46 protein-coding genes (2 of these 46 running past the window's edge) are annotated in these 57671 nt (G+C 53.9%); 29 read left to right on the top strand and 17 right to left on the bottom strand.

From position 1 onward, the window contains the following. The 4 genes from pflA to ycaO all read right to left on the bottom strand — a co-directional run. Positions 1-459 carry the 5' portion of a pyruvate formate lyase 1-activating protein gene (pflA, locus tag AWR26_RS16710; RefSeq protein ID WP_007374133.1) on the bottom strand. 282 nt of this gene lie to the left of the window's left edge, so 459 of the gene's 741 nt are visible here — the first part of the coding sequence; its start codon is at positions 457-459; the stop codon falls past the left edge of the window. 312 nt (positions 460-771) lie between these two features. Further along, complete coding sequence (gene pflB, locus AWR26_RS16705) at positions 772-3054, bottom strand: formate C-acetyltransferase (protein ID WP_064567505.1); 2283 nt, start codon at positions 3052-3054, stop codon at positions 772-774. 51 nt (positions 3055-3105) lie between these two features. Beyond that, positions 3106-3963 carry a formate transporter FocA gene (gene focA, locus AWR26_RS16700; RefSeq protein WP_035885860.1) on the bottom strand — a complete coding sequence of 286 codons (858 nt, stop codon included), beginning with the start codon at positions 3961-3963 and terminating at the stop codon, positions 3106-3108. A 405-nt stretch (positions 3964-4368) separates the two neighbouring features. Then, complete coding sequence (ycaO, locus tag AWR26_RS16695; protein WP_064569041.1) at positions 4369-6129, bottom strand: 30S ribosomal protein S12 methylthiotransferase accessory factor YcaO; 1761 nt, start codon at positions 6127-6129, stop codon at positions 4369-4371. 138 nt (positions 6130-6267) lie between these two features. Here ycaO and AWR26_RS16690 point away from each other — a divergent pair, with 138 nt between their 5' ends. The 13 genes from AWR26_RS16690 (at position 6268) to AWR26_RS16630 (ending at position 21187) form a co-directional block, all read left to right on the top strand. After that, complete coding sequence (locus AWR26_RS16690) at positions 6268-6960, top strand: DUF421 domain-containing protein (RefSeq protein ID WP_064567503.1); 693 nt, start codon at positions 6268-6270, stop codon at positions 6958-6960. 162 nt (positions 6961-7122) lie between these two features. Continuing rightward, on the top strand, positions 7123-8211 hold the full coding sequence (gene serC / locus AWR26_RS16685) for a 3-phosphoserine/phosphohydroxythreonine transaminase (RefSeq protein ID WP_064567502.1): 1089 nt from the start codon (positions 7123-7125) through the stop codon (positions 8209-8211). Between the two features lie 68 nt (positions 8212-8279). After that, complete coding sequence (aroA, locus tag AWR26_RS16680) at positions 8280-9563, top strand: 3-phosphoshikimate 1-carboxyvinyltransferase (protein ID WP_064567499.1); 1284 nt, start codon at positions 8280-8282, stop codon at positions 9561-9563. 167 nt (positions 9564-9730) lie between these two features. Further along, positions 9731-10414: a (d)CMP kinase gene (gene cmk, locus AWR26_RS16675; RefSeq protein WP_043954046.1), complete on the top strand. Its 684-nt coding sequence runs from the start codon at positions 9731-9733 to the stop codon at positions 10412-10414. 113 nt (positions 10415-10527) lie between these two features. Then, a complete protein-coding gene (gene rpsA / locus AWR26_RS16670; RefSeq protein ID WP_017456188.1) occupies positions 10528-12201 on the top strand; it encodes a 30S ribosomal protein S1 in 1674 nt (557 codons plus the stop codon). A 182-nt stretch (positions 12202-12383) separates the two neighbouring features. Continuing rightward, on the top strand, positions 12384-12668 hold the full coding sequence (gene ihfB, locus AWR26_RS16665) for an integration host factor subunit beta (RefSeq protein ID WP_007374142.1): 285 nt from the start codon (positions 12384-12386) through the stop codon (positions 12666-12668). Positions 12669-12883: 215 nt separating this feature from the next. Continuing rightward, positions 12884-15145: a ComEC family protein gene (locus tag AWR26_RS16660; protein ID WP_064567497.1), complete on the top strand. Its 2262-nt coding sequence runs from the start codon at positions 12884-12886 to the stop codon at positions 15143-15145. Positions 15146-15181: 36 nt separating this feature from the next. Then, on the top strand, positions 15182-16930 hold the full coding sequence (gene msbA / locus AWR26_RS16655; RefSeq protein WP_064567495.1) for a lipid A ABC transporter ATP-binding protein/permease MsbA: 1749 nt from the start codon (positions 15182-15184) through the stop codon (positions 16928-16930). Next, positions 16927-17904 carry a tetraacyldisaccharide 4'-kinase gene (gene lpxK / locus AWR26_RS16650; RefSeq protein WP_064567493.1) on the top strand — a complete coding sequence of 326 codons (978 nt, stop codon included), beginning with the start codon at positions 16927-16929 and terminating at the stop codon, positions 17902-17904. Before msbA ends, lpxK begins: the two co-directional genes overlap by 4 nt. A gap of 45 nt (positions 17905-17949) precedes the next feature. After that, on the top strand, positions 17950-19179 hold the full coding sequence (locus AWR26_RS16645; RefSeq protein ID WP_064567491.1) for a winged helix-turn-helix domain-containing protein: 1230 nt from the start codon (positions 17950-17952) through the stop codon (positions 19177-19179). A gap of 53 nt (positions 19180-19232) precedes the next feature. Beyond that, the gene (gene ycaR / locus AWR26_RS16640; protein ID WP_007374147.1) at positions 19233-19415 is read left to right on the top strand and encodes a protein YcaR; all 183 of its coding nucleotides are present in this window, start codon (positions 19233-19235) and stop codon (positions 19413-19415) included. Beyond that, positions 19412-20158, top strand: a complete 747-nt coding sequence (gene kdsB / locus AWR26_RS16635; protein WP_064567489.1) for a 3-deoxy-manno-octulosonate cytidylyltransferase — start codon at positions 19412-19414, stop codon at positions 20156-20158. The genes ycaR and kdsB overlap by 4 nt, the downstream gene beginning before the upstream one ends. Positions 20159-20293: 135 nt before the next feature. After that, on the top strand, positions 20294-21187 hold the full coding sequence (locus AWR26_RS16630) for a YcbJ family phosphotransferase (protein ID WP_043954039.1): 894 nt from the start codon (positions 20294-20296) through the stop codon (positions 21185-21187). On the opposite strand, the gene elyC is transcribed toward AWR26_RS16630, so the two are convergent. Continuing rightward, on the bottom strand, positions 21164-21943 hold the full coding sequence (elyC, locus tag AWR26_RS16625) for an envelope biogenesis factor ElyC (protein WP_064567487.1): 780 nt from the start codon (positions 21941-21943) through the stop codon (positions 21164-21166). The genes AWR26_RS16630 and elyC overlap by 24 nt on opposite strands. Before the next feature lie 118 nt (positions 21944-22061). Here elyC and cmoM point away from each other — a divergent pair, with 118 nt between their 5' ends. The 7 genes from cmoM (at position 22062) to AWR26_RS16590 (ending at position 32691) form a co-directional block, all read left to right on the top strand. Further along, a complete protein-coding gene (gene cmoM / locus AWR26_RS16620; RefSeq protein ID WP_064567485.1) occupies positions 22062-22856 on the top strand; it encodes a tRNA uridine 5-oxyacetic acid(34) methyltransferase CmoM in 795 nt (264 codons plus the stop codon). Beyond that, positions 22849-24171, top strand: coding sequence for a chromosome partition protein MukF (gene mukF, locus AWR26_RS16615; RefSeq protein WP_043954038.1), 1323 nt, complete (start codon positions 22849-22851; stop codon positions 24169-24171). Before cmoM ends, mukF begins: the two co-directional genes overlap by 8 nt. After that, positions 24152-24856 (top strand): chromosome partition protein MukE, encoded by a 705-nt coding sequence (mukE, locus tag AWR26_RS16610; protein ID WP_043954037.1) that lies wholly within the window; start codon positions 24152-24154, stop codon positions 24854-24856. The genes mukF and mukE overlap by 20 nt, the downstream gene beginning before the upstream one ends. Continuing rightward, the gene (mukB, locus tag AWR26_RS16605) at positions 24856-29304 is read left to right on the top strand and encodes a chromosome partition protein MukB (RefSeq protein WP_064567483.1); all 4449 of its coding nucleotides are present in this window, start codon (positions 24856-24858) and stop codon (positions 29302-29304) included. The genes mukE and mukB overlap by 1 nt, the downstream gene beginning before the upstream one ends. A gap of 184 nt (positions 29305-29488) precedes the next feature. Beyond that, entirely contained in the window at positions 29489-31291 is a 1803-nt protein-coding gene (ldtD, locus tag AWR26_RS16600) for a L,D-transpeptidase (protein ID WP_064567481.1), read from the top strand. Between the two features lie 187 nt (positions 31292-31478). Beyond that, entirely contained in the window at positions 31479-32027 is a 549-nt protein-coding gene (locus AWR26_RS16595; RefSeq protein ID WP_007374157.1) for a YcbK family protein, read from the top strand. A gap of 16 nt (positions 32028-32043) precedes the next feature. Then, positions 32044-32691 (top strand): MBL fold metallo-hydrolase, encoded by a 648-nt coding sequence (locus AWR26_RS16590; RefSeq protein ID WP_064567479.1) that lies wholly within the window; start codon positions 32044-32046, stop codon positions 32689-32691. A gap of 45 nt (positions 32692-32736) precedes the next feature. On the opposite strand, the gene AWR26_RS16585 is transcribed toward AWR26_RS16590, so the two are convergent. From AWR26_RS16585 to pncB, 4 genes are all read right to left on the bottom strand, one after another. After that, positions 32737-33927: an amino acid aminotransferase gene (locus AWR26_RS16585; RefSeq protein WP_064567477.1), complete on the bottom strand. Its 1191-nt coding sequence runs from the start codon at positions 33925-33927 to the stop codon at positions 32737-32739. Between the two features lie 187 nt (positions 33928-34114). After that, positions 34115-35245 carry a porin OmpF gene (ompF, locus tag AWR26_RS16580; protein WP_064567475.1) on the bottom strand — a complete coding sequence of 377 codons (1131 nt, stop codon included), beginning with the start codon at positions 35243-35245 and terminating at the stop codon, positions 34115-34117. Positions 35246-35847: 602 nt separating this feature from the next. Next, complete coding sequence (asnS, locus tag AWR26_RS16575; protein WP_064567473.1) at positions 35848-37248, bottom strand: asparagine--tRNA ligase; 1401 nt, start codon at positions 37246-37248, stop codon at positions 35848-35850. 161 nt (positions 37249-37409) lie between these two features. Next, positions 37410-38612: a nicotinate phosphoribosyltransferase gene (gene pncB / locus AWR26_RS16570; protein WP_064567471.1), complete on the bottom strand. Its 1203-nt coding sequence runs from the start codon at positions 38610-38612 to the stop codon at positions 37410-37412. A 264-nt stretch (positions 38613-38876) separates the two neighbouring features. Between pncB and pepN the strand changes: the two genes are divergently transcribed. Then, a complete protein-coding gene (pepN, locus tag AWR26_RS16565) occupies positions 38877-41489 on the top strand; it encodes an aminopeptidase N (protein WP_064567469.1) in 2613 nt (870 codons plus the stop codon). Between the two features lie 149 nt (positions 41490-41638). Here pepN and ssuB read toward each other — a convergent pair whose 3' ends face one another. Genes ssuB through ssuE form a run of 5 tightly spaced genes read right to left on the bottom strand, consistent with a single transcriptional unit; the run spans position 41639 to position 45877 of the window. Further along, positions 41639-42415, bottom strand: a complete 777-nt coding sequence (gene ssuB / locus AWR26_RS16560; protein WP_064567467.1) for an aliphatic sulfonates ABC transporter ATP-binding protein — start codon at positions 42413-42415, stop codon at positions 41639-41641. Continuing rightward, positions 42412-43200 carry an aliphatic sulfonate ABC transporter permease SsuC gene (ssuC, locus tag AWR26_RS16555; protein ID WP_064567464.1) on the bottom strand — a complete coding sequence of 263 codons (789 nt, stop codon included), beginning with the start codon at positions 43198-43200 and terminating at the stop codon, positions 42412-42414. Before ssuC ends, ssuB begins: the two co-directional genes overlap by 4 nt. A gap of 7 nt (positions 43201-43207) precedes the next feature. Beyond that, positions 43208-44353 carry an FMNH2-dependent alkanesulfonate monooxygenase gene (ssuD, locus tag AWR26_RS16550; protein ID WP_064567462.1) on the bottom strand — a complete coding sequence of 382 codons (1146 nt, stop codon included), beginning with the start codon at positions 44351-44353 and terminating at the stop codon, positions 43208-43210. Then, complete coding sequence (locus tag AWR26_RS16545; protein WP_064567460.1) at positions 44350-45309, bottom strand: sulfonate ABC transporter substrate-binding protein; 960 nt, start codon at positions 45307-45309, stop codon at positions 44350-44352. The genes ssuD and AWR26_RS16545 overlap by 4 nt, the downstream gene beginning before the upstream one ends. Next, a complete protein-coding gene (gene ssuE / locus AWR26_RS16540) occupies positions 45302-45877 on the bottom strand; it encodes an NADPH-dependent FMN reductase (RefSeq protein ID WP_064567458.1) in 576 nt (191 codons plus the stop codon). Before ssuE ends, AWR26_RS16545 begins: the two co-directional genes overlap by 8 nt. A 247-nt stretch (positions 45878-46124) precedes the next feature. Between ssuE and pyrD the strand changes: the two genes are divergently transcribed. Together pyrD and zapC are read left to right on the top strand one after the other, a co-directional pair. Continuing rightward, entirely contained in the window at positions 46125-47135 is a 1011-nt protein-coding gene (pyrD, locus tag AWR26_RS16535; RefSeq protein ID WP_007374172.1) for a quinone-dependent dihydroorotate dehydrogenase, read from the top strand. 166 nt (positions 47136-47301) lie between these two features. After that, positions 47302-47844, top strand: a complete 543-nt coding sequence (zapC, locus tag AWR26_RS16530; protein WP_064567456.1) for a cell division protein ZapC — start codon at positions 47302-47304, stop codon at positions 47842-47844. Here zapC and AWR26_RS16525 read toward each other — a convergent pair. Next, complete coding sequence (locus AWR26_RS16525; RefSeq protein ID WP_064567454.1) at positions 47841-48950, bottom strand: YcbX family protein; 1110 nt, start codon at positions 48948-48950, stop codon at positions 47841-47843. The two genes, zapC and AWR26_RS16525, sit on opposite strands and share 4 nt — an antisense overlap. A gap of 100 nt (positions 48951-49050) precedes the next feature. Here AWR26_RS16525 and rlmKL point away from each other — a divergent pair, with 100 nt between their 5' ends. From rlmKL to rmf, 6 genes are all read left to right on the top strand, one after another. Continuing rightward, a complete protein-coding gene (rlmKL, locus tag AWR26_RS16520) occupies positions 49051-51159 on the top strand; it encodes a bifunctional 23S rRNA (guanine(2069)-N(7))-methyltransferase RlmK/23S rRNA (guanine(2445)-N(2))-methyltransferase RlmL (RefSeq protein ID WP_043954021.1) in 2109 nt (702 codons plus the stop codon). 12 nt (positions 51160-51171) lie between these two features. Beyond that, complete coding sequence (locus tag AWR26_RS16515) at positions 51172-53079, top strand: ABC transporter ATP-binding protein (RefSeq protein ID WP_064567452.1); 1908 nt, start codon at positions 51172-51174, stop codon at positions 53077-53079. An 11-nt stretch (positions 53080-53090) separates the two neighbouring features. Next, positions 53091-54359: a membrane integrity-associated transporter subunit PqiA gene (gene pqiA, locus AWR26_RS16510; RefSeq protein WP_064567450.1), complete on the top strand. Its 1269-nt coding sequence runs from the start codon at positions 53091-53093 to the stop codon at positions 54357-54359. Further along, positions 54349-55989: an intermembrane transport protein PqiB gene (pqiB, locus tag AWR26_RS16505; RefSeq protein WP_064567449.1), complete on the top strand. Its 1641-nt coding sequence runs from the start codon at positions 54349-54351 to the stop codon at positions 55987-55989. Before pqiA ends, pqiB begins: the two co-directional genes overlap by 11 nt. Next, on the top strand, positions 55986-56558 hold the full coding sequence (gene pqiC, locus AWR26_RS16500) for a membrane integrity-associated transporter subunit PqiC (protein ID WP_043954017.1): 573 nt from the start codon (positions 55986-55988) through the stop codon (positions 56556-56558). The genes pqiB and pqiC overlap by 4 nt, the downstream gene beginning before the upstream one ends. Positions 56559-56811: 253 nt before the next feature. Next, entirely contained in the window at positions 56812-56979 is a 168-nt protein-coding gene (gene rmf / locus AWR26_RS16495; protein WP_017456222.1) for a ribosome modulation factor, read from the top strand. Between the two features lie 69 nt (positions 56980-57048). Here rmf and fabA read toward each other — a convergent pair whose 3' ends face one another. Both fabA and AWR26_RS16485 read right to left on the bottom strand, forming a co-directional pair. Continuing rightward, complete coding sequence (gene fabA / locus AWR26_RS16490) at positions 57049-57567, bottom strand: bifunctional 3-hydroxydecanoyl-ACP dehydratase/trans-2-decenoyl-ACP isomerase (protein ID WP_064567447.1); 519 nt, start codon at positions 57565-57567, stop codon at positions 57049-57051. Positions 57568-57636: 69 nt separating this feature from the next. After that, positions 57637-57671, bottom strand: partial view of an AAA family ATPase gene (locus AWR26_RS16485; protein WP_064567445.1) — the 3' portion only. Its footprint extends 1726 nt past the window's final position; 35 of the gene's 1761 nt are visible here — the last part of the coding sequence; its start codon lies off the right edge, out of view — the gene reads right to left on this strand; its stop codon occupies positions 57637-57639.

Genomic DNA, 57671 nt, shown 5'->3' with positions numbered 1-57671 from the left:
AAACTCCAGCGTACGGTGGTTAGAAACGCCGACCAGATTCTGGTGAATTTCATCGTTCATCTGTTTCAGGTCGAGCATGACCAGGTCGGTAACTTCCAGAAGCTCATCAATCACCGGATCGTAGCGACGCACAAAGCCATTGGTGTCGAGGCAGGTGTGAATCCCTTCTTTTTTACAAGCACGGAACCAGTCGCGGACAAACTCCGCTTGCAAGATAGCCTCACCGCCGGATGCGGTTACGCCGCCGCCGGATGCGTTCATAAAGTGACGATAGGTCACTACGTCGCTCATCAGATCTTCAACCGTGATCTCTTTACCACCGTGTGTGTCCCAGGTATCGCGGTTATGACAATAGAGGCAGCGCATCAGGCAGCCCTGGAAGAAAGTAATGAAGCGGATGCCCGGGCCGTCGACCGTGCCACAGGATTCGAAAGAGTGGATGCGACCAATAACTGACATTGCGGTGTTTTCTCCAGATGCGGCCCATCCGGGCCTGTGTCTGCGCAATTTATTTCCCTTTGCGCTAAGTCTGTTTTGTCAGATATCCAGCAAGTATAGACGTCTGACAAAGCGGACTCGGGTATTAAAAAGGCCCCACTTACGTGGAGCCTTTATTGTACGCTTTTTACTTCGCGATTTCAGTCAATACCCTTCGTCTTTCAAACTGTATCTTTGTTGGCTGCTTTCGCTCACCCGAGCCACTTTTCAGTAAGCTCATCGGGGTTCACTCTTACCGCCTCAACGCAGCCCGAAATCCATTGGGTAGCACCATTACATGGTTTGAGTGAAGGTACGAGTAATAACGTCCTGCTGCTGTTCTTTAGTCAGGGAGTTGAAGCGTACTGCGTAACCTGAAACACGGATGGTCAGCTGCGGATATTTTTCCGGGTTTTCCATCGCGTCGAGCAGCATTTCACGGTTCATCACGTTCACGTTCAGGTGCTGACCACCTTCGATGGACGCTTCGTGATGGAAGTAACCGTCCATCAGACCCGCGAGGTTGGTTTTACGCACTTCGTCGTCTTTACCCAGCGCATTCGGAACGATAGAGAAGGTGTAAGAAATACCATCTTTAGCGTAAGCGAACGGCAGTTTAGCAACGGAGGTCAGAGAGGCAACAGCACCTTTCTGGTCACGGCCGTGCATCGGGTTAGCACCCGGTCCGAACGGAGCGCCAGCGCGACGGCCATCCGGGGTGTTACCGGTTTTCTTACCATACACAACGTTAGAGGTGATGGTCAGAACAGACTGAGTCGGGATAGCGTTGCGGTAAGTAGTCAGTTTCTGAATTTTCTTCATGAAACGTTCTACCAGGTCAACTGCCAGATCGTCGACACGCGCATCGTTGTTACCAAACTGCGGGTATTCGCCTTCGATTTCGAAGTCGATTGCCAGACCGTCTTCGTCACGAATCGGTTTAACTTTCGCATATTTGATTGCAGACAGGGAGTCAGCAGCAACGGACAGACCGGCGATACCGCATGCCATGGTGCGAATTACGTCACGATCGTGCAGCGCCATCAGAGAGGCTTCGTAGCTGTACTTGTCGTGCATGTAGTGGATAACGTTCAGTGCGGTGACATACTGTTTAGCCAGCCAGTCCATGAAGTGATCCATGCGATCCATGACTTCGTCGAATTTTAGCACGTCGCCTTTGATCGGTTCAGATTTCGGACCAACCTGCATTTTCAGTTTTTCATCAACGCCACCATTGATTGCGTACAGCATGGTTTTCGCGAGGTTAGCGCGAGCACCGAAGAACTGCATTTGTTTACCCACAACCATCGGGCTTACGCAGCAAGCAATCGCATAGTCGTCGTTGTTGAAATCAGGACGCATCAGGTCATCGTTCTCGTACTGCAGAGAAGAGGTGTCGATGGAGACTTTCGCAGCGAATTTTTTGAAGTTCAGCGGCAGTTTTTCAGACCACAGAACGGTGATGTTCGGTTCCGGAGACGGGCCCATGGTGTACAGGGTGTTCAGGAAACGGAAGCTGTTTTTGGTAACCAGAGTACGGCCGTCAACGCCCATACCACCGATAGATTCAGTTGCCCAAATCGGGTCACCAGAGAACAGTTCATCATACTCAGGAGTACGCAGGAAGCGAACCATACGCAGTTTCATGACCAGGTGGTCAATCATTTCCTGAGCGTCTTTTTCAGTGATTTTGCCTGCTTTCAGGTCACGTTCGATGTAAGCATCCAGGAAGGTGGATACGCGACCGAAGGACATTGCAGCGCCGTTCTGGGATTTAACCGCAGCCAGGTAACCGAAGTAGGTCCACTGGATTGCTTCCTGAGCGTTAGTGGCCGGACCGGAGATATCGCAGCCGTATTTAGCCGCCATCTCTTTGATCTGACCCAGTGCGCGGTGCTGTTCAGCGATTTCTTCACGCAGACGGATAGTCGCTTCCAGATTTACGCCGTTTTCCAGATCGGATTGCAGAGACAGGAACTGTGCGTATTTATCTTTCATCAGGAAGTCGATACCGTACAGCGCAACGCGACGGTAGTCACCGATGATACGACCACGGCCGTAAGCATCCGGCAGACCAGTCAGAACACCGGATTTACGGCAGTTCAGAATGTCTTTGGTATAAACATCGAATACACCCTGGTTATGGGTTTTACGGTATTCGGTGAAGATTTTTTTCAGCATCGGGTCCAGTTCGCGATTGTACGCTTTGCAGGAACCTTCAACCATTTTGATGCCGCCAAACGGGATGATGGCGCGTTTCAGCGGAGCTTCAGTTTGCAGACCAACGATTTTCTCAAGCGCTTTGTTGATGTAGCCAGCGTCGTGAGAAGTAATGGTAGAAGCAACAGAGGTGTCAAAATCAACTGGCGCGTGAGTGCGGTTTTCCAGTTTAACCCCTTCCATGACTTTGTCCCACAGGGCGGTGGTCGCGTCAGTAGCGCCAGCCAGGAAGGACTCGTCGCCTTCATATGGGGTGTAGTTTTTCTGGATAAAGTCACGTACGTTGACTTCTTTCTGCCAGTCACCTTTCGCAAAACCTTCCCAGGCTGTGGCTAATTTTTCATTAAGCTCGGACATGTAACACCTACCTTCTTAAGTGGATTTTTTATTTACTGCCTGAAACAACCATTAGTGATGATCGTTGCCACGCAGGTAAATGACCCAGTATGTCAACCCGACTAATAACCCACCACCGATGATATTCCCGATTGTTACCGGAATAAGGTTATCGATGATGAAATTCGTAATAGTCAGATGAGAAAAACTTTCCGGGCTGGAGCCAACTGCGGTCCAGAACTCCGGGCTAGCAAAGTTACGGATTACGATACCCATCGGAATCATAAACATGTTTGCGATACTGTGCTCAAAACCGCTGGCGACAAACATCGCTACCGGCAGCACCATAATCATCGCTTTATCCATCAGGCTGCGACCGGAATAACTCATCCACACGGCCATGCAAACCATCAGGTTAGCCAGAATACCCAGCGCAACAGCTTCGATAAAAGTGTGATGCACTTTATGGTCTGCGGTCTGCAGGACGTTTAAGCCCCAGCCACCGTTGGCGACCATATATTCGCCAGATAACCACATTAGCAGGACAAACAGCAGCGCACCTACCAGGTTACCGAAGTAGACGTTAATCCAGTTTCGGGCCAGTTGCCCCCAGGTGATACGCCCACTGGCTTTTGCCACGACAATCAGCACGGTTGAGGTAAAAAGATCCGCACCGCAGATAATGCAGAGGATCAACCCCAGGGAGAAGCAGATACCCCCAATCAGTTTAGCAATACCGTAGGGCATTGCCGCTGTGCCGGTGGTGGCGGTGATATAGAAAACAAAAGCAATAGAGATGAACACACCTGCGGTGATAGCCAGGTAGAAAGTCTTCAGCGGATGTTTAGTCGCTTTATAGACGCCAGCTTCTTCGGCAACTTTGGCCATTTCGGCTGGAAGGATAAGATCAAAAGGGTTGTCAGCTTTCACACTAACTCTCTCTTTATTAAGTCGGCGACGAGATACTAACAAAGCATTATAGAAGAGAATTTGATATGGATCATATCTCGCCTGGCTTATAGGACCGCAAAGAGCGTGGTTTTTCTACGAATGCGGAGTAACTTGTTGATTATATGAATAAAAATAAATTTTAAAAGTTATAAAATGAGTTGATTATTTTTATGAAGCCTCCGAAAAATCGTTAATTAAAATGGGGTAGTTGCCATAAGAAGTAACAATATTAGTCTGCAAGTAATAATACCATTTACCCGTATTTAACTTAATTATTACAATTGGCTGACATTGCAAAAATATAAATAAAAAGGGGCAATAAAATTGCCCCGTAATATAGCGTAGACCTGCTATGAAGCCTACATATTGTCGTGCTACTTGTCGTTATTTCGCCCAGAATGCCGTTTTGGCGCGTTGTAATTTTTCGTAAGCCGCTAACAGAGACTGATGCGCCGGAAATGCCTGCAGAGTACCGTCTGCCGGCTGCAGGTCATAGAACGGTGCTTCACCGCTCAACGCGGCGCTGGCCGCTTCAACGGCCTGCGCGCCGTACATGCGTACAAATGCATTCAGGTATTGCAGCGGCTCGCGATCCTCCTCCTGCGCCAGCAGCAGTAGCGTTTGCAGGCAGCGGTAGTAGTTGGCGCGTTCCGCGCTGAAGATGGATGCGTTGAATTCCATGGTCCATTCGGTCCAGGCCAGCGCCTGATCGAGATCGCCGCCTGCCAGCGCCAGCATCGCTTTTAACTCACCAATGCGCAGGGTGTACCAGCCATTGTCTTTACCGGTCGCCAGGCCCAGCAGTTCACGAACGCGGGTAAAATCATCGTGGCCTTCGTCGTCCAGTTGGGCGATAAGGTTGAGGTACTCCTCTTTCTCCCACTCGCTGCCTGGTAGTGACAGGATAGTTTCGCGCAGATGGCTGCCCATGGTGTTATTCGCCAGCCACAAATCTTCTGCCGGATAAATATCGGACATGCCCGGTACCAGAATACGGCAGGCGTACACGCCAAGGTGTTCGTAATCGGCGATATAAACTTCTTTATCTTCTGCATTGAAGATAGCCATCAGCGTGGCGAACTCTTCTTCGGTGGTCCCTGCAAAGCTCCAGTCAACGAACGGATAATCCGCATCCTGCTTAAACAGATCCCAGGAGATCAAACCGCTGGAATCGATAAAGTGCGTTTCGAGGTTGGCGTGTTCAGCCACTTCTTCGTCATCAAAGGTCGGTGGGGTAAAGACATCGAGATCTTTCAGACCGCGCCCCTGCAACAGCTCGGTGACTGTCCGTTCCAGCGCAACGCCAAAATCCGGGTGCGCACCAAAGGAGGCAAAGCAGGTACCATTCGCCGGATTAAACAGCACGACGCAGATCACTGGATATTTACCGCCCAGAGAGCCGTCGTAGGCGAAAATCGGGAACCCTTCGGCTTCCAGTTTGGCAATGGCTTCCACCACGCCAGGATAGCGGGCCAGTACTTCCTGCGGGATTTCCGGCAGGCTGATGCTCTCTGCGATGATACGGTTTTTGATATGGCGTTCGAACACCTCAGACAGGCCCTGTACACGGGCTTCGTTGCGGGTATTACCGGCAGACATGCCGTTGGAAACATACAGATTGCCGACGATGTTCATCGGAATATAGACCGTCTGCTCATCAGACTGGCGGGTAAACGGCAGGGCGCAGATACCACGCTCATCATTCCCGGATTGCAGATCGACCAACATCCCGGCGGCCAATTCGTTCTGTGGATCGTAGAACGCGCGCAGACGAGCATCGAGGATCCCCTCGGGTAGCGAGTCATCTTCCGGCAGCGGGAACCACTTTTCGTTCGGGTAGTGAACGAACGGGCCTTGCGCGATGGCATCACCCAGCCAGAAGTCAGCGAAGAAGTAGTTGGTAGAAAGACGCTCGAAGTACTCGCCCAGTGCAGAGGCAAGCGCAGCCTTTTTCGTTGCGCCTTTACCGTTGGTGAAGCACAACGCGCACTCTTTATCGCGAATATGCACGGACCAGACGTTCGGCACCGGATTCAGCCATGAGGCTTCTTCAATGTGAAAACCGAGGTCGGTGAGTTTTTGCTGGAAGCGGGCGATGGAGTCTTCCAGTGCGGCGTCTTTGCCGGGAATAAATGTTTGAGTCATGGCGGTCACTTTTTTCGTACGTAAAGCGCGCAATGATACGGGTTTTGCGTGACTGGCGCTATCTTCCGCGTCTGCCCGGCGAAAATAAAACAGCGGTCTATGCTTAGGGGGAGTAACCAACTGTTCACGGATGGAAAAATGAAAGCGTTCGACCTTCATCGCATGGCACTGGATAAAGTTCCCTTTGAATTTTTGTGGGAAGTGGCACTGCGCAGCCTTTATACCTTCGTTTTAGTCTTTTTATTCCTCAAGATCACTGGCCGACGTGGCGTACGGCAAATGTCGCTGTTCGAAGTCCTCATTATTCTGACGCTGGGTTCGGCAGCGGGAGATGTGGCCTTTTATGACGACGTTCCAATGCTGCCTGTGCTGGTGGTTTTTATTACGCTGGCGGTGCTTTACCGTCTGGTGATGTGGCTGATGTCGCACAGCGAAAAGCTGGAAGATCTGCTGGAAGGCAAACCGGTTGTGATTGTTGAGAACGGTGAGCTGGCATGGGAAAAATTGCATGAAGAGAACATGACTGAATTTGAGTTTTTCATGGAATTGCGCGTCAACGGTATAGAGCATCTTGGGCAGATTCGGCTGGCGATTATGGAGACCAATGGGCAAATCAGCGTCTATTACTTCCCCGACAACGAGGTTAAACCAGGGCTCTGTATTCTGCCGGAAGGATGCAGCGAACGATTTACCTCGGTGCCTGAATCGGGCGATTACGTTTGCGTACGTTGCAGTAAAATTGTCGCCTTGCAGGCGGGCGAAAAGCGATCCTGCCCGCGTTGTGCAAATCCGGAATGGTCGAAGGCCAGCAGGGCCATTCGGGTGACATAACAGGTTTTTTATCGGGCCCGGCTCGGCTGAGCAAAACATTCTGCTATGTGACTGAGCGCACATTTCCCCCTGCGCGGCTATTACCCATTGCGGCGCGTGACGCGCAATGATAAAACCGATGTCACAGGAATAACTTATTGCTTTTTAGCGTGGTGAGGGGAAATGACTCAGGTCTTCAATTTTAGTTCTGGCCCGGCAGTATTACCGGCGGATGTGCTCAAACAGGCGCAACAGGAATTGTGCGACTGGCAAGGTCTTGGCACTTCGGTGATGGAAATTAGCCATCGTAGTAAAGAGTTTATCCATGTGGCTGAAGAGGCGGAGAAGGACTTTCGCGATCTGCTGAACATCCCCTCCAACTATAAGGTTCTCTTCTGTCACGGCGGCGGCCGCGGTCAGTTTGCTAGCATTCCGCTCAATTTACTGGGTGATAAAACAACCGCTGATTATGTTGATGCCGGTTACTGGGCGGCAAGTGCGGTCAAAGAAGCGAAAAAATACTGCGTTCCACACGTTATTGACGCGAAAATCACTGTTGATGGCCTGCGTGCTGTTAAGCCGATGAGTGAATGGCAACTCAGCAATAACGCGGCTTATCTCCACTACTGCCCGAATGAAACGATTGACGGCATCGCGATCGATGAAACACCCGCATTCGCCAGTGATGTAGTGGTAACGGCTGATTTCTCTTCAACCATCCTGTCGCGCGAAATTGATGTCAGCCGTTTTGGTGTGATTTATGCGGGCGCACAGAAAAATATCGGTCCGGCAGGTTTAACGCTGGTGATAGTACGTGAAGATCTGCTGGGCAAAGCTCATGCGGCCTGTCCGTCTATCCTCGACTACAGCGTGCTGAATGAAAATGACTCTATGTTCAACACGCCGCCGACTTTTGCCTGGTATCTCTCAGGGCTGGTATTTAAATGGCTGAAAAAACAGGGTGGCGTCGCCGCAATGGAGAAAGTCAACCAGCAAAAAAGCGAGCTGTTGTATGGCGTAATCGACCGCAGCGACTTTTATCGCAATGATGTGGCGAAGTCTAACCGTTCACGCATGAACATTCCGTTCCAGCTTGCGGACAGCGCGCTGGACAAACTCTTCCTTGAAGAGTCGTTCGCTGCGGGTCTGCACGCGCTGAAAGGCCACCGCGTCGTTGGCGGTATGCGTGCCTCAATTTATAACGCGATGCCGCTGGCTGGCGTACAAGCGCTGACCGACTTTATGGTTGACTTCGAACGTCGCCACGGTTAATTGCTGTAGTCTGCATTCCCCGCAGTTGGACTGCGGGGTTTTATTTTGTCTGTAGAGAGTAAAGTTTCATGGAATCCCTGACGTTACAACCCATCGCGCGGGTAGATGGCACCATCAATCTGCCTGGTTCGAAAAGTGTCTCAAACCGCGCTTTGTTGCTTGCCGCATTTGCCCGTGGCACTACCGTTCTGACCAATTTGCTGGACAGTGACGACGTGCGCCACATGTTGAATGCCCTCAGCGCGCTGGGAGTTCATTATATCTTGTCTGCCGACCGCACCCGTTGTGAAGTGACCGGCGTGGGTGGTCCGCTGCACTCTGCGGAAAAACTGGAGCTGTTTCTTGGCAATGCCGGAACGGCAATGCGCCCTCTGGCTGCGGCGCTTTGTCTTGCGGCAAACGATTTGGTGTTGACCGGTGAACCGCGTATGAAAGAGCGCCCGATTGGACACCTGGTTGACGCGCTGCGTCAGGGTGGAGCGCAAATCGAATACCTTGAGCAAGAAAATTACCCCCCTCTGCGCCTGCGCGGCGGTTTTACCGGCGGTGACGTCAGCGTGGACGGCAGCGTTTCCAGCCAGTTCCTGACCGCATTGCTGATGGCAGCGCCGCTGGCGCCGAAGGATACCGTTATCACTATCAAAGGCGATCTGGTCTCTAAACCTTACATCGACATCACGTTGCATCTGATGGAAACCTTTGGCGTGGTGGTGGAAAACCAGCACTATCAGCGTTTCGTGGTTCGCGGCGGTCAGCAATATCAGTCTCCTGGCCAGTATCTGGTGGAGGGTGATGCCTCTTCGGCTTCTTATTTCCTGGCAGCAGGTGCGATCAAAGGCGGCACGGTAAAAGTGACCGGGATTGGACGCAACAGCGTGCAGGGCGATATCCGTTTTGCCGACGTACTGGAAAAAATGGGCGCGACGGTGGTCTGGGGTGATGACTATATTGCCTGTACGCGCGGCGAGCTGAACGCTATCGATATGGACATGAATCATATCCCTGATGCCGCAATGACTATCGCGACGGCTGCACTGTTTGCCAAAGGCACCACTACGCTACGTAATATCTATAACTGGCGAGTGAAGGAAACAGATCGTCTGTTTGCGATGGCGACAGAGTTGCGCAAAGTGGGCGCAACGGTGGAAGAGGGCGAGGATTATATCCGTATTACTCCGCCGGAAAAATTGCAGTTTGCGGAAATTGGTACGTATAACGATCACCGTATGGCGATGTGCTTCTCGCTGGTAGCGCTGTCGGATACGCCGGTTACCATTCTGGATCCGAAATGCACGGCGAAAACTTTCCCCGACTATTTTGAACAGTTAGCTCGCATCAGTACGCTCGCGTAACCCTCTTTGCTCCGGGCTGGTGTAAATCAGCCCGGCCTGCCGCACATTTCTTCTACACTCAGCTTCAGACCCTTCTGTTATTCGCACGCAGTAGTAACGATTGTGTGCATTGCCGCGTATAATGCGCGGCGTTTACGTAACGATATGCCTTGATTAAGGAGAAAAAGATGACGGCAATTGCCCCGGTAATCACCATTGATGGGCCAAGCGGTGCGGGAAAAGGCACGCTTTGCAAGGCAATGGCGGAAGCGTTGCAATGGCATCTGTTGGATTCAGGCGCAATTTATCGTGTGCTGGCGCTCGCTGCACTGCATCACCACGTCGATGTCACCTCGGAAGAGGTGCTGGTTCCGCTGGCGGCGCATCTGGATGTGCGATTTGTCTCAACCGACGGAAATCTGGAAGTAATCCTCGAAGGTGAGGATGTCAGCAGTGAAATTCGCACCCAGGAAGTAGCGAATGCAGCATCGCAGGTGGCTGCGTTTCCGCGCGTGCGTGAAGCGTTATTACGCCGCCAGCGCGCGTTTCGCGAAGCACCGGGTCTTATAGCCGATGGACGTGATATGGGGACGGTCGTTTTCCCCGACGCGCCGGTGAAAATTTTCCTTGACGCTTCTTCGGAAGAACGTGCGAATCGTCGCATGCTCCAGTTGCAGGAGAAAGGCTTTAGTGTTAACTTTGAACGCCTTTTGGCCGAGATCAAGGAACGTGACGATCGCGATCGTAATCGTCCTGTAGCGCCGCTGGTTCCCGCTGCCGATGCTTTAGTTCTGGATTCAACCAGTTTAAGCATTGAGCAAGTGATTGAGAAAGCGCTACAATATGCACGCCAAAAATTGGCTCTCGCGTAAGCGACCGAATTCGTAGTACCTGCTGCAATGGAATGTGAGCAGGCATGTGAAACAACCCCATCCGGCATGAAGCCAGGTGGACGTTAAATTGAAGAATCCTGAAGATTATCAATATGACTGAATCTTTTGCTCAACTCTTTGAAGAGTCCCTGAAAGAAATCGAAACCCGCCCGGGTTCTATCGTTCGCGGTGTTGTTGTTGCTATCGACAAAGACGTAGTACTGGTTGACGCCGGTCTGAAATCTGAGTCCGCCATTCCGGCTGAGCAGTTCAAAAACGCCCAGGGCGAACTGGAAATCCAGGTTGGTGACGAAGTTGACGTTGCTCTGGATGCAGTAGAAGACGGCTTCGGTGAAACCCTGCTGTCCCGTGAGAAAGCTAAACGTCACGAAGCCTGGATCACGCTGGAAAAAGCTTACGAAGACGCTGAAACTGTTACCGGTGTTATCAACGGCAAAGTCAAGGGCGGCTTCACTGTTGAGCTGAACGGTATTCGTGCGTTCCTGCCAGGTTCTCTGGTAGACGTTCGTCCGGTCCGTGACACTCTGCACCTGGAAGGCAAAGAGCTTGAATTCAAAGTAATCAAGCTTGACCAGAAGCGTAACAACGTTGTTGTTTCCCGTCGTGCGGTTATCGAATCCGAAAACAGCGCAGAACGCGATCAGCTGCTGGAAAACCTGCAGGAAGGCATGGAAGTTAAAGGTATCGTTAAGAACCTTACTGACTACGGTGCATTCGTTGATCTGGGCGGCGTTGATGGCCTGCTGCACATCACCGACATGGCATGGAAACGCGTTAAGCATCCGAGCGAAATCGTAAACGTTGGCGACGAAATCACTGTTAAAGTGCTGAAATTCGACCGCGAACGTACTCGTGTGTCCCTGGGCCTGAAACAGCTGGGCGAAGATCCGTGGGTAGCTATCGCTAAACGTTACCCGGAAGGCACCAAGCTGACTGGCCGCGTGACCAACCTGACCGACTACGGCTGCTTCGTTGAAATCGAAGAAGGCGTTGAAGGCCTGGTTCACGTTTCCGAAATGGATTGGACCAACAAAAACATCCACCCGTCCAAAGTTGTTAACGTTGGCGACGTAGTGGAAGTTATGGTTCTGGATATCGACGAAGAACGTCGTCGTATCTCCCTGGGCCTGAAACAGTGCAAATCCAACCCGTGGCAGCAGTTTGCTGAAACCCACAACAAGGGCGATCGCGTTGAAGGTAAAATCAAGTCTATCACTGACTTCGGTATCTTCATCGGCCTGGACGGCGGCATCGACGGCCTGGTTCACCTGTCTGACATCTCCTGGAACGTTGCAGGCGAAGAAGCTGTTCGTGAATACAAAAAAGGCGACGAAATCGCAGCTGTTGTTCTGCAGGTTGACGCAGAGCGTGAGCGTATCTCTCTGGGCGTTAAACAGCTCGCAGAAGATCCGTTCAACAACTACGTTGCACTGAACAAGAAAGGCGCAATCGTAAACGGTAAAGTCACTGCAGTTGATGCTAAAGGCGCAACCGTAGAACTGGCTGACGGCGTTGAAGGTTACCTGCGCGCTTCTGAAGCTTCTCGCGATCGTGTAGAAGATGCGACTCTGGTTCTGAATGTTGGTGATGACGTTGAAGCGAAATTCACCGGTGTTGACCGTAAGAACCGTGTAGTTAGCCTGTCTGTACGTGCGAAAGACGAAGCTGACGAGAAAGATGCTATCGCTTCTGTTAACAACAAACAGGAAGAAGGCAACTTCTCTAACGCTATGGCTGAAGCTTTCAAAGCAGCTAAAGGCGAGTAAGATCAAGTACCCAGAGTTATTTGCTCGGTAACTGGACGAAAGTCACACAGTTGCCGTGTGAATAACGATGAGTTACTTGACAGATTACAGGATTCGTCCTGTAATCAATGACAAAGGGCGGCTACGGCCGCCCTTGTTAAAGCTATTAAGCGAATATTGCGTTGAAGGAAACCGGAGGAATCATGACCAAGTCAGAATTGATAGAAAGACTTGCAAGCCAGCAATCGCATATCCCGGCTAAAGCCGTGGAAGATGCTGTAAAAGAAATGCTGGAGCATATGGCCTCTACTCTTGCCCAGGGTGAGCGCATTGAGATCCGCGGTTTCGGCAGTTTTTCCCTGCACTATCGTGCACCTCGCACCGGGCGTAACCCCAAAACAGGCGATAAAGTAGATTTGGAAGGAAAATATGTTCCACACTTTAAGCCGGGTAAAGAATTACGCGACCGCGCCAATATTTATGAGTAATTCTTAGCAAAAAGCAAAGAATTATATGTGAGAAGGCACCTGAAAAGGGTGCCTTTTTCATTTCCTGCTTTTCTTTTCCTGAAGCAGCCTCGCACATTTTTGCTGGTGTGATGTAACGCGATAAAAAACCAATAATTCACGCCGCAAATCTGAAAACACACGAAAGAAAATCAAGCCAGAGCTCCGCATACTTCTACTTCAACAAGGAGGTATGCATGGCGTTATCTACATTAGCCGCATGCATTATATTGGGCATTTTACCGCTGTTGTGGTTGCCGGCATTACCCGATATCCGCAGTATTTGGTGCGTCATAATGAGTGGATGCCTGCTGGCATGCGTACGGCCACGGCTTTTACGCTATGGCGGAATTACGCTACTCATTTTTGCCTGGGGCGTTTTGAACGCAATGCAGGCACTTTGGCCAACGGTGAACCTTCCGGGAGCGAACCGTCAGGTTGAAGTCATTATTACCGAAACAGACAATATGACCCGCCATCAGGCGAAGATAGTGAGTCTTAATGGTAAACGCCTGTTTCCGTCGGTTGGCGTAACGCTCTATGGTCAATATTTACCTTTCCCGGTCTGTACGGGGCAGCGATGGGCGATGACTGTTCGTGTACGTGCGATGCATGGCCAACTCAACGACGGAGGATTTGATTCTCAGCGCTATGCACTGGCGAGCCATCTTCCTCTTAGCGGTCGCTTTAGCGATGCGCGTTTAATCGAGCCAACGTGTAGCTGGCGTGCTGATTATCTTCAGTCGCTGACGCATACGCTTTCCCCTTACTCCTGGCGTCCGGTAATTCTGGCGCTGGGAATGGGGGAGCGTTCAGCACTCGAAAGCCCGGTAAAAGAGATTATGCGCCAGACTGGAACCGCCCATTTAATGGCGATATCTGGCCTGCATATCGCCCTTGCCGCGATGCTTGGCGGCGTTGTCACCCGCGGTATTCAGTTTTACTTCCCCGCTAGCCGGATTAACTGGGCCTTGCCGCTGCTCGCTGGGGTGTCGTGTGCCATCGGGTATGCATGTCTCACAGGTTTACAACCACCCGCATTGCGTACGGCCATTTCGCTTAGCGTCTGGGCTACGCTACGTTTTTCAGGTCGGTTATGGACGCCCTGGCAAGTCTGGCTCTGTTGTGTCGCCGCGATACTCTTTGTCGATCCGCTTTCTGTATTGTCATACAGCCTGTGGTTATCGGCCTTCGCGGTGGCAGCATTGCTGTTCTGGTATCAGTGGTTACCGATGCCAGCACAGCAACACTGGCTTATACATAGCGGTATGAGCTTGGTCCATTTGCAGATTGGGATGACGTTGTTACTGATTCCATTGCAATTATCTATATTCCATGGAATCAGCCTGAGCTCGCTGGTTGCCAACCTGGTGGCGATCCCTCTGGTAACATTTGTCACTGTCCCCCTGATTTTAATGGGAATGCTGCTGCACTTGACCGGGCCACCGCTAATTGAGGAAGTCTGCTGGTACCTTGCGGACCAAACGCTCGCATTATTGTTTGCTTTTCTGCAATGGTTGCCCGCGGGATGGGTCAATATTGATGCACGTTGGCAGGCAGCTGCCTGGGCACCATGGTTGATGCTGATCTGCTGGCGCCTGTCTCTGTGGCGTCGTATTCCTGCGCTGTGTCTGACTGGACTGGCGATACTGTTATTACCGTTATGGCGGACTGACCGGCCAGGAGAGTGGTCAGTACACATGCTGGATGTTGGGCAGGGGTTGGCAATGGTGATTGAACGCAATGGTAAAGCGATTCTCTATGACACCGGCGTTGCGTGGCCTGGTGGTGACAGTGGGCAGCAACTGATTATTCCGTGGCTGCGCTGGCACGCTCTACAGCCCGAGGGCATCATTTTGAGCCATGAACATTTGGATCATCGCGGTGGTCTGGCGTCGTTACTGAAAGTTTGGCCAGAACTGTGGGTACGCAGCCCATTAGGCTGGGCTGGTCATGCGCCCTGTTTTCGTGGGGAGAGATGGCAGTGGCAGGGGCTGACATTCAGCGCGCACTGGCCGCTACCGAAAGCGCAGACGCAGGGGAACAATCTCTCGTGTGTCGTGAAGGTGGAGGATGGGAAACACAGTATCCTGCTAACTGGAGACATCGAGACGCAGGGCGAGATGGCAATGCTCAGCCGCTACTGGCTGCATCTGCAATCGACACTTGTGCAGGTACCTCATCACGGAAGTAATACCTCGTCGTCTCTGCCTTTCTTGCAACGGGTAGAAGGCAAGGCGGCTGTGGCGTCAGCATCGCGGTATAACGCCTGGCGTTTCCCTTCGCTAAAGGTCGTAAAACGTTACCGGGAGCAGGGATATCGCTGGTATGACACTCCGCACCAGGGGCAGATAACCATCTCTTTTTCTCCTCAGGGCTGGGAAATCCATAGCTTACGGGATCAACTTTTACCGCGTTGGTATCATCAGTGGTTTGGCGTCCCAAACGATAACGGGTAGAATATGCGGCTATTTCAACAAGTGCTGGTTTTCTGAATGCAGAACGATAAAGATCTCTCCACATGGCAGACATTCCGCCGACTATGGCCAACTATTGCGCCTTTCAAAGCGGGTCTGATCGTGTCGGCGATTGCGTTAATCCTCAACGCAGCCAGCGATACATTCATGTTATCGCTGCTCAAACCGTTACTGGATGATGGTTTTGGTAAAACGGACCGTTCGGTGCTGCTGTGGATGCCGCTGGTGGTTATCGGGCTGATGATCCTCCGCGGTATCACCAGTTATATCTCCAGTTACTGCATTTCCTGGGTCTCGGGGAAAGTGGTGATGACCATGCGCCGGCGCCTGTTTAGCCACATGATGGGCATGCCGGTATCATTTTTTGATAAGCAATCGACTGGCACTCTGCTGTCGCGTATCACCTACGATTCGGAACAAGTGGCTTCGTCTTCATCCAGCGCTTTGATCACCGTGGTGCGTGAAGGCGCATCGATCATCGGTCTGTTCGTGATGATGTTCTGGTATAGCTGGCAACTGTCGCTGATCCTGATTGTGCTGGCGCCTATTGTTTCTGTCGCTATTCGCGTGGTATCTAAGCGTTTCCGTAATATCAGTAAAAACATGCAGAACACGATGGGGCAGGTGACCACCAGCGCGGAGCAGATGCTAAAAGGGCATAAAGAGGTGCTGATGTTTGGCGGTCAGGAAGTGGAAACCCACCGCTTTGACAAAGTCAGTAATAAGATGCGCTTGCAGGGGATGAAAATGGTCTCTGCCTCCTCTATTTCTGATCCTTTGATCCAGTTGATTGCATCACTGGCGCTGGCATTCGTCCTGTATGCCGCCAGCTTCCCAAGCGTCATGCAGACGCTGTCGGCTGGTACGATTACCGTTGTTTTTTCTTCTATGATCGCCCTGATGCGACCGCTGAAATCATTGACTAACGTTAATGCCCAGTTCCAGCGTGGTATGGCGGCTTGCCAGACGCTGTTTGCTATCCTCGACAGCGAGCAGGAAAAAGACGAAGGAACGCGTGTTATCGAACGCGCTCGCGGCGATATTGAATTCCGCAACGTGACGTTTACTTACCCTGGTCGTGATACGCCAGCGCTGCGCAATATCAACCTGACGATCCCGGCGGGTAAGACTGTGGCACTGGTGGGGCGCTCCGGTTCAGGTAAATCGACGTTGGCCAGCCTGATCACGCGTTTCTACGATATTGACGAAGGGCAGATCCTGATGGATGGTCACGATCTGCGCGAATACAAGCTCACATCGCTGCGTGACCAGGTCGCGCTGGTTTCCCAGAATGTGCATCTCTTTAATGATAGCGTTGCCAATAACATTGCCTACGCCCGTACCGAGGTGTACAGCCGTGAGGAGATCGAGAAAGCAGCGAAAATGGCTTATGCCTTTGATTTCATCAATAAAATGGATCAAGGCCTGGATACAATAATTGGTGAAAATGGGGTTCTGCTTTCCGGCGGCCAGCGTCAGCGTATCGCGATTGCCCGCGCGCTGCTGCGTGACAGCCCGATCCTGATCCTTGATGAGGCCACGTCAGCGCTGGATACCGAATCTGAACGCGCGATTCAGGCGGCGCTAAATGAGTTGCAGAAAAACCGTACCTCGCTGGTTATCGCCCACCGCTTGTCTACCATTGAACAGGCTGATGAAATTGTAGTGGTGGAAGATGGCTGTATCGTTGAGCGTGGCAGCCATGCCGAGCTGTTGGAGCACCGTGGCGTTTACGCTCAGCTTCATAAAATGCAGTTTGGCGCATGATTGCACGTATCTGGTCCGGTGAATCCCCGCTGTGGCTACTGTTATTGCCATTCTCCTGGCTTTACGGCCTGGTGAGTGGCGCAATCCGTCTGTCTTATCGTCTGGGACTAAAAAAGGCCTGGCGCGCTCCGGTTCCGGTGGTGGTGGTCGGTAATCTGACGGCTGGCGGTAACGGTAAAACACCGGTGGTTGTCTGGCTGGTTGAACAGCTTCAGCAGCGTGGTATCCGCGTGGGGGTAGTTTCGCGTGGTTATGGTGGGAAGGCAAAACGCTATCCGCTATTGCTGACGTCTGATACCACCACGGAAGAGGCTGGCGACGAACCTGTGCTCATTTATCAGCGCACGGGCGCGCCGGTTGCTGTTTCTCCCAACCGCCGTGAGGCGGTGGAAGCCATTCTGGCACAACATTCTGTGCAAATAATCGTGACTGATGATGGCCTGCAACACTATCGCCTGGCGCGAGATAAAGAGATTGTGGTCATTGATGGCGTCAGACGTTTTGGCAATGGCTGGTGGCTTCCTGCGGGGCCGATGCGTGAACGCGCTTCACGTCTGAAGACGGTTGATGCGGTGATCGCCAACGGCGGCGTGGCAAGAGCGGGTGAGATCCCGATGCGCCTGATTCCGGGGCTGGCCGTTAATTTGCGCACCGGTGAACGGCGCGAAGTACGCGAGCTGGTACCTTGCGTGGCGATGGCCGGTATTGGCCATCCCCCACGTTTTTTCGCTACGCTTAGTGAGTGCGGCGTGACGCCGGAACAGACTTTTGCGCTCGCCGATCATCAGGCATTAACCCAGACGGATGTTCAGGAGATGGTCAAACCGGGACAGACGCTGGTGATGACCGAAAAAGACGCGGTGAAATGTCGGTCCTTCGCTGAAGATAACTGGTGGTATTTGCCTGTGGACGCGCAGCTGGAAGGCGAACAGGCGAACTCGCTGCTGCAGGAATTGCTTACTCTGGCGCGCTGACGATTGCTGCATCGGCTGCGCCCTGTTAACTGAACAGGAATCTCCATGTCTGTGCCGCAACTCTCGTTAACATCTGCCCGTCATTTACATCTCGCCGCGCAAGGTTTACTGCGCAAACCTGCCAGACGCGCCGCACCTTCCGATATCCTCTCTACGATCCAGCGTATGTCGCTGCTGCAAATCGACACTATCAATATTGTTGCCCGTAGCCCTTATCTGGTGCTGTTCAGCCGCCTCGGAGCGTATCCGCAGCACTGGCTCGATGACGCGCTACGCCGCGGTGAACTGATTGAATACTGGGCACATGAAGCCTGCTTCCTGCCGCGTGATGATTTTGCCCTTGTGCGCCACCGCATGCTGGCGCCTGACAAGATGGGCTGGAAGTACCGTAAAGAGTGGATGCAGGAGCATGTCGAAGAGATTGAGCAACTTGTTGCCCATATCGAGCAAAATGGGCCGGTGCGCTCAGCCGATTTTGAACACCCGCGTAAGGGAGCCAGCGGCTGGTGGGAGTGGAAACCTCACAAGCGTCATCTGGAAGGATTGTTTACGGCCGGGAAAGTGATGGTTGTCGAACGCCGTAATTTCCAGCGTGTCTATGATCTCACGCAGCGGGTGATGCCACACTGGGATGATGAGCGGGACGTGCTGTCGCAGGAGGCTGCGGAGTACAGAATGCTGGAAAACAGCGCCCGCAGCCTCGGGTTGTTTCGCGCTCAGTGGCTGGCAGACTACTATCGTTTGCGGCAGCCAGCATTGCCGTTGTTGCTGGAGCAGTTGCAGGAGGCCGGGCAAATTTATCCGGTCAATGTTGAAACCCTTGGCCCGGCCTGGCTGCACGCCTCGCTATTGCCGCTACTGGCAACGGCGCAGGAGGATAAACTCACCGCCACCCACAGCGCGGTACTGTCACCGTTTGATCCGGTGGTCTGGGATCGCAAACGGGCAGAGCAGTTTTTCGATTTCAGTTATCGCCTGGAGTGTTACACCCCGGCCCCTAAGCGGCAGTTTGGCTATTTCGTGTTGCCGCTGCTCCATCGTGGGCGTCTGGTGGGGCGCATGGATGCCAAGATGCACCGCAAAGAGGGCGTACTGGAAGTGATTGCGCTCTATCTTGAGGACGGGGTTAAGCCTGGCCGCACGCTGGAAAAGGGGCTGCAAAATGCCATTACGGAATTCGCTCGCTGGCAGGGAGCCCGGAGGATCACGTTTGCGCGTCTGCCGGACGGGCTGTTTTCTGCCTGCCGCAGCGGTCTGGAAATAGACGCGGTGTAAGAAATGAATGTGATAAGCTTAACTCATTAATTGTCGGTGTATCAGGAGGAAAGATGGATCACCGTTTGCTTGAAATTATTGCCTGTCCGGTATGTAACGGCAAACTCTACTACAGCCAGGATAAGCAAGAGCTAATCTGTAAAATCGACAGTCTGGCCTACCCGGTGCGGGAAGGCATTCCGGTCTTGCTGGAAACCGAAGCGCGTTCGTTAACTGCGGAAGAGAGCCGGCCATGAGTTTCGTTGTGATTATTCCTGCGCGTTATGCCTCCACGCGTTTGCCGGGAAAACCTTTGGTGGATATCAACGGTAAACCAATGGTGGTGCATGTGCTGGAACGTGCGCGTGAATCCGGCGCCGATCGCATCATTGTGGCAACGGACAACGAAGAGGTGATGCGCGCGGTGCAGGCGGCTGGCGGCGAAGTTTGTATGACCCGCGCCGATCACCAGTCCGGAACCGAGCGTCTGGCCGAAGTCGTTGAAAAATGCGGCTTCAGCGACGATACGGTGATAGTGAATGTTCAGGGCGACGAGCCGATGATCCCGCCAGCGATCATTCGTCAGGTGGCTGAGAATTTGAGCATCCGCAATGTGGGTATGGCAACGCTCGCCGTACCCATTCACAGCGCAGAAGAGGCGTTCAATCCCAACGCCGTTAAAGTGGTGATGGATGCCGAAGGTTATGCGCTGTACTTTTCCCGCGCCACGATCCCATGGGATCGCGACCGTTTTGCGCTTTCTCGTGAAACGATTGGCGACACTTTCCTGCGCCATATCGGTATTTACGGTTATCGCGCTGGGTTTATCCGCCGCTATGTCAGTTGGCAAACCAGCCCGCTGGAGCAAATCGAAATGCTGGAGCAGCTCCGTGTGCTCTGGTATGGCGAGAAGATCCACGTCGCCGTGGCAAGCGTTGTGCCGGGTACCGGTGTGGATACGCCAGACGATCTTGAACGCGTCCGCGAGGCGCTGCGTTAAACTTTTCATCCCCTCTGACCTGAGGGGATTTTCCTTTTCCCGTCAAATTCCTGCGTTGTTTTGATCTTACCAGGGTGACATCCGTCCTGCGGGCGCTCATTATAAAAGCAGTCGTTTTTGTGAGGGCATTCTGCTATGGAACAACTGCGCGCTGAACTGAGTCATCTGCTGGGAGAAAAACTGAGCCGCATGGAGTGTGTCAGCGAAAAGCCTGATTCTGTACTCTGGTCGTTGTATGACAGCCAGGGAAATCCGATGCCGCTGCTGGCCCGGAGTTTCACTACGCCGGGTATTGCTCGCCAGTTGGCCTGGAAGATCTCAATGCTGGCAAGGAGTGGTGCAGTGCGGATGCCGGTGGTCTACGGGGTGATGACACATGAAGAACATCCAGGCCCCGATGTATTGCTGATTGAGCGTCTGCGCGGCGTGCCTGTTGAAGCTCCGACGCGCACGCCGGAGCGCTGGGAACAGTTAAAAGATCAGATTGTTGAGGCGCTGCTTGCCTGGCACCGTCAGGACAGCCACGGCTGCGTCGGCATGGTCGATAGCACCCAGGAAAATGTCTGGCCGTCATGGTACCGCCAGCGCGTGGAAGTGCTGTGGACGACCCTCAATCAATATCAGAATACCGGGCTAACCATGCAGGACAAGCGGCTATTGTTCCGCACCCGTGAATGCCTGCCCGCGCTGTTTGACGGTTTCAATGATAACTGCGTGCTGGTGCACGGCAGCTTTAATTTGCGCAGTATGCTGAAGGATGCCCGCAGCGATCAGCTACTGGCGATGGTGGGGCCTGGCATTATGCTGTGGGCGCCCCGTGAATATGAGCTGTTTCGCCTCGTTGATGGGGCGCAGGCGGAAGGGCTGCTCTGGCACTATTTACAGCGCGCGCCAGTGGCGGAATCTTTCCTCTGGCGGCGCTGGCTCTATCTGCTCTGGGACGAAGTGGCGCAGCTGGTGAACACCGGCAGATTTAACCGCGCCAATTTTGATCTCGCCTCGAAATCACTGCTCCCCTGGCTGGTCTGAACTGCCTTTCAGCCACTGCCAGATACGCCCCAGCGTCTCATAACCTACCCGGTCGCTGTGCATCAGCCAGACCGGGGAGGGAATAATGCGTTCCCACGGATTCAGCGGCGACTCAATCGCCATCTGGTTTGCCGGCGCGGGGAGCGGATGCAGCCCGGCATGCTGGAAGAAAATCATCGCTCGCGGCAAATGGGATGCGGAGGTCACCAGCAGAAATGGCGCATCGCCGATGGCTCGTTTCACCGCCGCGGCTTCTTCTTCCGTATCTTTTGGATCATTCAGCGTGATGATTTCGCTGCGCGGGACGCCAAGGCTTTCCGCCACGCGTGCGCCGGCTTCTGCCGTGCTGACCGGGTTGGTTTTCGCCGCCGCGCCGGTAAAAATCAATTTCGCGCCCGGATTGGCCTGCCAGAGGCGAATCCCTTCATTCAGGCGGGGCAGACTGTTATTAATCAGATTTGAGCTGGGCGCCCAGGCATCATTCCAGGTGTAACCACCGCCGAGGACGACGATATATTTCACCGGCTGTGTGCCGCGCCAGGTGGGATATTTCGCTTCGATAGGTTTTAGCAGACCATCCGCGACCGGTTGCAGGCTTAACAGCAGCAAAACCAGCCAGCCGAAAGTAATACATGTCTTACCCGTTTTCTGCCAGCGGCTGAACCAGACAAGCATAACCCCCAGCCCGATCACCAAAAGCAAAAAAGGCAGGGGAAGCATCAGGCCGCCCAGGAATTTTTTTAGGGTGAAAAGCACCGGAACCGTCTCCTTTTTGAGCATACAGCAAGTGATTTCAACCGATCTTACACCAGATGGGTTCATTCTCGTCACGGCTGTGACAAAATAGCGGTTTTGTCAAAAGCGTGGAGCGTGCATGCAGGATCGTAACTTCGACGATATCGCGGAGAAATTCTCGCGCAACATCTACGGCACCACCAAAGGGCAGTTGCGCCAGGCGATCCTGTGGCAGGATCTTGATGTGCTGCTGGCAACGCGCGGCAATGTCCCGTTGCGGGTTCTGGATGCTGGCGGAGGTGAAGGGCAAACGGCGATTCGGATGGCGCAGTTGGGCCATCACGTTACCCTGTGCGATGTGTCGAAAGAGATGATCGCGCGCGCGCAAACCGCAGCAGAGGCGAAAGGTGTGAGCGGTAACATGCATTTTGTACAATGCGCCGTTCAGGATGTGGCAGAGCATTTGGAATCGCCCGTTGATCTGATATTGTTCCATGCTGTGCTTGAATGGGTTGCAGAACCGGTATTTGCGTTAGAAATATTGTGGTCGGTGCTGCGCCCGGGCGGCGCGTTGTCATTGATGTTTTATAATGCCGACGGTCTGCTAATGCACAATATGGTGGCAGGGAATTTCGACTACGTGAAAGCAGGTATGCCAAAACGTAAAAAACGCACCCTTTCCCCGGACTATCCGCGTAATCCTGCGGACGTTTACGGCTGGCTCGAACAGATTGGCTGGCACATTACCGGTAAAACCGGCGTACGGGTTTTTCACGATTACCTGCGTGAAAAACATCAACAGCACGACTGTTTTGACGCATTGCTCGAGCTTGAAACACGCTTTTGTCGTCAGGAGCCGTATATCAGCCTTGGCCGCTATATTCACGTGACAGCACTTAAGCCGCAAATCGATGGAAGGACAAACGATGAGTGAATTTTCCCAGACAGTCCCCGAACTGGTTGCCTGGGCCAGGAAAAATGATTTCTCCATCTCGCTGCCGGTCGACAGGCTCTCTTTTTTGCTGGCTATCGCCACGCTCAACGGTGAGCGTCTTGATGGCGAGATGAGTGAAGGTGAATTGGTCGACGCGTTTCGTCACGTCAGTGAGGCGTTTGAGCAAACCAGCGAAACCATCGTTCAGCGCGCCAATAACGCTATCAATGACATGGTGCGTCAGCGTTTGTTAAACCGCTTTACCAGCGAACTGGTAGAAGGCAATGCGATCTACCGTCTGACGCCGCTCGGCATCGGCATCACTGATTACTACATCCGCCAGCGTGAATTTTCCACGCTGCGCCTCTCTATGCAGTTGTCGATTGTGGCCAGCGAGCTAAAACGTGCTGCTGACGCGGCGGAAGAGGGCGGCGATGAATTTCACTGGCATCGCAACGTCTTCGCGCCGCTGAAATATTCAGTGGCGGAGATTTTCGACAGCATCGATTTGACCCAGCGCCTGATGGATGAACAGCAGCAGCAGGTGAAAGATGATATCGCCCAGTTGCTGAATAAAGACTGGCGGGCGGCCATTTCCAGCTGCGAGCTTTTGCTGTCAGAAACCTCCGGTACACTGCGTGAATTGCAGGATACGCTGGATGCTGCCGGGGACAAACTTCAGGCGAACCTGCTGAGCATTCAGGATGCTACCGTAGGCCGCGACGATCTGGAGTTCCTCGATCAACTGGTGTTCAACCTGCAAAGCAAGCTGGATCGCATTGTGAGCTGGGGCCAACAGTCGATCGATCTGTGGATCGGTTACGACCGCCACGTGCACAAATTTATCCGTACCGCTATCGATATGGATAAAAACCGCGTCTTCGCTCAGCGTCTGCGCCAGTCGGTGCAGTCTTATTTTGATGCGCCATGGGCATTGACCTACGCCAACGCCGACAGGCTGTTGGATATGCGTGACGAAGAGATGGCGCTGCGCGATGAAGAAGTGACCGGCGAACTGCCGCCGGATCTGGAATTCGAAGAGTTTAACGAAATCCGCGAGCAGCTGGCGGCAATGATTGAGCAGCAACTGGCGATTTATAAAACCAAAGGTGTGCCGCTGGATCTTGGGCTGGTCGCCCGCGAATATCTGACGCAGTATCCGCGTGTCCGGCATTTCGACATCGCGCGTATTGTCGTCGATCAGGCGGTACGTCTTGGCGTAGCGCAAGCAGATTTCACCGGACTGCCACCGAAATGGCAGCCGATTAATGATTACGGAGCCAAGGTACAGGCGCATGTCATCGACAAATATTGAACAAGTGATGCCGGTTAAACTGGCGCAGGCGCTGGCTAACCCACTGTTTCCGGCGCTCGACAGCGCATTGCGCTCAGGACGGCATATCGGCCTTGACGAGCTGGATAATCATGCCTTTTTGATGGACTTTCAGGAGTATCTGGAAGAGTTTTACGCGCGTTACAACGTTGAGCTGATCCGTGCGCCGGAAGGTTTCTTCTATCTGCGCCCGCGCTCCACCACGCTGATTCCGCGTTCGGTGCTTTCCGAGCTGGATATGATGGTGGGTAAAATTCTCTGCTACCTGTACCTGAGCCCGGAGCGTCTGGCGAATGAAGGGATCTTCACGCAGCAGGAGTTGTACGATGAACTGCTGTCGCTGGCCGATGAACCGAAACTATTGAAACTGGTCAACAACCGCTCAACCGGCTCCGATCTTGACCGGCAGAAGTTGCAGGAAAAGGTACGCTCCTCGCTCAACCGTCTGCGTCGCCTTGGCATGATCTGGTTTATGGGCAATGACAGCAGCAAATTCCGCATCACGGAATCGGTGTTCCGCTTTGGTGCAGATGTCCGCTCCGGCGACGATCCGCGCGAAGCGCAACTGCGTATGATCCGCGACGGTGAGGCCATGCCAGTCGAAAACCACTTGCAGCTCAATGATGAGCCTGAAGAAAATCAGCCGGATAGCTCGGAGGAAGAGTAATGATCGATCGCGGTAAATTTCGTTCGCTAACGCTGATTAACTGGAACGGCTTTTTTGCCCGCACCTTTGACCTGGATGAGCTGGTTACCACGCTTTCCGGGGGGAACGGCGCCGGGAAATCCACCACCATGGCGGCGTTTGTCACGGCGCTGATCCCCGATCTGACGCTGCTGCACTTCCGTAACACCACCGAAGCGGGCGCAACCTCCGGCTCCCGCGATAAAGGGCTGCACGGTAAGCTGAAAGCCGGTGTCTGTTATTCGGTGCTGGATGTGATCAACTCCCGCCATCAGCGCGTGCTGGTGGGGGTACGTCTGCAACAGGTCGCCGGGCGCGATCGTAAAGTGGATATTAAACCTTTCGCCATTCAGGGCTTGCCGACCTCCATACTGCCGACGCAGTTGCTGACCGAAACGCTGAACGAGCGCCAGGCGCGCGTGCTTTCGTTGCAGGAAGTGAAAGACAAACTGGATGCGATGGAAGGGGTGCAGTTTAAGCAGTTCAACTCCATCACCGATTACCACGCGCTGATGTTCGATCTGGGCATCGTCGCGCGTCGTCTGCGTTCCGCATCGGATCGCAGCAAATTCTATCGCCTGATCGAAGCCTCGCTGTACGGCGGGATCTCCAGCGCCATTACCCGCTCGCTGCGCGACTATCTGTTGCCGGAAAACAGCGGCGTGCGTAAAGCGTTCCAGGACATGGAAGCAGCGCTGCGCGAAAACAGGATGACGCTGGAAGCGATTCGCGTGACCCAGTCGGATCGCGATCTGTTCAAACATTTGATTAGCGAAGCCACCAACTATGTGGCGGCGGATTATATGCGCCACGCCAATGAGCGTCGCGTGCATCTGGATAAAGCGCTGGAGTTCCGCCGGGATCTGTTTACCTCGCGCCAGCAGCTGGCAGGCGAGCAGTATAAGCATGTCGATATGGCGCGCGAGCTGGCGGAACATGCCGGTGCGGAAGGCGATCTGGAAGCCGATTACCAGGCAGCCAGCGATCACCTGAACCTGGTGCAAACGGCGCTGCGCCAGCAGGAAAAAATCGAGCGCTATGAAGCGGATCTCGAAGAGTTACAGATTCGCCTCGAAGAGCAGCACGAAGTGGTGGCTGAAGCTGCCGAGCGCCAGGAAGAGAACGAAGCCCGCGCCGAAGCCGCCGAGCTGGAAGTGGATGAGCTGAAGAGCCAGCTTGCCGATTACCAGCAGGCGCTGGATGTGCAGCAAACCCGCGCTATTCAGTACAACCAGGCGTTGCAGGCACTGGAGCGGGCAAAAGAGCTGTGCCGTCTGCCGGATCTGACGTCGGAAACCGCTGATGAATGGCTGGAAACTTTCCAGGCTAAAGAGCAGGAAGCGACCGAAAAACTGCTGTCGCTGGATCAGAAATTAAGCGTTGCCCAGACCGCGCATAGCCAGTTCGAGCAGGCTTACCAACTGGTTGCCGCCATCAACGGTCCGCTGGCGCGTAATGAAGCCTGGGAAGTGGCGCGCGAGTTGCTGCGCGATGGTGTAAATCAGCGTCATCTGGCCGAACAGGTGCAGCCACTACGCATGCGTCTGAACGAGCTGGAACAGCGTCTGCGCGAACAGCAGGAAGCTGAGCGCCTGTTCGCCGAGTTCTGCAAGCGTCAGGGCAAACAGTATGACGTCGAAGAACTGGAAAATCTGCATCAGGAACTGGAAGCGCAAATCGCTGCGCTTTCCGATAACGTTGCCGCTGCCGGTGAACAGCGGCTTGCGCTGCGCCAGGAGCTGGAACAGCTGCAATCGCGCATTCAGACGCTGACCAAACGCGCGCCGGTATGGCTGGCGGCGCAGAACAGCCTGACGCAACTGAGCGAGCAGAGCGGTGAAGCGTTCGAATCTGGCCAGCAAGTGACGGAATACCTGCAACAATTGCTGGAGCGTGAACGCGAAGCGATCGTTGAGCGTGATGAAATTGGCGCGCGTAAACGTGCCGTCGATGATGAAATTGAACGTTTAAGCCAGCCTGGCGGTGCGGAAGATAGCCGTCTGAACGCGCTGGCCGAACGTTTTGGCGGTGTGCTGCTGTCGGAAATTTATGACGATGTCAGCATCGACGATGCGCCCTATTATTCAGCGCTGTATGGCCCGTCGCGTCACGCTATCGTGGTTCCTGATCTGTCGCAGGTGGCGGAGATGCTGGAAGGGCTGGAAGATTGCCCGGAAGATCTCTATCTGATCGAAGGCGATCCGCAATCCTTCGACGACAGCGTGTTCGCCGTCGACGAGCTGGAAAAAGCGGTGGTGGTGAAAATCGCCGATCGCCAGTGGCGTTATTCGCGGTTCCCGACGCTGCCGCTGTTTGGCCGCGCGGCGCGTGAAAGCCGTATCGAAAGCCTGCACGCCGAGCGTGAAGAGTTGGCCGAGCGTTTTGCGACGCTCTCTTTCGATGTGCAAAAAACGCAGCGTCTGCATCAGGCATTCAGCCGCTTTATCGGCAGCCATCTGGCGGTTGCGTTTGAGGACGATCCGGAAGCGGAAATCCGCGCACTCAACAGTCGCCGCGGCGAGCTGGAACGTGCTATCAGCAACCATGAAAACGACAACCAGCAAAACCGCGTGCAGTTTGAACAGGCGAAAGAGGGCGTTGCCCAGCTTAACCGCCTGCTGCCACGCGTGAATTTGCTGGCTGACGATACGCTGGCCGATCGCGTTGATGAAATACAGGAACGCCTGGACGAAGCGCAGGAAGCCGCGCGCTTTATTCAGCAGTTTGGTAACCAACTGGCAAAACTGGAACCGGTCGTTTCGGTATTGCAAAGCGACCCGGAACAGTTCGAGCAGTTAAAAGCCGATTATGCCGCATCCCAACAGGTGCAACGCGACGCTCGCCAGCAAGCGTTTGTACTGGCGGAAGTGGTACAGCGCCGTGCGCACTTCAGCTACTCCGATTCAGCGGAGATGTTCAACGGCAACAACGATCTGAACGAGAAGCTGCGTCAGCGTCTGGAGCAGGCGGAAGCCGAACGTACCCGGGCACGTGAAGCGATGCGCAGCCATGCCGCGCAGTTCAGCCAATACAACCAGGTGCTGGCCTCGCTGAAAAGTTCGTTTGATACCAAAAAAGAGCTGCTTAACGATCTGCAAAAAGAGTTGCAGGAGATCGGCGTGCGCGCCGACGGCGGTGCAGAAGAGCGGGCGCGTATTCGTCGTGATGAACTGCATGCGCAGCTCTCCACCAACCGCGCGCGTCGCAATCAACTGGAAAAAGCGCTCACCTTCTGTGAAGCGGAGATGGATAACCTGACCCGCAAACTGCGCCGCCTGGAGCGCGATTATCACGAAATGCGCGAGCAGGTGGTAACGGCAAAAGCGGGCTGGTGCGCGGTAATGCGCATGGTGAAAGACAATGGCGTTGAGCGCCGTCTGCACCGTCGCGAACTGGCCTATCTTTCGGCTGACGAACTGCGTTCCATGTCGGATAAAGCGCTGGGTGCGCTGCGTCTGGCGGTGGCGGATAACGAACATCTGCGCGATGTGCTGCGGATGTCGGAAGATCCGAAACGTCCGGAACGTAAGATCCAGTTCTTTGTCGCGGTGTATCAGCATCTGCGCGAACGTATCCGTCAGGATATTATTCGCACTGACGATCCGGTGGAAGCGATCGAACAGATGGAGATCGAGCTAAGCCGCCTGACGGAAGAGCTGACCTCGCGTGAGCAGAAGCTGGCTATCAGTTCTCGCAGCGTGGCGAACATCATCCGCAAAACCATTCAGCGCGAGCAGAACCGTATTCGCATGCTGAACCAGGGGCTGCAAAGCGTTTCGTTTGGTCAGGTCAACAGCGTGCGGCTGAATGTGAACGTGCGGGAAACCCACGCGACGCTGCTGGCGGTGCTTTCTGAACAGCATGAGCAGCATCAGGATCTGTTTAACAGTAACCGCCTGACCTTCTCGGAAGCGCTGGCGAAACTCTATCAGCGTCTGAATCCGCAAGTCGATATGGGCCAGCGGACGCCGCAAACCATCGGTGAAGAGCTGCTCGACTACCGCAACTATCTGGAGATGGAAGTGGAAGTTAACCGTGGTTCCGACGGCTGGCTGCGTGCGGAATCGGGTGCGCTGTCGACCGGTGAAGCGATCGGTACCGGGATGTCGATTCTGGTGATGGTGGTGCAGAGCTGGGAAGACGAAGCCCGTCGTCTGCGCGGCAAAGACATTTCGCCGTGCCGCCTGCTGTTCCTCGACGAAGCGGCGCGTCTTGATGCCCGCTCCATCGCAACGCTGTTTGAGTTGTGCGAGCGTCTGGAGATGCAGCTCATTATCGCGGCACCGGAAAATATCAGTCCGGAAAAAGGCACCACCTACAAACTGGTGCGTAAAGTCTTCCAGAATCATGAGCATGTACACGTCGTGGGGCTGCGCGGTTTTGCCGCCCAACTGCCGGAAACGCTCCCTGGTACGGCGGATGCCTCTTAACGATCGGGCAGATGACAAAGGCGACAGCGATGTCGCCTTTTTTATGACGGAAAGGGGCGCTGCGGCCTGTGCTTCATCTTTAAATTTCTTTACATTAGGTAAGGCAAATGCTTTTTTGTCTTTATATACTGAGAAAAGGTGACGCACACGTCACGCGCAATGTGAGAGAAACAGGGGGCAAGGGATGTTGCTTAAGAAGTTAAATGGTCGTCGGATGTCAGCGCTGAGTTTGTGCCTGGCACTGGCATTTGCTCCACTGTTCAGCGTACAGGCCGATGAGCCTGAAATAGTGCCGGTTGACAGTTCCGCCACGCCGGGCGATCAGCCGACCGTGTTACAGCAGCCGCAGGCACAATCGCCTGCTACCGCCATGTTAATCGGCGTGAAGCCTTATCCTGCCGGTGTTTCTGTGGCAGATGTTCGCGCACAGTTGCAGTCGCAATTGCCTGCCAACTGGACGCCCATCTTTATGAATCAACTGGCAGCCCTGTATGCCGCGCGCGGCCAGAAACCCATGTGGGATAACCGCGATGCGGTGCAGGCGTTTCAACAGCAACTGGCAGAAGTGGCGATTGCCGGTTTTCAGCCGCAATTCACCACCTGGGTTGAGCTGTTAACCGATCCGGATGTTTCCGGTATGGCGCGTGATGTAGTGCTCTCTGACGCCATGCTGGGCTATCTGCATTTTGTTGCCGGTATTCAGGCGAAAGGCCAGCGCTGGCTTTATAGCGACAAACCCTATGCGCTGGCAACGCCGGCGATTTCAGTGATCAATCAGTGGCAATTGGCGCTGGATAACGGTTCGCTGCCGTCATTCATACAGAGCCTTGCGCCACATCATCCGCAATATGCCGCCATGCACCAGTCACTGCTGACGCTGGTGGGGGATTCTCGCCCGTGGCCGCAAATCGCCAGTAACGTTACGCTGCGACCAGGGCAGTGGAGCAACGATGTTCCGGCGTTGCGCGAGATCCTGCAACGCACCGGCATGCTGGAAGGCGGGCCGAACATCGTGTTGCCTGGCGATCAGGTTGCAGTCAGCACCTCTGCGGCGTCGACCAGAAAAAAAGTACCGACGCGCGCGGCTTACGATCGGCAACTGGTTGAGGCAGTAAAACGCTTTCAGGCCTGGCAGGGGCTGCATGCCGATGGTGTGATTGGCCAGGGCACGCGTGACTGGCTGAATGTCAGCCCGTCGCAGCGCGCTGCATTGCTGGCGCTCAATATCCAACGGCTGCGTCTGCTGCCGGTGACGCTTTCCACCGGCATTATGGTGAATATTCCGGAGTACTCGTTGGTTTATTATCTCAACGGCAGCCAGGTGCTGGCGTCGCGGGTGATTGTTGGACGCCCCGATCGCAAAACGCCGATGATGAGCAGTGCGCTGAACAATGTGGTGGTCAATCCGCCGTGGAATGTACCGCCAACGCTGGCGCGCCAGGATATTCTTCCGAAGGTTCTGAACGATCCGACATACCTTGAACGCCACGGTTATACCGTGCTGCGCGGCTGGAACAGCAAAGAGGCGATCGACCCGTCAATGGTTGACTGGGCGACGATTACGCCATCGAATCTACCGTTCCGTTTCCAGCAGGCGCCGGGTGTACAGAACTCCCTTGGTCGTTACAAATTCAATATGCCGAGCTCTGATGCCATCTATTTGCATGACACGCCGAACCATAACTTGTTCCAGAAAGAGACGCGGGCGCTGAGTTCTGGTTGTGTGCGGGTGAATAAGGCGTCTGAACTGGCAAATATGCTGTTGCAGGATGCTGGATGGAACGATACGCGTATCTCTGATGCCTTAAAGCAGGGAGATACCCGTTACGTAAATATTCGACACAATATCCCCGTGAATCTCTACTATCTGACTGCGTTTGTGGGGGCCGATGGTCGCACGCAGTATCGTACAGATATTTACAATTACGATCTTACTGCGCGATCGGGCGCACAAATCTTGCCAAAAGCTGAACAATTAATCAGATAAATGAAGCAGTTTGGCGAATAGCATTGTCGTAATAACTGGCAATAAACGGGCTTTGTAAGCTACAAAGCCCGTCGTTGCTGGGGGGAGGCTGCCTTGACGTGGCGTTTGTAGCCCGGTAAGGTGCCTTTCGTGCGCTAAAAAGTGCATAAATTACGTTTAACTTTGCTTATCTATAGAATTTATTATCATGGATAAATTTGACGCTAATCGCCGCAAACTGCTGGCGTTGGGTGGGGTTGCTCTTGGCGCCGCCATGTTACCAACGCAGGCGTTTGCTACCCTTTCCACGCCACGACCGCGTATTCTGACGCTGAATAATCTGAATACCGGAGAGTCTATTAAAGCTGAGTTCTTTGATGGCAGAGGCTATATTCAGGATGAATTAGCAAAACTGAATCATTTTTTCCGTGATTACCGCGCGAATAAAATTAAAACCATCGATCCTCAGTTGTTTGACCATCTCTTTCGCCTGCAGGGGCTGCTGGGAACACGCAAGCCTGTGCAACTCATTTCCGGCTATCGTTCTGTTGATACCAATAATGAACTACGCGCGCACAGCCGCGGCGTGGCGAAACAGAGTTACCACACCAAAGGCCAGGCCATGGATTTCCATATTGAAGGGATTGCTCTGAGTAATATTCGCAAAGCAGCGTTATCTCTGCGCGCGGGTGGTGTAGGATACTACCCCAGCAGCAACTTTGTGCATATTGATACCGGCCCGGTGCGGCACTGGTAAACCTCAGAGGAGCAGTATGAACTATCGTATTATTCCGGTTACCGCGTTCTCACAGAATTGTTCGTTAATCTGGTGTGAACAGACTCAACTTGCCGCCGTGGTCGATCCTGGCGGCGATGCACAGCGTATTATCGCCGAAGTGGATGCTTCCAGCGTGACGCTGACGCAAGTTCTGCTCACGCATGGTCATCTTGATCATGTGGGTGCGGCAGCCGAAGTGGCGCAGCATTACGGTGTGCCGATTATTGGCCCGGAAAAAAATGATGAGTTCTGGTTGCAGGGGCTGCCCGCCCAAAGCCGGATGTTTGGTCTGGATGATTGCCTACCGCTGACGCCCGACCGCTGGTTAAATGAAGGCGATACGGTTACCGTCGGTAAGGTGACATTGCAAGTATTGCATTGCCCGGGTCATACGCCGGGACATGTGGTGTTTTTTGATGCGCAGTCGCGTTTGCTGGTTTCTGGCGATGTGATCTTTAAAGGCGGTGTTGGGCGCAGCGATTTCCCGCAGGGGAATCATGCGCAGTTGATTGATTCAATCAAACGTAAATTACTGCCTCTTGGCGATGACGTTACCTTTATTCCTGGACACGGGCCAATGTCGACGCTGGGCAATGAACGGCTGCACAACCCGTTCCTGCAGGATGAATTACCGGTGTGGTAAATAAAAAAGGGTCGCTTCGGCGACCCTTTCTGTATGCGTTACATTTTACAGTACGGCGACAATCGCTTCGCACAGCGGCGACATATTATCCGGCGTCATACCTGCAACGTTGATACGCCCGGAAGCGACAGCGTAAATGCCAAACTCTTCGCGCAGACGCAGCACCTGCTCTTTGGTCAGGCCGCTGAACGAAAACATACCGTTCTGACGGGTAATAAAGCTGAAATCGCGGTTTGCCCCTTTCTCCTGCAGCGTATTCACAAACAGCAGGCGCATACGCTGAATACGCTGGCGCATATCGGTCAGCTCCTGTTCCCAGATCGCGCGTAGTGCGTCATTGCTGAGAATGGTTGCCACGATAGAAGCGCCGTGTGCCGGTGGGTTAGAGTAGTTGGCGCGGATCACGGATTTCATTTGGCTGAAGGCGCGATCGGCGTTTTCTGCATCCGCCGCGACCAGCGTACAGGCACCGACACGCTCGCTATACAGACCGAAGTTTTTGGAGAATGAGCTGGCGACGAGAAACTCTTTATGCAGCGCAGCAAACGCGCGCAGGCCTTCAGCATCTTCTTCCAGACCGCGGGCAAACCCCTGATAGGCGAAATCGAACAGCGGCAACCAGCCTTTCTCAATGGAGAGTTTCGCCAGCGTTTCCCACTGCTCAAGCGTAGGATCGATACCCGTCGGGTTATGGCAGCAACCATGGAACAGCACCACATCGCCAGCCTGCGCATTGTTCAGGCTCGCCAGCATACCGTCGAAATCCAGCGCGTGGTTCTGCGCATCGTAATAGTTATATTCGCAGACTTCGAGGCCAGCGGAGTTGAAGACGCCCTTATGGTTCGGCCAGCTTGGATTGCTTACCCAGACGCGCTTAACGGCGGTGTTTTTGGCCAGGAAATCTGCCGCGACGCGCAGCCCGCCGGTGCCGCCCGGAGTCTGTGCGGTACGTGCACGTTTGTCATTGATAATCGCGCTGCCTTTGCCGAACAGCAGTTCCTGGGTGCAACGGCCAAACTCAGGAATACCATCGATGCTGAGGTAGTTCTTGGTGGCTTCATTTTCCAGCAGGTACTGTTCTGCTTTCTTCACGCTGGTTAATACCGGGGTCTTGCCGGTTTCATCTTTATAAACACCGATCCCTAAGTTGATTTTATTGGGGCGTTCATCGGCGCGAAACAGATCGGCCAGACCCAGAATAGGGTCGGCAGGGGCAGCGGTTATATTCTCAAACATGACGAGGTTCCATTTTGATGACAGAAGGGAGATCCGCTATCAGGGTAACGGCTGACGCACGAATTGCCAACCGTTTGCGATAAAAAGCACGATGCTTTTCAAAAGTCGTCGGCATTTTTGTTTCAGGCATAAAAAAACAGGGCCGGAGCCCTGTTTGATATGCATATAACAGTCGAGGGGTGACTGATTAGAACTGGTAAACGATACCAACTGCAACGGTGTCGTCAGAACCTACGCCCAGTTTGTTGTCTTTATCAATCTGGTTGATGATGTAGTCAACATAGGTGGACATGTTTTTGTTGAAGTAGTAGGTTGCGCCCACTTCTACGTAGTTGATGAAATCTTCGCTGCCAATGCCTTCAACATCTTTCGCTTTAGATTTGTAGTAAGCGATGGACGGACGCAGACCGAAGTCGAACTGGTACTGTGCTACAACAGAGAAGTCCTGAGTTTTGTTCAGGTAACCATTCTGTGCAACACCGCTTGGCAGTTTGGTTTTCAGGCGAGTTGCGTTGTGGGTTTCTTCATACAGAGCGGCCAGGTAGATGTTGTTTGCGTCATATTTCAGACCAACAGCCCACTGCTCAGCTTTTTCGCCAGAAGTACCGTAATCTTTCAGAGCCTGCTGTACGTTAGTACGGTCAGCCGCGCCGTAAGCACCAACGATACCGAAACCGTTGAAGTCGTAGCTTACAGAAGAAGCCCAGCCGTCGCCGTTGGAACGTGTAATGTCGTTTGCATCATCAGTCAGGGAAGTTGCACGCTCGTTTTTACCCAGGTACTGAACGCCGAAGTTCAGGCCGTCAACCAGACCGAAGAAGTTGCTGTTACGGTAAGTAGCCAGACCACCGTTACGGCCTGCGAAGAAGTTATCGCTGGCACCAGTGTCGCCACCGAATTCTGGCAGCATGTCAGTTACGCCAATTGCATCGTATACCAGACCGTAGTTACGACCGTAGTCGAAAGAACCTAAATCGCCAGCTTTCAGACCTGCAAATGCCAGACGGGTTTTGTTACCATCTTGAGCATCAGTACCGCCTTCAGAGTTGTTGCCCTGGAAGTTGTATTCCCACTGGCCGTAACCAGTCAACTGGTCGTTGATTTTTGTTTCGCCTTTAAAGCCCAGACGAGCGTAAGTCTGATCGCCATTGCCGCCGTAGCTGTTGTCGCCGTTGTCTTTAGAGAAGTAGTGCAGACCTACTGCTTTACCGTAGATATCTACTTTGTTGCCATCTTTGTTATAGATCTCAGCAGCGTTAGCTGCACCCGCTACCAGCAGGGCAGGGATAACCACTGCCAGGATATTGCGCTTCATCATTATTTATTACCCTCATTGGTTTTTTTTGGACACCTGCCACTGCCGCCAATAATTTCCGTCAATAAAAATTTACGGAACTATTGATGAGAGTTTGGTGTCTTTCTGTGTCTGAGAGGCATCTTTCCAAACATATAATCGTTTCGCTAGCCTGAAAGTGCTACAAATGTCTTAAAGCGGTAACAAAAAGAAATATTGTGTAAAAAAGTATGAATTTACGGGAACTTTGTGAACCATCTCAAAGTTCAGCACCAACCGCTGATAAAAACGGCACTTCCATTCCTATTTATATGAATTACTTATATTTAATTGAGATAATGTCTTTCCCTGGTATGGAACCATTCTCATCTTGCTTTTTCTTATAACAGGATTTAGCCGTCTGGATAGCTGTATATTTTTTGTCCAAATGTGCTAATTAACAGTCAGACATATCCCGCAATAACTCGACGGGGTGTTTTTTGTACAGAGTTATTTCAGCCGTAAAAATGCGCAAAGAAAGGTAAGGATGGCAGGATTGCCGACGATGATGTCGAAAAGTTGTTAACGAAGGTTGACAGGAAAAGGATAAGAAAAAGGCCAGCGCGGAAGCTGGCCTTTTCTGTTTATCAGAATGTCGCGCTGCGTGGCGTGCGCGGGAACGGAATCACGTCACGAACGTTCTGTACGCCAGTGACATAGGCGATCAGACGCTCGAAGCCGAGACCGAAACCAGAGTGTGGAACCGTGCCGTAACGGCGCAGATCGCGATACCACCAGTAGTCCTCTTTATTCAGACCCATTTCGGCCATACGCGCATCCAGTACATCAAGACGCTCCTCACGCTGCGAACCACCGATGATTTCACCGATGCCCGGAGCCAGCACGTCCATCGCGGCAACGGTTTTACCGTCATCGTTCAGGCGCATATAGAATGCTTTAATATCTTTCGGGTAGTTTTTCACCACCACCGGCGCTTTAAAGTGTTTCTCTGCCAGATAGCGTTCATGCTCGGAGGCCAGGTCAACGCCCCAGTAAACCGGGTTCTCGAATTTCTCGCCGCATTTTTCAAGAATAGCGACGGCGTCGGTGTAGTCCACCTGCGCGAAATCCGCTGCGATGAAACGCTCAAGACGGCCAATTGCGTCTTTATCGACACGTTCCTCAAAGAACTTCAGATCGTCGAGACGCTCTTCCAGCACCGCTTTGAAGGCATATTTCAGCATGGCTTCTGCCAGACGGGCGTTATCGTCGAGGTCGGCGAATGCCATTTCCGGTTCCAGCATCCAGAACTCTGCCAGATGGCGGCTGGTGTTGGAGTTTTCAGCGCGGAAGGTTGGGCCGAAGGTATACACTTTTGACAGTGCGCAGGCATAAGTTTCGGCGTTCAACTGGCCAGAAACGGTCAGAAAAGCTTCTTTGCCGAAAAAGTCCTTATCAAAATCGACTTTGCCTTCTGCAGTACGCGGCAGGTTTTCCATGTCCAGCGTGGAGACGCGGAACATTTCGCCGGCGCCTTCGGTATCCGATGCGGTAATCAGCGGTGAGGAGACCCAGAAGAAACCCTGCTCGTCGAAGAAACGATGCAGTGCCTGCGCCAGCGTATGGCGAACACGGGCTACCGCGCCAATCAGGTTGGTGCGCGGACGCAGGTGCGCAACTTCACGCAGATACTCAATGCTGTGGCGCTTTGCCGCCATCGGATAGGTATCCGGATCTTCAACCCAGCCGGTCACTTCAACGGAGGTGGCCTGAATTTCCAGACTCTGACCTTCACCCGGAGACGCAACCACTTTACCGGTGACGATCACTGAGCAACCGGTGGTCAGACGCAAAACGTCCTGATTGTAATTGGGCAGAGAATTATTAATAACGGCCTGTACAGGATTAAAGCAGGAGCCGTCATAAACGGCGAGGAAGGAGATACCAGCTTTAGAATCTCGGCGGGTGCGTACCCATCCGCGCACGGTGACTTCACTGTCAACGGCAACGCGGCCATGGAATACGTCGGCTACAGGCACAACGCTCATAATATTCTCTCTATTAATAGTCGGAAAAAATAAACACTTTGTCCGCCCAAAAAGACGGGGTTTTCTATGTTACCTGGCGTGCGCCATCAGACAAGCAGAATTAGCAAGGAAGCATTAATAAATTATCGGAAAAAAGAAGGGAGCCGTCGGCTCCCTTGTGATTAGCTGGCCTTTCTGACCTGCGGCAGGTCAAAGGCTTCGCGCAGCGCGCGGACGAAGGCTTTATCGTGGCAGATGGTTTTGCCGGGGCTGTCAGATAATTTCGCCACTGGCTTTCCGTTACACTCCACCAGCTTGATAACAATATTCAGCGGCTTCACGCCCGGAATATCGCAGGTGAGGCGTGTCCCGATGCCAAAACCGAGTTTAATGCGGGAGGCAAAGTGACGATAAAGATCGAGCGCTTTTGTCAGATCGAGGTTATCGGAGAAAATCAGCGTCTTCGACAGCGGATCGATACCGAGTTTTTCATAATGGGCAATGGCTTTTTCGCCCCATTCGACCGGATCGCCTGAATCGTGGCGCAGGCCCTGGTAACGCGTGGCGAATTCCGCACCGAAGTCGCGTAAAAACGCATCCATCGTAATGCAGTCGGTCAGCGCAATCCCTAACTGATTGGGATACTCATCCAGCCATGCAGCTAATGCCGCACGCTGGCTGGTGGCCAGATCCGGGCTGATTTGCTGGTGCGCCTGGAACCATTCATGCGCCTGCGTGCCCATTGGCGTCAGCGACAGGCGACGCGCCAGATCGTAATTGCTGGTACCGATAAACCACGGTTCCTGTTGCAGACGTTCCACAATCGCTTGCTGCACATCGCGGGAGAAGCGACGGCGGGTGCCGAAATCCATCAGCCGGAAACCGGACATGTCCAACTGTTCTGAGCGAACAGCAAAATCCGCCAGTTTTTCTTCCAGATGCAGCAGAGCCTGCTGCACGCCAGCCTGCGGCGAGCGGCAGCGGTGAACCACTTCACTGATCACTGCCAGCAGCGGAACTTCCCACATAATGACTTCACGCCACGGCCCGGAAAGGCGGATATGCAGCTTGCCGTTATCATTGGTGATCGTTACCTGTTGCGGGTCGTAACGAAACTTCCGCAGCCAGTTGAGGTAATCGATTTTGAAGAAGGGGAGGCCGGAGAGCCACCGATACTCGTCATCCTGCAAGCGCAGATGCCGCATCGCATCAACTTGTTCGCGGATAGCATCGGCGTAGATACCCAGCAGATCGTCGCCGCGGCAGCGGAATTCAGCCGTGACGTGCACGTCATAATAATGATGGAACACCGCTTGCTGCATATGCAGCTTATAGGCGTCGGTATCCAGCAGCGTTTGCAGACCAGGGAAAGCGAGTTGAGTCATGGTGCGCAGTAGCATCCTCTTACAGGAGCGTTTAGTACAATAAACAAAGCAGGTCGTCGCTGGAGTATACCTTGTTTACCAGGTTATTGAACCCTGATCACACCATATCGTGCTGAAAGGGTCGATGGCATTTTGTGCCCCTTGTTATAAAAATGTAGCAAGCAGAGCTTTTCCCTCTGAAAAGATGAACATTCTACATGGCGCGATTTGGGCAACCGGAATAGACTGGAGTCGTAACCAAACAGAAGATGCTAAAGGTTTTTTATGACACAACAGCCACAAGCCAAATACCGCCACGATTACCGTGCGCCGGATTACCTGATTAGCGATATTGACTTGACCTTTGATCTTGATGCCGCAAAAACCGTCGTTACCGCATTAAGTACCGTGTCACGCCATAGCGCCTCTGCGACGCCGCTGCGCCTTGATGGCGGCGAGCTGAAACTGATTTCAGTGCATGTCAATGATGAACCCTGGACCAACTATAAAGAAGAAGGCTCCCAGTTGGTTCTCGATGGCCTGCCGGAACGCTTTACTCTGCGTATTGTGAATGAGATCAGCCCTGCGGCGAATACCGCGCTGGAAGGGCTTTACCAGTCCGGCGAAGCGCTGTGCACGCAGTGTGAAGCCGAAGGTTTCCGCCATATTACCTGGTATCTCGATCGCCCGGACGTGCTGGCCCGCTTTACCACCAAACTGATCGCCGATAAATCCCGCTACCCGTTCCTGCTGTCGAACGGCAACCGCGTGGCGCAGGGCGAGCTGGAGAATGGCCGTCACTGGGTACAGTGGCAGGATCCGTTCCCGAAACCGTGCTATCTGTTTGCGCTGGTGGCCGGTGATTTTGACGTCCTGCGCGATACCTTTACTACCCGCTCCGGGCGTGAAGTTGCGCTGGAGCTGTATGTCGATCGCGGTAACCTCGATCGCGCGCCGTGGGCGATGACTTCGCTGAAAAACTCGATGAAGTGGGATGAGCAGCGTTTCGGTCTGGAATACGATCTCGACATCTATATGATCGTCGCTGTCGACTTCTTTAATATGGGGGCGATGGAGAACAAGGGGCTGAATATCTTCAACTCTAAATACGTTCTCGCCCGCACAGATACCGCTACGGATAAAGACTATCTCGATATTGAGCGCGTTATCGGCCACGAATATTTTCACAACTGGACCGGCAACCGTGTGACCTGTCGCGACTGGTTCCAGCTCAGCCTGAAAGAGGGGCTGACGGTTTTCCGCGACCAGGAGTTCAGCTCCGATCTGGGTTCCCGCGCGGTTAACCGCATTAACAACGTTCGCACCATGCGCGGCCTGCAATTCGCCGAAGACGCCAGCCCGATGGCACACCCGATCCGTCCGGACAAAGTTATTGAAATGAATAACTTCTATACCCTGACGGTGTACGAAAAGGGCGCTGAAGTGATCCGCATGATGCACACGCTGCTTGGCGAAGCGAATTTCCAGAAAGGGATGCAGCTCTACTTTGAACGTCATGATGGCAGCGCAGCAACTTGTGACGACTTCGTGCAGGCGATGGAAGATGCGTCGAATGTCGATCTGTCGCATTTCCGCCGCTGGTACAGCCAGGCCGGTACGCCGATTGTAACGGTGTCTGACGATTACAACCCGAATACCGAGCAGTACACGCTGACCATCAGCCAGCGCACGCCGCCAACCGCCGAGCAGCAGGAGAAACAACCGCTGCACATTCCGTTCGATATCGAGCTGTACGATAACGAAGGCAAAGTCATCCCGCTGCAGAAAGATGGTCATCCGGTTCATCATGTGCTGAATGTCACTCAGGCCGAGCAAACCTTTATTTTCGACAATGTCTACTTCCAGCCGGTGCCATCGCTGCTGCGTGAGTTTTCTGCGCCGGTGAAACTGGAATATAAATGGAGCGATCAGCAGCTAACCTTCCTGATGCGCCATGCCAGCAACGATTTCTCGCGTTGGGACGCGGCGCAAAGCCTGCTGGCTACGCACATCAAACTGAATGTTGCGCGCCATCAGCAGGGCCAGGCGCTGTCGCTGCCGCTGCATGTTGCCGACGCGTTCCGCGCCATTTTGCTTGATGAGCAGATCGATCCGGCGCTGGCCGCTGAGATCCTCACGCTGCCATCAGCGAATGAAATTGCCGAACTGTTTGACATCATCGATCCGCTGGCGATTGCCGCCGTTCGCGAAGCGTTAACCCGCACGCTGGCGACAGAGCTGGCTGATGAGTTCCTGGCGATTTATCACGCTCACAAACTCGACCGCTACCAGGTTGAACATGCCGATATCGGCAAGCGCTCCCTGCGTAACACCGCGCTGCGCTACCTGGCGTTCGGCGATGCGCAGCTGGCCGATAAACTGGTCAGCCAGCAGTACCACGATGCGGACAATATGACGGATGCGCTGGCCGCGCTCTCCGCTGCGGTTGCCGCGCAGCTTCCGTGCCGCGATGCGCTGATGCAGGAGTATGATGACAAGTGGCATCAGGACGGTCTGGTGATGGATAAATGGTTCATCCTGCAGGCGACAAGCCCGGCGGATAACGTGCTGGAAACGGTACGCAGCCTGCTGAAACACCGCTCGTTCTCCCTGAGCAACCCGAACCGCATTCGCTCGCTGATCGGCGCCTTTGCTGGCAGCAACCCGGCGGCGTTCCATGCGCAGGATGGTAGTGGCTATCAGTTCCTGGTGGAAATGTTAACCGAGCTGAACAGCCGCAACCCGCAGGTGGCCTCGCGTTTGATTGAGCCGCTGATCCGCCTGAAACGTTACGACAGCAAACGTCAGGCGCTGATGCGTGCGGCGCTGGAACAATTGAAAGCGCTGCCGAATCTCTCCGGCGATCTGTTTGAGAAAGTCAGCAAAGCGCTGGCGTGATGCTGTATGGCCCGGTGGCACAGTGCTTACCGGGCCTCTATCGGTTGGATAAGACGCAGCCGTCATCCGGCTGCTATTCAGCGTGGCAGGCTTTCTGCCTGCTCATTTCGTAAGTCCGATAAGCATCGCGCCATCGGGCAAAAAGCGGGTTAAGCGTGGCGAGTCCGGGGCAATGCAGTCGCTTCCGACTCGCCGCGTTTCATCACCCGGTTCAGTACCTCTTCTTCCAGTTCCGCCAGTCTTACCGATCCCAGCCGGCGCGGGCGCGGCACATCGATGGCCAAATCGAGGCCGATTTTCCCTTCCTCTATTAATAACACGCGATCCGCCATCGCCACCGCTTCACTGACATCATGCGTCACCAGCACCACGGTAAAACCATAGCGTTGCCAGAGTTCGGTGATCAGCGCCTGCATCTCCAGCCGGGTTAAGGCATCCAGCGCGCCTAATGGCTCATCCAGCAATAACAATCCCGGTTGATGCACCAGCGCGCGAGCCAGCGCGACGCGCTGTTTTTGCCCGCCGGAAAGGGCGGCAGGCCACTCACTGGCCCGATGTTCCAGCCCCACCGACTGCAACGCCTGTTGTGCAGCTTCGCGCCAGCGGCCTTTCAACCCCAGCCCGACATTATCAATCACCGATTTCCATGGCAGCAGGCGCGCATCCTGAAACATCATGCGCGTGTCATGCTGAATTTCTGCAAGCGGTGTATTGCCAGCCAGCAATGCTCCGCCATTAGGCGACTCCAGCCCGGCCAGCAGGCGCAACAGTGTGCTTTTCCCGCCGCCGCTGCGGCCCACCACGGCAATAAACTGCCCGGCGGCGATATGCAAATCCAGTGCATTCAGCACCAGGTTGTTGCCGTAACGTTTGCTGACACCGTTGAGTAACAACGGGATCCCCTGATTCAGTCGGGCAGTATTCATGCGGTGACCTCTTTGGTGTGGTAAGCGGGATGCCAGCGTAGCCACAGGCGCTCCAGCAGTTGGGTGCTGACATCTGCCAGTTTGCCAAGCAGGGCATAAAGAATAATGGCGACCACCACGACATCGGTTTGCAGGAATTCGCGGGCGTTCATCGCCAGGTAACCGATCCCGGCGTTGGCTGAAATGGTTTCCGCCACAATTAATGTCAGCCACATCAAACCGAGTGCAAAACGCACACCCACCATTATCGACGGTAGCGCGCCGGGTAGGATCACATGGATGAAAAGGCTTAAGCCCGAAAGGCCGTAGCTGCGTGCCATCTCCAGCAGACCCTGATCAATATTGCGGATGCCATGCCAGGTGTTGATATAGATGGGGAATAGCGTACCGAGCGCCACGAGGAATATTTTGGCGCTCTCGTCGATACCGAACCATAAAATCACCAGCGGGATCAGCGCCAGATGCGGCACATTTCGCAGCATCTGAATGGACGTATCCAGCAGGCGCTCTCCCCAGCGCGACAGACCGCTGATAAGCCCGAGCGTCAACCCAATCGAGCCGCCGATGGAGAAGCCAATCACTGCCCGCCACGAACTGATGGCCAGATGCTGCCACAACTCGCCGCTGGCGCTCAGCGTCCAGAACGCTTTTACGACGCCTTCCGGTGAAGGCAGGATGCGCGTGGATAACCAGCCGGTAGATGAGGCGATTTGCCAGACCACCACAATCCCGGCGGGCAGCAGCCACGGAGCGAGGCGCAGTAACCATCTGTTTTGTTGAGCCATAGAAACCTCAGCTTTGCGCCACTTTGCGAGGAATAAACTCGTTTGCCACCGTTTCGCCCTGCAATTTCAATGGCTGTGGCTGCGGGATCTCTGGAATGGCGACATCGAGATGCGGGAACAGCAGTTCGCCCACCCGGTATGCCTCTTCCAGATGCGGATAGCCGGAAAGGATAAAACTGTCGATCCCCAGCGCGGCGTATTCATTAATCCGCGCGGCGACTGTCGGGCCATCGCCGACCAGCGCAGTTCCCGCGCCGCCGCGAACCAGGCCGACGCCGGCCCACAGGTTCGGGCTGATCTCCAGTTGATCGCGCTTACCGCCGTGTAGCGCCACCATGCGCTGCTGGCCGACGGAATCCTGACGTGCAAAAGCGGACTGCGCTTTGGCGATGGTTTCATCATCAAGGTGGGAAATCAGACGATCCGCCGCCTGCCAGGCTTCGGCAGTGGTTTCACGAACAATCACATGCAGGTGAATACCAAACCGCACCTTACGGCCATGGGCTGCGGCTTTGGCGCGTACCTGGGCAATCTTCTCTTTCACCCTCTCCGGTGGTTCACCCCAGGTCAGATAGAGATCGACCTGTTCCGCTGCCAGATCCTGCGCCACATCCGAGGAGCCGCCAAAGTAGAGCGGTGGACGCGGCTGCTGCACCGGCGGGAAAAAGAGCTTCGCCCCGCGAACATGAATATGCTTACCTTCGTAATCCACCGTGTCGCCCTCCAACAGGCGGCGCCAGACATGGGTGAATTCGGACGACACTTCATAGCGTTCGTTGTGATCGAGAAAGACGCCATCACCGGCCAGTTCCTGCGGATCGCTGCCGGTGACCAGGTTAAACAGCGCGCGGCCGTTGGAGAGCCTGTCCAGCGTTGCCGCCTGACGCGCCGCGACGGTCGGCGAGACCACGCTTGGGCGCAGCGCGACCAGAAATTTTAAGCGCTGAGTGACCGGAATCAGCGAGGCGGCCACCAGCCACGCATCTTCGCACGAACGGCCAGTAGGAATTAACACACCGCTAAAACCCAGCCGGTCAGCAGCCTGCGCGATTTGCTGCAAATAGTTATGATCCACCGGGCGTGAGCCCTCGTCGGTGCCAAGATAGTGGCCGTCGCCGTGCGTCGGTAAAAACCAGAACAGATTCAGGCTCATGATTTTGCTCCTTCTTTGGTCGGTTGCCAGATACGGGTACGGATATCGACCTTCTTCGGCACCAGGTGGTTGTCATAAAAGAGATCGGCGGTTTGTTGCTGCAATGCCGCAGTGGCTTCATTAACCGGTGCGATTTTGGTTGGCGGGCGATGTTCAAAATAAGTGGAAATCACCGCAGGCGGCAGCCCCATGGTTTTTGCCAGCAGCGCCACGCTTTCGTCGCGGTGACTAATAGTTAAGGCATCGGCTTCGCTAAAGGTATCCAGCACGCCCTGCAGGAATTCGCCGTTCTTTTCTGCATATGGGCGAGCGGCTAAATAGAAGGAACCGGTCTGTTTGAGTGTGGTGCCGTCTTTCAGTACTCGCACGCCGCCCTGCAACAAGGCCGCAGAGTAGTAAGGATCCCAGATTGCCCATGCATCCACATTTCCTTGCTGGAAGGCAGCGCGCGCATCGGCAGGCGTCAGAAACACCGGTTGAATATCGCTGAATTTCAGCCCGGCCTGTTGCAGGGCGCGCAGCAGCAAGTTATGGGAGCTGGAGCCCTTCTGGAACGCCACTTTATGCCCTTTCAGATTGGCCACCGTTTTGATTGGGCTGTTTTCCGCCACCAGAATCACTTCGGCTTTTGGTTTCGGCGGCTCTACCCCGACATACACCAGATCTGCGCCCGCTGCCTGCGCAAAGATGGGGGGAATATCGCCGGTGCTGCCAAGATCAATACTGCCGACATTAAGCGCTTCCAGCATCTGTGGACCTGCCGGAAATTCAACCCAGGAAATTTTGGTGTTCGGGTAGCGTTTTTCCAGTAGCTCATGGCTTTTCGCCAGCACCATACTGACGCTGCCTTTTTGGTAACCAATACGTAGCGCGTCCGGTGCGGGCGTTGCGGCCTGCGATAAAGCGGAAAATGACAGCAGCCCGGCCAGCGCCAGCCAGGGGAAACGATTAAACATGAGCAATTCCTTGTGGACGGTGAAAATCCGGTGCCTGAATTTCCCGACGGTGCAGCGCCTGCCAGAAGGTTTCCAGCGCGTTATCAAGGCGCATTTGCAGGTTCGGTGTCAGGCTGGGTTTATGCTGGTAATCCAGCACCTGGGTATCGTCGGCAAACACGCCGTGCAGGATCTCTTGTGCCTTCAGCGCGCTGAGCACCGGTTTCAGGGCGTAATCTACCGCCAGCATGTGCGCCACGGTGCCGCCGGTCGCTAACGGTAATACGACTTTGCCTTCCAGCGCCCGCTCTGGAAGCAGATCAAGCAGGGCTTTTAGCGCTCCGGCATAAGCCGCTTTGTAAACAGGCGTGGCGACAATCAGCCCGTCTGCTTCTTTTAGTTGTTCAATAAAGGCTTGCAGGGCAGGGCTATCGAAACGCGCGTAAATGAGATCTTCCGGCGCGAAGTTTTGCAGGTGCCAGTGGCACACGTCGACGTCTTGCGCGTTGAGGCGCTCGCGGGCATATTCCAGCAGCGCGCTGGAGCGGGAGGGGAAGCGTGGGCTTCCCGCCAGGGTGACAACTCGCATAATCGCTCCTTATAACTAATTGTTTGCTTTTAGATAACATTCATAACAATTTCCTTCAGTGTGGCAGAGGCGATTTATTCCACTAAATGATTTATTCGAAGAAAAATTGCTAAAAAATGCATAAAGCAAAACGAGGAGAGAAAACGATTGCGTCGGATGCGCTTTTTTTGCCGCAGGTCAATTCCCTTTCGCGGCGCTTTCACCGATAATACGCCCCCGGTTTGCACCCGGGAATTCAGGAGAGTTCATGTACTACCCTTTCGTTCGTAAAGCCCTTTTTCAGCTCGATCCAGAGCGCGCCCATGAATTGACCTTCCAGCAGCTGCGCCGTATTACCGGAACGCCTTTTGAGGCACTGGTTCGTCAGCGCGTGCCGGAAAAACCTGTGCAATGTATGGGACTGACGTTTAAGAATCCGCTGGGGCTGGCGGCCGGGCTGGATAAAAACGGTGAATGCATCGATGCGCTGGGAGCAATGGGCTTTGGCTCCATTGAGATCGGTACCGTTACGCCTCGCCCGCAGCCGGGAAATGACAAGCCGAGGATCTTCCGCCTGGTAGATGCTGAAGGTCTGATCAACCGCATGGGGTTTAATAATCTCGGCGTAGATAACCTGGTTGAGAACGTCAAAAAATCGCATTTTGACGGCGTACTGGGCATCAATATCGGTAAAAATAAAGATACGCCAGTAGAGCAGGGGAAAGATGACTATCTGATTTGCATGGAAAAAGTCTATGCCTATGCCGGTTATATCGCCATTAATATTTCCTCACCGAATACCCCAGGTTTACGCACGCTGCAATATGGCGAAGCGCTGGACGATCTTTTAACGGCGATTAAAAATAAGCAGAACGATCTGCAAAACATCCACCATAAATATGTTCCGGTGGCGGTAAAGATCGCGCCCGATCTTTCTGAAGAAGAATTGATCCAGGTGGCCGACAGTTTAGTTCGCCACAATATTGATGGTGTTATTGCTACCAATACCACGCTGGAAAGATCGCTGGTACAGGGAATGAAACACTGTGATGAAACCGGTGGTTTAAGTGGACGACCGCTGCAATTAAAAAGCACGGAAATAATTCGTCGCCTGTCGCAGGAATTAAATGGTCGTTTGCCAATTATCGGCGTCGGTGGCATTGACTCAGTGATTGCTGCCCGTGAGAAGATCGCTGCGGGTGCGTCTATCGTGCAAATTTATTCCGGCTTTATTTTTAAAGGCCCGCCGCTGATTAAAGAAATCGTCACCCATATCTAATCTTTTTTTGTCAGTATGTATCCAGGGCTTTATTTCCGGCCCTGGTTGTTTTATATTCCCTCACTGTTGCTAATTTGTACATTGTGGTCTTTTATTATTAGAGCAATAAGCGAGACGGCGACAGGATAAAAAAGCGACAGGAAGTTTAAGGGGAGGGGAGAGAACAATGCGAATTAAACCTGATGATAATTGGCGCTGGTATTTTGATGACGAGCACGATCGTATGATGCTCGATTTAGCCAATGGCATGTTATTTCGCTCCCGTTTTGCCCGAAAAATGCTGACGCCGGATGCGTTTTCACCTTCCGGTTTTTGTGTTGATGACGCTGCTTTATATTTCTCGTTTGAGGAAAAATGCCGCAACCTCGATCTCTCTAATGAGCAGCGTGCGGAACTGGTGCTTAACGCGCTCGTGGCGATTCGCTTCCTGAAACCGCAAATGCCGAAAAGCTGGCACTTTATGACTCACGATACGCTCTGGTCGCCCGCGATCGGTGAAGGTGCCTGTGTCTGGCTGAGCGACACCCAGGAGTGCGTAAACCTGCTGGTGGTTGAGCCTGGAGAAAATGCCGCGCTGTGCCTGCTGGCGCAACCTGGCGTGGTGATTGCCGGGCGCACGATGCAACTGGGTGATGCGATTAAGGTGATGAACGATCGCCTGAAACCCCAGCTTCACTCCGAAAGCCTCCGTTTCGAACAGGCGGTTTAAGCCTCCAGTCGCAGTGCCGTTTTCGGAATACAACTGCAGCAGAGGATGCCACCGTCCTGCCTGATAGCCGATTTTTTCATCGCGCTCACTTCACCTTCAATCAGCTTGATCTGGCAACAGCCACATACGCCTGCGCGGCAGGAATAGGGTACGCGGATCCCCTGGTTTTCCAGTTGCTCCAGCAGCACTTGCTGATTGTTACCAATAAATGTTTGCCCCTGCCAGCTAATCTCTACTGTTCCTTCCGCCTGAACTTCCGGTTGCAGCGCTTCTGCAATGGCACCCGCGCCGTAAATTTTTGCTGGCGCTGTCGCCAGCACGGCCACGTCGTCGCCCACGCGGATGACGCCGCTGTTGCGTGCGATCAGGTTCTGCCCGAAATCGACTGCGCCGTTATCTTGCGCGGTACGAAAACCTTGCAGCGTGGCTAATGGTTCGCCGGTCGGGTGTTTTTGCCCACGCTCCGGGCTGACGGTGGTAAACACGCAGCGGCTACACGGTTTAACAACATCAAACACCACATCGCCGATACGCACGACTTTCCAGCTATCCTCTTCCCATGCTTGCGCGCCGGTTACCACCAGATTGGGGCGAAACTGCTCCATCTGCACGCTGGCCGGGCAGCGGTTTTGCAAATCGCGCAGCGAGGCTTCGTTGGTCAACAAATACGGGAAACCATCGGCAAACGAGAGCGGTACCTCTTCATGCCGTTTCACGCGACGGGTTAATTCCGGGCCGACCCAGCGCAATTGCACTTCACGGGCGAAAAAGCCGCTGAGCCAGCGATTAATCTCATCCGGTGCTATCAGCGCGGTAAAATGGTTGCCCCACACTTCCGTCGGGGCGCCGTCAGGCGCAAAATCGGTAAAACGAATTATCGCGCTACTGCCGTCCGGTGCGGTCAGATGCAGGCCATCGGTTAATGGCGATGGCGTAAAGCGCACCATCTGCGGATACTGACGCGCGGTAATAAAAGTGCCATCGGGTTGAGTGACCATAAAAATACGGTCAAAAGCAAAGCCGCTGGCATCGGCAAGCGCATGCGTCAGCCCAATACCGCGCATGGATTTCACCGGATGGATAAAGAGACGCGAAATCGTTGGCACGTCTTGCCCCCTGTAAGTCGAAAATAAGCCCTCAACTTTATGACATGACCGCCAGATTAGCTATAATGCGCAACAATTTTCGTTGAGTATAAGTGACATTATGATTTCTCTGTTTGCCAGTACGGCCCGCGGGCTGGAAGAGCTGTTAAAAACTGAACTGGAAAAACTCGGCGCGCAGGAGTGCCGCGTGGTTCAGGGTGGTGTCCATTTTGAAGGTGACACGCGGCTTCTGTACCAGAGCCTGATGTGGAGTCGCCTGGCTTCGCGCATTATGCTGCCGCTCGGAGAGTGCAAGGTTTACAGCGATCTTGACCTTTATCTCGGTGTGCAGGCGATCAACTGGACAGAGATTTTCAATCCTGGTGCGACGTTTGCCGTGCACTTTAGCGGCCTGAATGATGAGATTCGCAACAGCCAGTATGGCGCGCTGAAAGTGAAAGACGCTATCGTCGACAGCTTTACCCGCAAAAACCTGCCACGCCCGAACGTTGAGCGTGAACAGCCGGATCTGCGCATCAACGTCTGGCTGAATCAGGAGACGGCGAATATTTCCCTCGATCTGAGCGGCGAAGGTTTGCACCTGCGCGGTTACCGCGATCGTACCGGTATTGCGCCGATCAAAGAGAACCTGGCGGCAGCCATTGTGATGCGTTCCGGCTGGCAGCCGGGCACACCGCTGCTCGATCCTATGTGCGGCTCCGGCACGCTGCTGATCGAAGCAGCCATGGCCGCGACCGATCGCGCGCCGGGTTTGCATCGCGGCCACTGGGGTTTTGGCGGCTGGGCGCAGCATGATGAAGCGCTGTGGAAAGAGGTGAAAGCGGAAGCGCAAACGCGCGCACGCCAGGGGCTGGCGGGTTATGAATCTCACTTTTACGGTTCCGACAACGATGCGCGTGTTATTGAGCGTGCCCGCAGTAACGCCCGCCGCGCCGGAATTGGCGAGCTGGTGACCTTTGAAGTAAAAGATGTCGCCCAGCTCAGCAACCCGCTGCCGAAAGGCCCGTACGGTACAGTGATCAGTAACCCGCCGTATGGTGAACGTCTGGAGAGCGAGCCGGCACTGATCGCGCTGCATAGCCTGCTGGGTCGCCTGCTGAAAGCGCAGTTTGGCGGCTGGCATCTGTCGCTGTTCAGCGCCTCTGTCGATCTGCTTAACTGCCTGCAACTGCGCGCTGAGCGCCAGTTCAAAGCCAAGAACGGCCCGCTGGATTGCGTACAGAAAAACTATCATCTGGCGGAAAATACTGGCGAAGCGAAAGCGCCAGCAATGGCGGAAGATTATGCTAACCGTCTGCGCAAAAACGTTAAGAAACTGGAGAAATGGGCGCGCCAGGAGGGGATTGAATGCTATCGCCTGTACGATGCCGATCTGCCGGATTACAACGTGGCGGTCGATCGCTATGCCGATTGGGTAGTGGTGCAGGAGTATGCCGCGCCGAAAACCATCGATGCGCAAAAAGCGCGCCAGCGCCTGTTTGATATTATCGCCGCCACCATCCAGGTACTGGGTATCGCCCCGAACAAGCTGGTGCTGAAAACCCGCGAGCGGCAAAAGGGCACCAATCAATATCAGAAAATGAACGAGAAGGGCGACTTTATGGAGGTGAGCGAATACAACGCCCGCCTGTGGGTCAACCTGACGGACTATCTGGATACCGGCCTGTTCCTTGACCACCGTATTGCCCGCCGTATGCTGGGGCAGATGAGCAAGGGTAAAGACTTCCTCAATCTCTTCTCCTATACCGGTAGCGCCAGCGTGCATGCCGGGCTGGGCGGCGCGCGTTCCACCACCACGGTGGATATGTCGCGCACTTATCTGGAGTGGGCCGAGCGCAACCTGCGCCTTAACGGCCTGAGCGGCCGCGCTCATCGCCTGATCCAGGCCGATTGTCTGAGCTGGCTGCGTGAGACTGATGAACAGTTTGATCTGATCTTTATCGATCCGCCGACCTTCTCCAACTCCAAACGCATGGAAGACTCTTTTGATGTGCAGCGCGATCATATGCGTCTGATGCAGGATCTGAAACGCCTGCTGCGCAAAGGCGGCACCATTATGTTTTCCAATAACAAACGCGGTTTCCGTATGGATCTCGACGGGCTGGCGAAACTGGGTCTGCAGGCACAAGAAATTACCCAAAAAACGCAGTCGCAGGATTTTGCCCGCAACCGTCAAATCCACAACTGCTGGCTGATTACCGCAGCCTGAAAGGATAAATAAATGTCATTAATCAGTATGCATGGCGCGTGGCTGTCGTTCAGCGATGCGCCGCTTCTCGATAATGCTGAACTGCATATCGAAGAAAACGAACGCGTCTGTCTGGTTGGCCGTAATGGCGCAGGTAAATCGACGCTGATGAAGATTCTCAACCGCGAACAGGGGCTAGATGATGGCCGCATTGTTTACGAACAGGATCTGATTGTTTCGCGTCTGCAGCAGGACCCGCCGCGTAATGTCACCGGTAGCGTCTATGACTTCGTTGCGGAAGGTATTTCTGAACAGGCTGAGTATCTGAAGCGTTATCACGAAATCTCCCATCTGGTGATGACCGACCCGAGTGATAAAAATCTCAATGAACTGGCGAAAGTGCAGGAGATGTTGGATCACCACGGCCTGTGGCAGCTGGAAGATCGTATCAATGAAGTGCTGGGGCAACTCGGCCTGGAGCCGGATATGGAGCTGTCGGCATTATCCGGTGGCTGGTTGCGTAAAGCGGCGCTGGGCCGTGCGCTGGTCAGCGGGCCTAAAGTGCTGCTGCTGGACGAACCGACGAACCACCTGGATATTGAAGCGATCGACTGGCTGGAAGGTTTCCTGAAAACCTTTAGCGGCACCATTATCTTTATCTCGCACGACCGTTCTTTTATCCGCAATATGGCGACGCGCATAGTCGATCTCGATCGCGGCAAGCTGGTTACCTATCCTGGTGATTACGATACCTACCTGCTGGAGAAAGAAGAGAACCTTCGCGTTGAAGAGCTGCAAAATGCCGAGTTCGACCGCAAACTGGCGCAGGAAGAAGTGTGGATCCGCCAGGGGATTAAAGCGCGCCGTACCCGTAATGAAGGCCGCGTCCGTGCGCTGAAAGCGATGCGTCGCGAGCGCAGTGAACGCCGTGAAGTGATGGGTAGCGCGAAGATGCAGGTCGAAGAGGCATCTCGCTCCGGCAAGATCGTCTTTGAGATGGAAAACGTTAATTATGGCGTCGAGGGCAAAGTGCTGGTGCGTGACTTCTCCACGCAGGTACAGCGCGGCGATAAAATTGCGCTGATTGGCCCAAACGGCTGCGGTAAAACCACCTTGCTGAAGCTGATGCTGGATCAACTGAAAGCTGACAGCGGCCGCGTGCATGTGGGTACCAAGCTGGAAGTGGCGTACTTCGATCAGCACCGTGCCGAACTTGATCCGGATAAAACGGTGATGGACAACCTGGCTGAAGGCAAGCAGGAAGTGCTGGTGAACGGCAAGCCGCGCCATATTCTGGGCTATCTGCAGGACTTCTTGTTCCATCCGAAACGGGCGATGACGCCGGTACGCGCACTCTCCGGCGGGGAACGCAACCGTCTGTTACTGGCGCGTTTGTTCCTGAAACCCAGCAACCTGTTGATTCTCGATGAACCGACCAACGACCTGGATGTGGAAACACTGGAACTGCTGGAAGAGTTGATTGATAGTTATCAGGGCACCGTTCTGTTGGTGAGCCACGATCGTCAGTTTGTGGATAATACCGTGACTGAATGCTGGATTTTCGAAGGCGAAGGCCGGATTGGGCAATATGTTGGCGGTTATCACGATGCTCGCGCTCAGCAAGCCTCTTCGCAGGCCTTTAAACAGGCAGCGGCGAAGAAAACGGTGGAAGTTCCAGTAACCAAAGCAGAAAATGTCAAACGCAGCAGTAACAAACTAAGCTATAACCTGCAACGAGAACTGGAACAGCTGCCGCAAAAGCTGGAACAACTGGAAGCGGAACTGGGAGATTTACAGGCGCAGGTCGCCGATGCCAGCTTCTTTAGCCAGCCACATGATCATACGCAAAAAGTCTTAGCTGATATGGCTGCGGCGGAACAGGCGCTGGAAGAGGCGTTTGAACGCTGGGAGTATCTGGAGGCTTTGAAAAACGGCGCATAAAGGGAGTCAGTATGTGTGAACACCACCACGCCACACGACACATTCTTTGTTCGCAATGTGACATGCTGGTGGCACTGCCGCAGTTGCAGCACGGTCATAAAGCGACTTGTCCGCGCTGTGGCACAACACTGACAACCGAATGGGACGCGCCCCGGCAGCGTCCCACAGCTTATGCCATTGTGGCGCTGTTCATGCTGTTGCTCGCCAACCTTTTTCCCTTCGTTAATATGCAAGTCGCCGGTGTCGCCAGCGAGGTCACACTGCTGGAAATCCCCGGCGTGCTCTTTTCTGAAGATTACGCCAGCCTTGGCACTTTCTTTCTGCTGTTTGTACAACTGGTTCCGGCATTCTGCCTGGTGACTATCCTGCTGCTGGTGAATCGTGTGCCGATGGATTTTCGTCTGCGCATCAATCTGGCGCGGGTGTTATTTCAGCTAAAAAGCTGGGGAATGGCGGAGATTTTTCTCGCAGGCGTGCTGGTGAGTTTTGTTAAGCTGATGGCCTATGGCGATATCGGCATTGGTAGCAGTTTTATTCCCTGGTGCCTGTTCTGTTTGTTGCAATTGCGCGCTTTCCAGTGCGTTGATCGCCACTGGTTGTGGGATGACATTGCACCTGCGCCACAGCCGCCGCAGGTATTGCGCGTCGGTGTGCCGGGGATCCGTCAGGGGCTGCGTTCCTGCCCATGCTGTACGGCGATTGTCGCGATCGAACAACCTATTTGCCCGCGCTGCCACACGCGTGGACACGCCCGGCGGCGCAATAGTATCCAGTGGACGCTGGCGCTGTTGGTGACTGCGATGATGCTTTATCTGCCTGCTAATATTCTGCCGATCATGGTGACCGACCTACTGGGCGATCGCATGCCATCGACCATTCTCGCCGGGGTGATTTTGCTGTGGAGCGAGGGTTCTTACCCGGTGGCGCTGGTGATTTTTATCGCCAGTATTATGGTGCCGACGCTGAAAATGATAGGCATTGCCTGGCTCTGTATTGATGCCAAAGGCCATGGCCGACGAGACTGCGAGCGGATGCACTTTATTTATGAAGTGGTGGAGTTTGTCGGGCGCTGGTCAATGATTGACGTGTTTGTAATTGCCGTACTTTCTGCGCTGGTGCGGATGGGCGGGCTGATGAATATTTATCCTGCGATGGGTGCGCTGATGTTTGCGCTGGTCGTTATTATCACGATGTTTGCGGCAATGACTTTCGATCCACGCTTGAGCTGGGATCGTGAGCCACAAACGCACCATGAGGAGTCGTTAGAGCATGGAGAATAAGAGTGGGGAAGCCAACGTGCAAAAGGTGAGAAACTGGTCGCCGGTGTGGATTTTCCCGATCGTTACGGCGCTGATTGGCGCATGGATCCTCTTTTATCATTACAGCCACCAGGGGCCGGAGGTGACACTGATCACCACCAATGCCGAGGGAATTGTCGGCGGTAAGACCACCATCAAGAGTCGCAGCGTTGATGTTGGTGTGGTTGAAAGCACGACGCTGACTGACGATCTAACCCGTGTGGAAATCAAGGCGCGGCTTAACTCCGGGATGGAAAAGTTGCTGCATGACGATTCTGTTTTCTGGGTTGTGAAACCGCAGGTCGGTCGTGAAGGGATTAGCGGTCTGGGCACGCTGCTTTCGGGGGCTTATATTGAACTGCAGCCGGGCGCAAAAGGCAGCGCACCGGAGCGTTATAACTTGCTCGACTCCCCACCGCTGGCACCGCCTGACGCCAAAGGCATCCGTGTGATCCTTGACAGCAGCAAAGCCGGGCAATTGAGCCCCGGCGATCCGGTACTGTTCCGTGGTTATCGCGTCGGTTCGGTTGAGACCAGCACGTTCGATACGCAAAAACGCACGATGAGTTATCAGTTGTTTATCAATGCGCCGAACGATCGGCTGGTGACCAGCAATGTGCGTTTCTGGAAAGACAGCGGGATCGCCGTTGATTTGACCTCCGCCGGGATGCGCGTGGAGATGGGCTCGCTGGCTACGCTGTTCGGCGGCGGCGTCAGTTTTGACGTGCCGGAAGGCGTGGATCTGGGCCAGCCAGTAGCCGAGAACACCGCTTTCACGCTGTATGACGATCAGCGCAGCATTCAGGAGTCGCTCTATACCGAGCACATCGACTACCTGATGTTCTTCAAAGATTCGATTCGTGGCCTGCAACCTGGCGCGCCGGTTGAATTTCGCGGCATTCGTCTGGGCACGGTAAGTCGGGTGCCATTCTTCACTGCCGGTATGCGTCAGGCGCTGAATGATGATTACCGCATTCCTGTGCTGGTCCGTATTGAACCCGGGCGTTTGGTTAATGAACTGGGTGAAGATCCTGATGTGAGCGCGCGTCTGAATGAACTGCTCAAACACGGCCTGCGCGCTTCGTTGAAGACCGGGAATATTATTACTGGCGCACTGTATGTCGACCTCGACTTCTACAACAATGTACCTGCCGTAAGTGGCATGCGGGAGTTTGCGGGCTACCAGATCATTCCAACCGTGAGCGGCGGACTGGCGCAGATACAGCAGCGTCTGATGGATACGTTGGATAAGATCAATAATCTGCCGCTGAATCCGATGATCCAGCAGGCGACGTCAACGCTTGCTGAAAGTCAGCAGACGCTTAAACGTCTGCAAACGACGCTGGATAATCTTAACAAGCTGACGGCCAGCCAGTCGATGCAACAGCTTCCGGCGGATATGCAGTCTACGCTGCGTGAGCTGAATCGCAGCATGCAGGGCTTCCAGCCTGGCTCTGCTGCCTATAACAAGATGGTGGCGGATATGCAGCGCCTGGATCAGGTACTGCGGGAATTGCAACCGGTGCTGAAAACACTCAACGACAAGAGTAATGCGCTGGTATTCGAAGCGAAAGGGAAAGACGATCCGCAGCCGAAGAGGGCGAAACAATGAAAAAGAGCGCGCTAATCATTGTGGCGCTGTTGCTGACGGCATGTAGCAGCAGTGGTGACAATAAAAGTTATTACCAGTTACCGTCACCGCCACAAACGGCAGTGCAGGCCAGCACCGGGCAGAGCCAGGGCAATCATCAATTATGGGTTGAGCAGGTTTCAGTGCCGGATTACCTGGCGGGGAATGGTGTAGTGTATCAAACCACGGATGTGCAATATGTTATTGCGAATAACAATCTGTGGGCCAGCCCACTTGATCAGCAGCTACGCAATACGCTGGTCGCTAACCTGAGCAATCAATTGCCGGGTTGGGTTGTGGCATCGCAGCCGTTGGGCAGCGAGCAGGACACGCTGAATGTTACGGTGACCGGTTTTCACGGGCGGTATGATGGTCGCGTTATCGTCAGCGGCGAGTGGTTGCTCAAACATCAGGGGCAACTGATTAAGCGGCCGTTCCATATTGAGCTCAAGCAGCAGCAAGATGGGTATGACGAAATGGTGAAAATGTTGGCTCAAGGCTGGCAGCAGGAGGCGGCGAGTATTGCGGCACAGCTAAATCGTCTGCCATAAGAAAATTTAATCAAAAATGAACTGTCATGGCTAAAAACCGTGGCGGTTTTTTTTATCAATATGCTCCGTACATTAGTTGTGCTGGCTCACATTTTTTGTACAAATGAATTTCTGTGTAGCTCACATTTATGACACTGGCGTGAATTTTGCGCATTGACGACAACGCCTATTCAAGGTATTCGTTACCTGTGGCTGCACATTAAGTGACCACTGTTTTCTTTTCCACCAGATCAAAGAATGAGGGAAACGAGGCATGAAGAGACAAAAACGAGATCGCCTGGAACGGGCACATCAACGTGGTTATCAGGCTGGTATTACCGGACGCCCGAAAGAAATGTGTCCGTACCAAACCCTGAATCAAAGGTCCGAGTGGCTGGGAGGCTGGCGAGAGGCCATGGAAGACAGGGCAGTTATCGCCTGATTCTGTCTCTTTAAAAAGAAACCTCCGCATTGCGGAGGTTTCGCCTTTCTGGCGGAGGAGAATTCGCTATCAGAAAGTGGAGGTGTCCTGGAACAGACCCACTTTCAGATCGGAAGCCGTGTAGATCACGCGACCATCGACCAGAACTTCACCATCGGCCAGGCCCATGATCAAACGACGGTTCACCACGCGTTTGAAGTGGATACGGTAAGTAACGGTTTTTGCTGTCGGCAGAACCTGACCGGTAAATTTCACTTCACCGACGCCCAGCGCACGGCCTTTACCTTCGCCGCCAAGCCAGCCGAGGTAAAAACCAACCAGCTGCCACATGGCATCCAGACCGAGGCAGCCAGGCATCACCGGATCGCCGATGAAATGGCAGCCAAAGAACCACAGGTCCGGATTGATATCCAGCTCAGCTTCGACATAGCCTTTATCAAAGTTACCGCCGGTCTCGGTCATTTTGACCACACGGTCCATCATCAACATATTGGGTGCCGGCAATTGCGGGCCTTTTGCGCCAAACAGTTCGCCGCGGCCAGAGGCAAGAAGATCTTCTTTTGTATAGGATTCGCGTTTATCTACCATGTTTTCAGTAAGCCTTATTTGTAATTTCGGACGCAGGATAGCTAACACGTGTACGCTGAACAAGTCCGATCAGTTTTGGTTAAACCAATTCAACCAGCGCAGCG

The sequence above is a fragment of the Kosakonia oryzae genome (genome assembly GCF_001658025.2).
Classification (GTDB): domain Bacteria; phylum Pseudomonadota; class Gammaproteobacteria; order Enterobacterales; family Enterobacteriaceae; genus Kosakonia; species Kosakonia oryzae.
The sequence above is the reverse complement of the archived record's forward strand: the minus strand, read 5'-3'. Positions and strand labels throughout refer to the sequence as shown.

Coding starts and splice junctions, on each gene's coding strand:
- pflB (WP_064567505.1), bottom strand. CDS start 3,054: ATGTCCGAGCTTAATGAAAAATTAGCCACAGCCTGGGAAGGTTTTGCG.
- ycaO (WP_064569041.1), bottom strand. CDS start 6,129: ATGACTCAAACATTTATTCCCGGCAAAGACGCCGCACTGGAAGACTCC.
- AWR26_RS16690 (WP_064567503.1), top strand. CDS start 6,268: ATGAAAGCGTTCGACCTTCATCGCATGGCACTGGATAAAGTTCCCTTT.
- serC (WP_064567502.1), top strand. CDS start 7,123: ATGACTCAGGTCTTCAATTTTAGTTCTGGCCCGGCAGTATTACCGGCG.
- aroA (WP_064567499.1), top strand. CDS start 8,280: ATGGAATCCCTGACGTTACAACCCATCGCGCGGGTAGATGGCACCATC.
- cmk (WP_043954046.1), top strand. CDS start 9,731: ATGACGGCAATTGCCCCGGTAATCACCATTGATGGGCCAAGCGGTGCG.
- rpsA (WP_017456188.1), top strand. CDS start 10,528: ATGACTGAATCTTTTGCTCAACTCTTTGAAGAGTCCCTGAAAGAAATC.
- ihfB (WP_007374142.1), top strand. CDS start 12,384: ATGACCAAGTCAGAATTGATAGAAAGACTTGCAAGCCAGCAATCGCAT.
- AWR26_RS16660 (WP_064567497.1), top strand. CDS start 12,884: ATGGCGTTATCTACATTAGCCGCATGCATTATATTGGGCATTTTACCG.
- msbA (WP_064567495.1), top strand. CDS start 15,182: ATGCAGAACGATAAAGATCTCTCCACATGGCAGACATTCCGCCGACTA.
- lpxK (WP_064567493.1), top strand. CDS start 16,927: ATGATTGCACGTATCTGGTCCGGTGAATCCCCGCTGTGGCTACTGTTA.
- AWR26_RS16645 (WP_064567491.1), top strand. CDS start 17,950: ATGTCTGTGCCGCAACTCTCGTTAACATCTGCCCGTCATTTACATCTC.
- ycaR (WP_007374147.1), top strand. CDS start 19,233: ATGGATCACCGTTTGCTTGAAATTATTGCCTGTCCGGTATGTAACGGC.
- kdsB (WP_064567489.1), top strand. CDS start 19,412: ATGAGTTTCGTTGTGATTATTCCTGCGCGTTATGCCTCCACGCGTTTG.
- AWR26_RS16630 (WP_043954039.1), top strand. CDS start 20,294: ATGGAACAACTGCGCGCTGAACTGAGTCATCTGCTGGGAGAAAAACTG.
- cmoM (WP_064567485.1), top strand. CDS start 22,062: ATGCAGGATCGTAACTTCGACGATATCGCGGAGAAATTCTCGCGCAAC.
- mukF (WP_043954038.1), top strand. CDS start 22,849: ATGAGTGAATTTTCCCAGACAGTCCCCGAACTGGTTGCCTGGGCCAGG.
- mukE (WP_043954037.1), top strand. CDS start 24,152: ATGTCATCGACAAATATTGAACAAGTGATGCCGGTTAAACTGGCGCAG.
- mukB (WP_064567483.1), top strand. CDS start 24,856: ATGATCGATCGCGGTAAATTTCGTTCGCTAACGCTGATTAACTGGAAC.
- ldtD (WP_064567481.1), top strand. CDS start 29,489: ATGTTGCTTAAGAAGTTAAATGGTCGTCGGATGTCAGCGCTGAGTTTG.
- AWR26_RS16595 (WP_007374157.1), top strand. CDS start 31,479: ATGGATAAATTTGACGCTAATCGCCGCAAACTGCTGGCGTTGGGTGGG.
- AWR26_RS16590 (WP_064567479.1), top strand. CDS start 32,044: ATGAACTATCGTATTATTCCGGTTACCGCGTTCTCACAGAATTGTTCG.
- AWR26_RS16585 (WP_064567477.1), bottom strand. CDS start 33,927: ATGTTTGAGAATATAACCGCTGCCCCTGCCGACCCTATTCTGGGTCTG.
- ompF (WP_064567475.1), bottom strand. CDS start 35,245: ATGATGAAGCGCAATATCCTGGCAGTGGTTATCCCTGCCCTGCTGGTA.
- asnS (WP_064567473.1), bottom strand. CDS start 37,248: ATGAGCGTTGTGCCTGTAGCCGACGTATTCCATGGCCGCGTTGCCGTT.
- pncB (WP_064567471.1), bottom strand. CDS start 38,612: ATGACTCAACTCGCTTTCCCTGGTCTGCAAACGCTGCTGGATACCGAC.
- pepN (WP_064567469.1), top strand. CDS start 38,877: ATGACACAACAGCCACAAGCCAAATACCGCCACGATTACCGTGCGCCG.
- ssuB (WP_064567467.1), bottom strand. CDS start 42,415: ATGAATACTGCCCGACTGAATCAGGGGATCCCGTTGTTACTCAACGGT.
- ssuC (WP_064567464.1), bottom strand. CDS start 43,200: ATGGCTCAACAAAACAGATGGTTACTGCGCCTCGCTCCGTGGCTGCTG.
- ssuD (WP_064567462.1), bottom strand. CDS start 44,353: ATGAGCCTGAATCTGTTCTGGTTTTTACCGACGCACGGCGACGGCCAC.
- AWR26_RS16545 (WP_064567460.1), bottom strand. CDS start 45,309: ATGTTTAATCGTTTCCCCTGGCTGGCGCTGGCCGGGCTGCTGTCATTT.
- ssuE (WP_064567458.1), bottom strand. CDS start 45,877: ATGCGAGTTGTCACCCTGGCGGGAAGCCCACGCTTCCCCTCCCGCTCC.
- pyrD (WP_007374172.1), top strand. CDS start 46,125: ATGTACTACCCTTTCGTTCGTAAAGCCCTTTTTCAGCTCGATCCAGAG.
- zapC (WP_064567456.1), top strand. CDS start 47,302: ATGCGAATTAAACCTGATGATAATTGGCGCTGGTATTTTGATGACGAG.
- rlmKL (WP_043954021.1), top strand. CDS start 49,051: ATGATTTCTCTGTTTGCCAGTACGGCCCGCGGGCTGGAAGAGCTGTTA.
- AWR26_RS16515 (WP_064567452.1), top strand. CDS start 51,172: ATGTCATTAATCAGTATGCATGGCGCGTGGCTGTCGTTCAGCGATGCG.
- pqiA (WP_064567450.1), top strand. CDS start 53,091: ATGTGTGAACACCACCACGCCACACGACACATTCTTTGTTCGCAATGT.
- pqiB (WP_064567449.1), top strand. CDS start 54,349: ATGGAGAATAAGAGTGGGGAAGCCAACGTGCAAAAGGTGAGAAACTGG.
- pqiC (WP_043954017.1), top strand. CDS start 55,986: ATGAAAAAGAGCGCGCTAATCATTGTGGCGCTGTTGCTGACGGCATGT.
- rmf (WP_017456222.1), top strand. CDS start 56,812: ATGAAGAGACAAAAACGAGATCGCCTGGAACGGGCACATCAACGTGGT.
- fabA (WP_064567447.1), bottom strand. CDS start 57,567: ATGGTAGATAAACGCGAATCCTATACAAAAGAAGATCTTCTTGCCTCT.